This is a genomic window from Tardiphaga sp. 285_C5_N1_2 (assembly GCF_052076065.1).
Taxonomy (GTDB): Bacteria; Pseudomonadota; Alphaproteobacteria; order Rhizobiales; family Xanthobacteraceae; genus Tardiphaga; species Tardiphaga robiniae.
Genome location: NZ_CP197241.1, coordinates 4,144,020 through 4,199,397 on the forward strand (window position 1 = coordinate 4,144,020; position 55,378 = coordinate 4,199,397).

Sequence of the window (55,378 nt, forward strand, 5' to 3'; positions counted from 1 at the left end):
CAGCGACGACCGCCGCTGCAGCGACCGGCTGCGGCGCTTCCGGATGCACGATCGCTTCTTGCGTACCGGCCAGACCGATCGCAACGCGGATTTTCTCCCAGACTTCAGGACGCGGCTCGACAAGGCCGACCATCTGATTCAAAACGCCGAGCTTGCGCTCCCACGCCTCGACCACAGCGGCAAAATCCTTGTCGACGGACATCATGGTCTCGACCTGCACGCGCTCTTCGGCACTGAGCGTGCCAAGCGCATATTCCGCGGCAAGCGCGATATGGTCTTCGCTATAGGCCATCATGTCAGTCCCAGACACTCCCGGATGTCCATCATACTGCGGCGCAGCCACGTCTTCACTGTATTGACCGGCGCTTCGAACTTCGTCGCGAGTTGTTCGCGGCTCCAACCATTGTAGTAAGCAAGCAGCACCAGTTTCTGCCGGTCCGGCTCAAGCCGGCCCACGCACTCCAACAAGCGCTTCAATTCTTCGGTCATTTCCTGTCGCGCGAGCGGGTCAGGTGTATCGGCTGCCACTTCCATTGCAGCCGGCTCTTCCTCGATAGACGTTTCGCTTCTCTTGCGAACGACATCGATAGCCCGGTTACGAGCGATCGACGCCATCCACGTGATCGGCGAGGCAACACCGGGATTGAATTGCCCGGCGCTGTTCCAGATCTTGACGTAGGCCTCCTGGATGACTTCCTCGGCGAGATCCTGTCTGCGCAAGATACGGATCACGACGCCAAAGAGTTTCGCGCGCGTCGCTGCATAGAGTCGCTCGAAGGCGGCTTCATCCCCTTTGGCAACTGCGGCAAGAAGCCAGACCAGCTCAGCCGGCGTCAGCATTACGTCTCCCCAACCTCAATATACCTTTCGCCTTACGGAGGTGCCGCCCGGCGGTATTACCTGTCGTAACATAGATTATAGCAAGCGGGCCATGTCGCTGTTTATGCTGTGGATAGACCACAAACAGCAAACCCGGACCTCGCGGCCCGGGCTTGATGACTTCAATCTTTGAGGCTCGTTGGCTCGCCGCTTCTGCGGATCAGGCCACTGCGCCGATGCGGGCACGCATCAGGCCAATGCTGTCGAGGTCGGCCTGTTCGCGTGCGTTCTCTTCGTCGCGTGCACGGGCCTGGTCGCGCTCGTCGAGCAGTTCGACCTTCTTGAGTTCTTCGAAAGCTTCACTCAGCAATGCCTTCGCGTCTTCGAGCTGCACGCGCAGCTCATCGGCCGAACGTGTCAGGTTCTCGCGACGTTGAATCGCAGCCTTCGCATAGGTGGGATAGGCAAAGTGAGTGGGATCCTGAATACCGGCGCGATCCTGTTCGGTCTGGATCTCGCGCTCGAGATCGACCGACATGCGCTGGAAATCCGCGATCATGCCTTCGATCTGATTGACCCGGCGGCGCTTCTCATCGACCTGGAACTTCTTCAGGCGGATCAGGGTGTCACGTGACTTCATCGACTCATACTCCCCAGAAGTCCCAGTCTCAACGCGGGACACAACCGGACAACCGCAAGGGGCTGACCGGCCGAAATTCTTCTCTGAGGGTCATGATGGCCTGACAAAGTTAGCGTTCCGTTTCCAAACCACCAACGATTTGTTGCAGTTGCTGATAGCCTTGAGCCAGTCCGCAGACTTCGTCCTTGCGTTGCCGCAGGAATGCCTCAAGCGGCTCATGGAGCCGGATCGCCTCGTCCACTTCCGGACTGGAACCGGCGCGATAGGCACCAAGCCGGATCAGTTCTTCCATATCCGAATAGGTCGCCATGATCTGCCGGGCTCGCGTGATCGTCGGCAAATAGGCTGGATCGCAGGACCGCGGCATGGTTCGCGACACCGACTTCAGGATATTGATAGCAGGATAGCGGCCACGTTCGGCGATACCGCGTTGCATCACGATATGGCCATCGAGAATGCCGCGCACGGCGTCCGCAACGGGTTCGTTGTGATCGTCGCCGTCGACCAGCACCGTGAAGATACCGGTGATCGAGCCTTCATCGGTGCCCGGCCCTGCCCGCTCCAGCAGCTTCGGCAATTCGGTAAACACCGTCGGCGTATAGCCTTTTGCAGTTGGCGGCTCGCCGACGGACAGGCCGATCTCACGCTGCGCCATGGCGAAACGCGTGACCGAGTCCATCATGCACATGACGTCTTTGCCCTCGTCGCGGAAGAATTCCGAGATCGACAGCGTCAGATAGGCCGCCTGGCGCCGCATCAGTGCAGGCTCGTCCGAAGTAGCCACGACTACGACGGCGCGTGCGAGACCTTCTTCGCCCAAGTCCTCCTGCAAGAACTCCTGCACTTCACGGCCACGTTCGCCGATCAGGCCGATGACCGACACGTCGGCATCGACATTGCGTGCCAGCATGGACAGCAAGACCGACTTGCCGACGCCGGAGCCCGCAAAGATGCCCATACGCTGGCCGCGGCAGCAGGTCAGGAAGGTATTGAGCGAGCGCACCCCGAGATCGAGCGGCGCGCCGACGCGTTTGCGAGAATGCGCCGGCGGCGGAGACGCGCGATACGGCATCGGTGCCGGGCCCTGCAGCAACGGCCCCTTGCCGTCGATCGGCTCGCCCATGGCGTTCACGACGCGGCCGAGCCAGGCGATCGAGGGCCGCACCTGGCTGGCGGCATTGGCGATCACCGCCCGGCAGCCGCGACGTACGCCTTCCAGTCCGGCAAAGGGCATCACCACGGCGTTGTCGCCACTGAAACCAATCACCTCGGCAGGGATGGAACGGCTGGTGCCGGTCTCGATGGTAATGCGGGCACCGACCGACATCGCGTGGATCGGCCCGGCGACCTCAACCATTAACCCGCGAACACCGACCACCCGGCCGTAAATATTGACGCCATCGAGGTCAGTAATCTGTTCCGCAAGGGCTTTCATTGCAAAACCCTTAAGTTTCGCTTCATTGCCGGCTCGGCCTTAACCCCGTGTTTACCCGCATCGTTAATCATTACGTCACTGTCTTGGATGACTGAGAGCATTCGCGCCATCAGAATGAAGGGGCGAGTCGATGGAGTCGGTTAGGTCCGGCTCTTAATGTGGAGCTTGAGCGGGTACGGGTACAAAAAGAGTCTTTGCTGCAACATCTTATGGCGATTCGACAAAAATTGCACGATTAGAGCTTGCGCTGAAGAATCAGGTTTTGTTAACCATATCCAGTCAGGATCCGAATCAGTTGTTCGTAGGCGTTTTTTGGTGCCGCAAGTATGGCGGCCGACCTGACGCCCGGAGCGGCGACTAAAGGGGACTGGCATGCGCGTTTTGCTAATTGAAGATGATAGCGCCGTTGCGCAGTCGATTGAGCTGATGCTCAAATCCGAGAGTTTCAACGTCTATACGACGGATCTCGGAGAAGAGGGCGTCGATCTCGGCAAGCTCTACGACTACGATATTATCCTGCTCGATCTCAATCTGCCGGATATGTCCGGTTACGATGTGCTCAAGCAGCTGCGGGTGTCCAAGATCAAGACCCCGATCCTCATTCTCTCGGGCCTTGCCGGCATCGAGGACAAGGTCAAGGGTCTCGGCGTCGGCGCCGACGACTACATGACCAAGCCCTTCCACAAGGACGAGCTGGTTGCCCGCATTCATGCGATCGTGCGCCGCTCCAAGGGCCACGCCCAGTCGGTCATCCAGACCGGCGACCTGGTGGTCAATCTCGATACCAAGACGGTGGAAGTCGGCGGTCAGCGCGTCCATCTGACGGGCAAGGAATACCAGATGCTGGAGCTGCTCTCGCTCCGCAAGGGCACCACCCTCACCAAGGAAATGTTCCTCAACCACCTCTATGGTGGCATGGACGAGCCCGAACTGAAGATCATCGACGTTTTCATCTGCAAGCTGCGCAAGAAGCTGGCGAATGCTTCCGAAGGCCGCAACTTCATCGAAACCGTCTGGGGCCGTGGCTATGTGCTCCGCGAACCGCACGAAGAAGAGATCCGCATCCCGGCCTGAGTTTCAAGCCGGCTTAAGCGTCACTCCCCGAAAGTTCTCACGAAACCCCGCCGAAAGGCGGGGTTTTTGTTTGCGTGGATGAACCCACCCTTTGCTTACAGCGACGAATGCCATAGGCGAATACCAAGCGATCATGTTTGGCGCACATTTCGGGGGCGGAATGGTTCTGCAATCTCTGGTCGGGCTGCCGGCCTTTCTGGTCTATTTCTGCACCGGCATTGTCGCCGTGATGCTCTACCTGTTCGTCTATCTGCGCGTAACCGCACATGACGAGTTCGCACTGATCCGCAAGGATTGCGCGCCAGCTGCGATCGCGCTCGGGCTCAGCCTGCTCGGCTTCGTGCTGCCGGTGGCCAGCGCGATCGTCCACTCCGCCAATGTGGTCGACTGCCTGATCTGGGCGATCATCGCGCTGATCGTGCAGATCGCGGTCTATTTCATTCTCCGCATTCCGGTGCCGCAATTGTCGGATCGCATAGCCAATGGCGAGATGGCCCCGGCCCTCTGGCTCGGCCTCGCCTCCCTTGCTGCCGGCGTGCTGAACGCTGCCTCCATGGTGTATTCGCCATGACAAGCGGGCCCGCAAAGAACTTCGGCAAGCGCCGACCCGTGCAGCCGATGCCTGAGGAAGTCCCGTCGCGCAAACGCTCCAACCACGTGGCGCTCTTGCTCATGGGCACCATGGCCCTGGGCGGCGGCGCCTATGCGCTGATGCCGAGCGAACATTGCGACCCGAACCGCGCGGCCATCGCCGGCCAGCAGCAGGAGTGTCAGCAGCGCAGTTCGTCGTCATCCTCCGGCGGCCATGGCTATTCAGGGGGCAGCAGCAGTTCCTCCGGACGCAGCAACTTCGCCAGCGCCGGATCGTCATCCAGCGGCGGATATGACAGCTCGTCATCCAGCAGCAGCCACGTAACCCATGGTGGCTTCGGCTCCTTCGCCTCGCATTTCTCCGGCGGCGGCTAGTTTCTCATGCAACGCGTCGCATGTTCCGAGCGTGACGATTGGCAGGCCACCGCAGCCGCGACAGGCTTCGTATTTCATACCGAGGCAGGCGACCGCTATTGGGACGAGCGCGCCTACTACGCTTTCACGCTGGATGAGATCGAGCGTCAGATCGAGGCTCCGACTGCCGAACTCAACGCGATGTGCCGCGAGCTGGTGAGCCGTGCGGTCAAGGATGAGCGCTATCTGCGGCTGCTGAAGATCCCGCAGGCCTACTGGACCTTCATCGCCGCAAGCTGGCAACGGAGCGATCCCAGTCTCTACGGCCGTTTCGATTTCCAGTTCGACGGCAAAGGCCCGGCAAAGCTGCTCGAATACAATGCGGACACGCCAACCTCACTGTTCGAGGCCGCGGTGTTTCAATGGACCTGGCTCGAACAGGCGATCGAGCGCCAGATCATCCCGAAGCGGGCCGATCAATACAACTCGCTGCATGAGCGGCTCATCGAGGCCTGGCGCAAGATCGGCGCCGACAAAGCCATTCATCTCGCAGCCGCCATGGACAATGCCGAGGACCGCGGCACAGTACAGTATCTCGCCGATGTCGCGCAGCAAGGCGGCCTCACACCGGCGCTGATCGACATCAAGGACATCGGTTATGCCGACAGCGGGCACTTCGTCGATCTCAAGGACCAGCCGATCGACCTGATGTTCAAGCTTTATCCGTGGGAGTGGATGTTCCGCGAGGCATTCGGCGGCCGTCTGAAAGGCGCATCGACGCGCTGGATCGAGCCACCATGGAAAGCCATTCTGTCCAACAAGGGCATCCTGCCGCTGCTATGGGCGATGTTTCCGAACCACCCGAACCTGCTGCCGGCCTATTTCGACGATGATGCTGCAGCCGCTGAGCTCGGCACATCCTATGTGCGCAAGCCGCTCTATTCGCGCGAAGGCGCCAATGTCACGCTTGTGAGCGGCGGCAGCGCCATCGATGCGCAGCCCGGTCCCTATGGCGAAGAAGGCTTCATCCGGCAGATGCTGATGCCACTGCCGACCTTTGCGGATCAGTATCCGGTGCTGGGCAGCTGGCTGGTCGATGACGTGCCATGCGGGCTCTCGATCCGCGAGGATGAGAATCCGATCACCGGCAACATGTCACGCTTCATTCCGCACGCGATCCTGTGACGGCGCTCAGCGTGCCGGCGAAGCAGCGGCCTTCAGACCTACAGGCGTCATGCTCGGCACGATCGACGGTGCGGCACGGACGACGTTCGGACGGTACAGGCCACGCTTGTCGGCATGCGGCTTGAACGCGTCGGTCAGACCGACAACGGTCTCTGCGGCGCCCAGCGCCAGGAAGCCATCGGGCTCCGTGCACTTGGCAAGGCGGCCAAAGATTTGCGTCTTCATGTCTTGATCGAAATAGATCAGCACGTTGCGGCAGAAGACGATGTCGAACTTGCCCATGCTGGAGAAGTCCTGCAGCAGATTGAGCGGCTTGTACTGGATCATCGACCGGATCTCCGGATTGATCTGCCACATCTCGCCGGTCTGCTTGAAGTATTTGACCAGCAGCTGGATCGGCAATCCGCGCTGCACTTCGAACTGGGTGTAGATGCCCGACTTCGACTTCTCAAGCACCTGCTGCGAGATATCGGTGCCGATGATCTCGATCCGCCATCCGGCGAGCTGGGCGCTCATTTCCTTGATGGTCATCGCGATCGAATACGGCTCCTGACCGGTGGACGCAGCCGCACACCAGATCCGCAGGCTCTTGCGGGCGGCACGTGCCTGGATCATCTCCGGCAGCACGACGTCACGCAGATGGTCGAATGGAAGCTTGTCGCGGAAGAAGAAGGTTTCGTTGGTGGTCATCGCCTCGACCACGTCGGACGCAACCGTGGACGAGCCGTTCTTGATCTTCTGGACCAGCTCTTCAATGCCCGACAGGTTGGCCTTGCGCGCGAGCGGCATCAGCCGGCTTTCGACCAGATACTGCTTGTCAGCAGACAGATCGAGACCCGAGCGCTCCTTCAGGAACTTGCGCAGGAAATCATAGTCTGCCGGTGTCATGACCGATCTCCCGAGAAAAGACGAACCACTTTCGAACCGATTTGATTGAGCGGCAGGATAGCCGAGCAGATGCCTGCATTGGCGGCAGCGCCGGGCATACCCCACACCACGCTCGATGCTTCGTCCTGCGCGATGACATTGCCGCCAGCCGCGACGATATCCTTGCCGCCGCGCATGCCGTCCGAACCCATGCCTGTCAACACGACGGCGAGAATGGCGCCGTGCCAGACGTCGATGGCAGACGTGAACAGCGGATCGACAGCAGGCTTGCAGAAATTCACCGGCGGACCGTCATCGAGCGCGATGGCGATGTTGGCACCCTGCTTGACGGCGCGCATATGCTTGCCGCCCGGTGCGAGGTAGATCTGACCGGCCTTGACGATTTCGCCATCGACACCTTCGCGAGCCGGACGCTTGCTGGCCCGGGCGAGATGTTCGGCAAGAATGGTCGTAAAGGTCGGCGGCATATGCTGCGTGATCAGAACAGGCACCTTGTCGATCACGGCGCCGATTTCGGCAACCAGCGTCATCAGGGCCTGCGGCCCGCCAGTGGACGAACCGATCAGCAGCGCGCGTGGCATCGTGGCGCTGAAAGGACGCTTCACGAGCTGCGCCTGTGCGGCGACTGATGTCACGGACTTGAAAGACGGTGCAGCCTCACGCGCCGCGGGAGCCGGCACGATCGACGGCGTCGTCGCCGACTTCAGGCGGCGAACCTTCGCGCCAAGATGACGGATCTTCTGCAACAGGTCGTGCTTGAAGATGTCGGCTGCGGAAATCTCCCGGGTGCTCTCCGGTTTCGGAATGTAGTCGGCGGCGCCGAGCGACATCGCCTTGAAGCTGATCTCCGCGTTGCGGCGGGTCAGCGTCGACGCCATGATGATAATGAGATTCCGCTTCTTCGCCAGCAGCTGCGGCAGCGCCGAAATGCCATCGAGCTCCGGCATTTCAATATCGAGAATCGCAACGTCGGGATTGATGCGCTCGATCTGGTTGACGGCATCGAGACCAGTACGAAGCGACGCCGCGACGGCCATGTCAGGCTCGGCCTCGATCCAGCGCGAGATCAGGCCGCGAATGACGACGGAGTCGTCCACCACCATGACTCGCAGTGGCTCATACCGCGAATCGACAACAGGAGGACTTATCACATCAACACTCATGAACTCACCGGACGCAACACAACGCGACAAATGCACTGACAAAACAAATGCACAAACAAAAAGGCGGGCGCCGGAAGTGGAATACGCAATTCCGGCGTAGAACTTAGATCAGGCCGACTTCCTGAAACTTCGCCGACACGATTTCCTTGTCGAACGGTTTCATGATGTATTCGTTCGCGCCGGCGTGCAGAGCGCGCGCGATGTGGGCCACGTCGTTCTCCGTCGTACAGAACACGACCTTCGGAACGTCACCGCCCGGCATGCGGCGCAGGTTACGCAGGAACTCGTAGCCATCCATCACCGGCATATTCCAATCAAGCAGAACAGCGTCCGGCAGGTTCTGCTTGCAGATTTCGAGCGCTTTCTCGCCGTCTTCAGCTTCGGTGATCTCGAAATCGAGACCTTCGAGAATCCGACGGGCGACCTTACGGATGACACTGGAGTCATCGACAACCAGACATGTCTTCATGTGAGCCTCATTTTCACCGCGGACAAAATTGTCCAAGTGCTGGTCTTAGGCGGCCAGCTTGTCAGGCGAGATTTCAAGGATGCGATCAACGTCGAGTACGACCATCAGTTGCCCATCGAGACGATGGACGCCATCGGCCATCTTGGCCATGCGCGGATCCAGATTGACCGGATTCACCTCACGGCTCTCATCGGCAAGCTTCAGGACTTCGCCGATCGAATCGATCAGCAAGCCGTAGGATTCACCGCGGAGATCGACGCCCACAGCCATCGGTGGCTTGCCGTCATCGTTCTTCGGCAGGCCAAGGCGCGAACGCATGTCGATCGCGGTCACAATTCGACCGCGCAGATTGAGCACGCCGGCGACGTCGCTGGAGGACAGCGGCACGCGGGTCAGACGCTCGGGCATGAACACGTCCTGCACGCGCGAGATCGGCATGCCGAACAGTTGTCCACCGATCATGGTGGTCACGTATTCGGTGATCGCGCCGTCAGCGCTCGGAGCCTTGGTGGTGGTGGTGGTCGTAGTGGCGGTGGTCATTGCGATTTCCCTCACGCAGCCTGGCGAACTTCGGTGGTCTGTTCTTTGAGCGCCGCAATCAGGCCGGGGCGATCGAACTTGGCGACGTAATCATGGAAACCTGCGAGGCGACCGCGCTCGATGGCAGCCGGGGAGATCATCGCCGAGAGAGCAATGATCGGCGTGTGGCTGAGTTTCTGATCCGCACGGATGGTCTCGGCGAATTCGAAGCCGTTCATATCCGGCATTTCGATGTCGGTGAGGATTACGTCGACCTCCTGACCCGAGCGCAGGAATGACAAACCTTCCTGGGCGTTGGTGGCGACGCGTACCTTGTAGCCGGCAGCCTTGAGCACGGGCGAGAGCATGTTGCGGAAGAACGCTGAGTCGTCGACCAGCAGCACCGATTGGGCGGTTGCCGAGACACGCATTTCCTTACGCGAGAACCAATCGGCGAAAGCCATCGGCAGGAAGTGACCGACGTCGATCACTTCGGTCGCGAGACCCTTGATGACAGCGGAGCCCAGGATCCCCTCGCGACCGCTGGCCACTTCGATATGCAGGCGCTCTTCGACGATATCGACGATTTCGTCGACGACGAGACCCATCGAGCGACCGTCGTCTGCGAAAACGAGGATTGGCTGGGTACCCGACGTACGGACGGTCACGCCTTCCATCTGCACCAGCGGCATCAGCTGATCGCGGTACTGGACCATGTAGCGGCCGTTCGACAGCTCGACCTTGTCAACGCCCACTTCTTCGAGGCGCGTGACGAGACCGAGCGGCACCGCCTTGGGCTGTGCGGAGCCGGCGCGGAACACCAGCAGCGACGTCAGCTGTTCTGCATTCATCGCGCGCATTGCGGCGTTCTCGTCGGCGATCTCGTGAGCGTTGGATGCCAGAGCACCAAGCTCCTGCGCGATGCCGTTCGGATCGACAATCATGATCACCGCGCCATCGCCCAGAATGGTGTTGCCGGAGAACATGCCGATGTGACGGAGCTTGGTGGACATCGGCTTGACGACGATTTCTTCGGTGTGGAAGACGCCATCGACGACGATGCCGAAGGTCTGGTTGCCCACCTGGGTCACGACGATGAAGCCGTTCTCCGGATCGGCCGACGAGCCGTCATCGATCTGCAGCAGCTTCTTCAGATGCATCAGCGGCAGCAGCTTGTTGCGCAGGCGGAGCACCGGGGTGTCCTTGATGCGCTCGATGCGATGTTCGGAATTGGCGCGTGCACGCACCAGTTCGACGACCGCGAGCTGCGGGATCGCGAAGCGATCACCACCGGCTTCGACGATCAGCGCGGACACGATGGCCAGCGTGAGCGGGATCTTGATGGTGACACTGGAGCCCTCGCCGGCGACCGACTTGATGTCGATGGTGCCGCCGATCTGATCGATATTGGTGCGCACCACGTCCATGCCGACGCCGCGGCCGGAGACGCTGGTAACTGCAGCTGCAGTCGAGAAGCCCGGTGCGAAGATGAACTTGTGGATCTGGGCTTCCGACATCTTCTCGATATCGGCTTCGGTGGCCAGACCGTTCGAGATCGCCTTCGCCTTGATCCGCTCGGTGTTGAGGCCACGGCCGTTGTCGGCGATGCAGATCAGGATGTGGCCGCCTTCATGATAGGCGGACAGACGGATCGTGCCCTGCTCCGGCTTGCCTTCGGCAGCGCGCTCAGCCGGCGTTTCGAGGCCGTGATCCGCCGAGTTGCGCACCATGTGGGTGAGCGGATCCTTGATCAGGTCGAGCACCTGGCGATCGAGTTCGGTATCGGCGCCGTGCATCTCGAGTTCGATCTGCTTGCCGAGTTCGCCGGCCAGATCGCGCACGATACGCGGCAACTTCTGCCAGGCGTTGCCGATTGGCTGCATGCGGGTCTTCATGACACCGTCCTGCAGTTCGGCGGTCACGGTGGACAGGCGCTGCAGCGGCACCTTGAATTCGGTGTCTTCATGACGACGGCTGATTTCCAGCAACTGGTTGCGGGTCAGCACCAGCTCGGAGACCATGGTCATCAGATGTTCGAGCGTGTCGACGTTCACGCGGATCGACTGGTTTGCGACCTTGTCGGCTTCTGGCTGGTCGACCTCGACTGCAGTCTTCTTGGCAGCGGGCTTCGGAGCGACAGCCTTCGGCGCGGCGGGCTTTTCAGCAACCGGAGCCGGCGGCGCGACAGGCGCTGCAGCTGCCGGCGGTGCGACTTCGATGGCGGTTTCCTGGAAGGCGCGCTCAAGCTCTTCGAGCGAGACTTCACCGGGACGCAGCTCACGCTCGAGGGTCGGAACGATCAGCGGGGCCGTCTCGGCCGCGACAGGCGCTTCCGGTGCGATCGGAGGTGCGGACTCAGTCATCGATTCCATGCCTTTTTCGACCATGTGATGCAGTTCGCCGATCAGATCCTCGTCGACGCCTTCCGGCTCCGCTTCCGTGGCTTCGAGCTGACCGAGGATTTCCTTGATGCGATCGATCGTGGTCAGGATGAGCGTAACCGCTTCTCCGGTGACCGGCATTCCATCGCGGAATTTGCCCATCAATGTCTCGGCGGCGTGGGCCAGGGCTTCGAGACGGGGCAGTCCGAGAAATCCGCACGTGCCCTTGATGGTGTGAACCAGGCGAAAAATATTATCGAGAATTTTCGCGTTATTCGGGTCCTGTTCGAAGCGGACCAGCTGATTGTCAACCGTATCCAGGCTCTCGTTGGTTTCCGTCAAAAACTCGCGGAGAAGATCATCCATGAAAATAGGCCTTCACACTCCAGGCTCGCGACTTTCGCTACGCCTTTCGAAGTCTGGCTACTTTCCCCGCAAAGCGTTTAATATTAGTTGAGCATTCCCAAAAACAATGAATGCGACATTTAGCTATATGCTCGCACACGTACGAGCCCGCCAAACGGCGGACTCGTAAAGAGTTCATTAAGAGTTGAATGAGTTTGCGATCAGATCGCGGTGACGACGATGGCGTCGCCTTCGGGCACCAAGGTCACCTTGAGGCCGCAAGCCTGCGCCAGCAGCCGCGTGTAGTAAGGCTGCACGGCATGGGCATCGATGCTGCCAACTTGTTCCGAGGCCAGCATATCGACGATGGCCTGCGGCAGGCGCGCGTTGAGGCCTGCGGCCGTGATCTTGAAACCCTGCGGCTCACCTTCGCCGATGCCATCGATCTTGAGCACGCCGCCGCGCGGAATCGTCTGCTGCGCGATTACCAGCATGTTGAGCAGCAGCTTGACCTTGTTCTTCGGCAGCAGAAGCCGCGGCAGATTCCATTCGATCTTGGTCTTGGCGTCTTCAAGATGACCGCGCGACATGGTCTGCGCGTCGCCGAGATCGATCTGCGCGCCCGCCGAGCCGGCGGCTCCGAAGGCGAGCCGGCAGAACTGCAAGCGGGCCGATGCGGTCTTGGCGCTCTTCCGGATCAGATCGAGCGCGAATTCCTTGTCTTCCGGCTTGGGATTGTCATCGAGCACTTCCAACCCGTTGACGATGGCGCCCACGGGGCTGATCAGGTCGTGGCAGACCCGCGAGCAGAGCAATGCCGCGAGTTCAAGGGCATCGGGGGCCGGACCTGGCGTGGGAGTGTCGGACATGAAATGCGCTCCTGGGGCCACACAGAATGAACGGCGAATCAAGCATTTGCTTTACGGTTAGATACACCGCAGATGGTGGCGCGACCACAACAAGGCTGGCACAGTCCACCGGTGCAACAGGCGCGTGTAGAAATGAACGGGGATGACATGCAGGGGATGAAGGCTAGTCGATGACGGATGATTCGCGACCTCGCATGGATGCCGCGCGGGCTGCCGTCCTGATGGAGCCGCTGACCGAGCTCGCCGCGCAGGCCGGCGCCGCCATCCTCAAGGTCAACCGCACTGTCATGACCGTGGATGGCAAGGCCGACGGCTCGCCCGTGACCGAAGCCGATCTCGCGGCCGACCATGTCATCGGCGAAGGACTGGCCCGGCTGTTTCCGGGAATCCCGTCGCTGTCCGAAGAGCGCCTGCACCTGGCGACACCGCCTTATGCCGGCACCCTGTTCCTGATCGACCCGCTCGACGGCACCAAGGAATTCGTCGCCGGCCGCCAGGAGTTCACTGTCAACATCGCCCTGATCGTCGATGGCGCACCATTGCTCGGCATCGTCGGCGCCCCCGCCCTCGGGCTGATCTGGCGCGGGCTGGTCGGGCGCGGCGCAGAACGTGTCGAACTCGCACCAGACCTGTCCATCCGCAAGGTCACATCGATCCGGACCCGCGCAGCGCCCGCTGCGGGCGCAGCGTGGACCGCTGCGGTCAGCCGTTCCCATGGCGACCAGCGAACCGAGGCTTTCATCGCCAGCCGCCCCGGCGCTGTCAGACAGGAGTTCGGCTCGGCGCTGAAATTCTGCCGCGTGGCCGAGGGCCAGGCCGACATCTATCCGCGGCTGGCGCCAACCTGCGAATGGGATGTGGCTGCGGGCCATGCCGTGGTGGTGGCTGCAGGCGGCAAGGTGACCGACACCTTTGGCAAGGCGGTTCGCTTCGGCGGCAACCGGGAAGACTTCATCGTGCCGGAATTCATCGCCTGGGGTGACCCCACCGCGAGCGCGCGCGGCTGAACCCGCATTATTTCGCCAGGATATCCTGCACGCCCGGCCAGCGCTTGCGCGCGCCGGGCAGATATTTGGCCGGTGCCGCAGCAAAGGCATCGCGGGTTTCCTCCCGGCCGAACAGGTAAAGGCGTTCGCCCGTAATGAGCCACAAACGCGGATTGCCGGCGAAGGCGACCCCGCGGGCGACATCGACGGGATCATAGCCACCGAATTGCGGACCGTAGATGTCCGGATGAGCGGCGAAAGAGGCGCGGTTGCCCTCATTGCGGAAGCGCCAGACGGTGCCCTCTTCCGACATTTCGAAGTCCGGCTGACCCAGCGTCGGGCGGCCTTCGGTGAAATAGGCCACCGGATCGAAACCGCTGATTGCGAGACCCGTATATCGGTCAGTGACCACGCGCTCGCTGGTCGCAGCCTGCGCGCCCGTCGGGACCAGAGCGGCCGCCAGCAGCAGAATCAAGGCAATTCCACGGCTCCAGCCTGACAATTCCCGCCGTTGTGCCGTCATAGTTGATACCGATAGTATAGGGAGTCGGGGACAATGACTGCAGAGTTAAACCGTGCTTCTCAGCATCCGGTTAAAGCCGCGGTCGCAAATTTGAAATACCAGGGGTTCTTTTCATGACCTTCGCATCACGCCTGGCAGCGGTCGCGCTAGCCACGTTCACGCTCGCCTTCTCGCCGGCTTCTGCGCAGCAACCACCGCGCGGCCAGGCCGCACCGGACACCTATCGGTCCGAAGAACTCATGACGGCCGGACACCGGTTTTTCGGCAATGTCTCGCGCGGCCTCGCTTCGGTGATCGAAAAGGCCGTCAGCCAGTGGGGCCTGCCGAACGGCTATATTCTCGGTGAGGAAGGCAGCGGCGCGATTGTGGCAGGCCTGCGTTACGGCGAAGGTACGCTCTATACGAAGAATGCCGGCGATCTGCGCGTCTACTGGCAGGGCCCTTCGGTCGGCTTCGACTGGGGCGGCGACGGCGCCCGCACCATGACGCTGGTCTATAACCTGCCCGCCACCCAGGCGATCTATCAGCGCTTCGCCGGTATCGACGGTTCCGCCTACATCATCGGCGGCTTCGGCATGACGGCACTGACGGCCAACAACGTCGTGCTGGTGCCGATCCGTTCGGGTCTCGGCCTGCGGCTCGGCGCCAATATCGGCTATCTCAAATATACCCCCAGCGCGACCTGGAACCCGTTCTAACCTCTTCGATCGGAAAGGCGCGCGATCAAGCGCTTCTGAACGGCTGAATAAAGGTTAACGAGGCGTTACGCTGTCTTTGCCGGCGGTGCCATGGCATGCTAACCGCTACATTTTGAGAGCGTGGGAGCATTCGTCATGGTTGAACCGATCATGTATTTGGCGATCGGTTTTCTGATCTCGATGCTCTGCGGCCTGATGATCATGCCGCTGGTGCATAACCGCGCCGTCCGCCTCACCACCCGCCGGCTCGAAGCCGCGACGCCGCTGTCGATGGCGGAAATCCAGGCCGACAAGGACCAGTTGCGCGCGGAATTCGCGATGGCGGCACGCCGGCTGGAAATGAGCGTCGACCAGCTCAAGAACAAGACCACCAGCCAGCTCGCCGAACTCGGCAAGAAGTCCGACGCTATCAACCGCATGAAGCTTGAGCTCGGCGAAAAGAACGCCACGATCTTCGCGCTGGAAGCCCGTGAAGCCGCCGTGAAGGAAAAGCTCGGCCTCACCGAGGCCGACTTCACCAGCAAGACGGAAGCGTTGCGCGCCGCCGAAAAGGCCCTGAGCGACAAGCAGAGCGAACTCGCCAAGCTGAACCACGACCTCTCGGACCGCTCCATGGTGGCCGACACCCGCCAGGTCGAGCTCATCGCCGTGCGTGCGCAGGTCGAGGAATTGAAGGGCCGCGTCGGCGATGCCGAAAAGGAATTCGCCAATACGCAGCACCGACTGGAGCTGCAGCGCGGCGAGTCCGACACCGCGACGCGTGAACTGACCGAGGCGCGCGCGCGCGTCGAGAATCTCAGCCAGCGCGTGACTGACCTCGATCAGCAGCTCACCATTCAGGTCCGCGAAGCCGAACAGCTCGGCGCCCGCGTCACCGATCTCGAGAGCCAGCTCTCGACCCAGACCAAGATCCTCGCCGAGCGCGATTTCGAGAACGGCCAGTTGCGTCAGGCCAATGAGGCCGCCGAACAGATCGCGCGCGACCTGCGCGTCGAGCTCGCCGCCATGAACGGCGCCAAGGGATCGCCCGTCATCGAGAAGCTGCGCGCCGAGAAGGCCGCGGTGGAGACCGAGCTCGCCGCCGCCCGCGAGGAGCGCGCCAAGCTGCAGCGCGACCTCAACGGCGTCCATCAGCAGGCCGAGAGCGCATGGGCCACCGAGCGCATGGAAAACGCCCTGCTGCGCGAGCGCATCAACGACATCGCGGCCGAAGTGGCCAAAATGGCGATGACACTGGAAGGGCCGAATTCGCCCATCGAGGCAATTCTGGCCGCTGAACCGGCCCCAACAGCTCAGCCGCGCCCCGCCAATGACGCAGGTTTCGCCCCCAACAGCACCCTCGCCGACCGGATCCGGGCGCTGCAGTCCCACGCCTCCCGCGCCCCGCAGCCGGGCTAAATCGCGGGCCAGGAACCCAAATCGCCCGCATGGCCGGATGGGGGGACTTATTGTGCTGACTTGCGGCAGGGTTTGCTTGACACCCCCGCCCCCTATTCCCTAAATCGCGCCACTGACGTCAGTCCCCGCCGGGCCATTACCGCCCGGCCTTTTGTCTGTACGGCATCCCGGGCGCATAGCTCAGCGGGAGAGCGTTCCCTTCACACGGGAGAGGTCCAAGGTTCGATCCCTTGTGCGCCCACCATTATTCCAGCACATTCAAGTACTTAGCGGCCTTATTCCCTCGAAGTGTGCCCCGGAAAAGCTGGGGCACAGCAGGGGCACACTCGTTTCGGCGCTTGATCATCGTCATGGATTGCCGGCGCAGCTCTCTAGCCGCCAAGTTAGACTTTCGTGAAATCGGGCTTTCGCTTCTCTGCAAAGGCAGAGAAGGCCTCGCGAGCTTCCGCGCTCTGAAGCCGCTCTTTGAAAAGAGCGCTCTCTTCAGCGATCCTTTCAATCATTTCCTGCTGCTCCCGCATCAAAAGCTTTGTATGGCGAAGTGCGCCTGTCGGACGCAGCGTCAAAGTCAGGGCGGCGGTCGCCGCCCTCGCACGAACATCGCCGATAGGGACGACGGCATTGGCAAGTCCGCATTGAAGTGCGGTTACCGCATCCATCGGCTCTCCCAACGCGAACATGGCATACGCCCTTACGTGCCCGATCCGCGAAGGGAGCAACCAACTCGACGCGGCTTCGGGCACCAGCGCCAGGTTGACGAAAGGCGTGATCAGGCGCGCATTCTCCGCCAGGTAGACCAGATCGCAATGCAGGAGCATCGTGGTTCCGACACCAACGGCGTTTCCCTGGACGGCCGCGACGAGCGGCTTGGTCGCCTTTGCTAAATTGCCGATAAAGCGAAACGCGGGACTGTCAGTGGTTTCGTTTGCCGTGGACTGGGCGGCAAAGTCCGCCAAGTCGTTGCCGGAGGTGAAGCTGTCGCCGTCGCCCTGAAACAGAACGACCTTGACGGCAGGATCCCTTTCGGCGCGTTCGAGGCCTTCCGACATCGCGTCGTACATCGCGCCGGTCAGCGCGTTCTTCTTCTCGGGACGCGAGATCGTGAGCGTCATCACGCCATCGACGACATCCGTCTTCAAATGATCCGTCATGCCATCGTCCTCAGCTTGCGGCGCGCAGGGGTTCGCAGGCAGAGGCGTTAAGAAAACCGGTCAAGCGCTGGCGGATGATGCTTTCGGCGTCCGCCATGATGCGATCGATCAGTTCCTTGACGGTCGGGATGTCGTTGATGAGGCCCGCAACCATGCCGCAGCTCCAGGCGCCGGCGTCCATGTCACCGTCGACCATGACTTTCGGATACACGCCCGCCACTTCATTGATGATGTCGCCGATGACCAATGAGTCGCCCTTAGCTTGTTCGGTTGCGATCAGCCGCTCGACTCCGGCGTTATTGAGAACGCGCTCGGTATTCCTCAGCGAGCGCATCACTAGACGCGTATCGAGTTCCGACGCCTTGACGATCGCATCCTTGACGTTCTGATGGACGGGCGCCTCTTTGGTTGCCACGAACCGGGTGCCCATGTTCATGCCCGCAGCGCCCATCGCGAGCGCCGCAACCAGACTACGCGCGTCGGCCATCCCTCCCGATGCAACGAACGGGATCTTCAGTTCTTCGGCAGCGCGCGGCAGCAGAATCATGTTTGGCATGTCGTCTTCGCCGGGATGACCACCGCATTCGAATCCGTCGACGCTGACGGCGTCGCAACCGATCTTCTCCGCCTTCAACGAATGGCGGACGGATGTGCATTTGTGGATGACTTTGATGCCCGCCTCCTTCAGGGCCGGCATGTACTGCTCAGGACTTCGGCCAGCGGTTTCGACGGCCTTGATGCCACCTTCCTTGATCGCGGCGATGTATTCCGGATATGGCGGGGCGTCGAACGTCGGCAGAAATGTGAGGTTCACGCCGAACGGCTTGTCGGTCATGTCGTGACAGCGCGCGATTTCCTTCGCGAGGTTCTCGGGCGTTCTTTGAGTCAATCCGGTGATGATGCCCAGGCCACCGGCATTCGAGACGGCCGCGGCGAGTTCGGCAAAGCCTACATAGTGCATGCCCCCCTGAATAATGGGATGTTCGATCTCGAAGAGGTCTGTGATGGCGGTTCTCATGATCGTCTCCGAATCTCGCTGTTTAGGTTTCTGATTATCAGTGAACGATTTCGAGCAGGCCGGCCGCACCCATGCCGCCGCCTACGCACATCGTGACCACCGCGTACTTCGCCTTGCGACGACGCCCCTCGATCAGCGCATGACCCGTCAGCCGCGCGCCGGTCATGCCATAGGGGTGACCGACAGCGATGGAGCCGCCGTTGACGTTGAGCTTCTCGGGATCAATGCCGAGCGTGTCGCGGCAGTAGATAACCTGGACCGCGAATGCCTCGTTCAATTCCCAAAGGTCGATGTCGTCGATCGTGAGACCATGGCGCTTGAGAAGGCGAGGCACTGCGAAGATCGGGCCGATTCCCATCTCGTCGGGCTCGCAGCCCGCCGACACAAAGCCGCGGAAGATGCCAAGCGGCTTTAGGCCCTTTTGGGCGGCGAGCTTGTCGCTCATGATAACGGTGGCACTGGCACCGTCCGATAGCTGGCTCGCGTTGCCGCCAGTGATGGAGTAGCCCGGCCCTTTCGCCGGCTTGACTTTGGCCAGTCCCTCGGCGGTCGTGTCAGGACGCGGGCCCTCGTCCGCCGAGAGCGTGATCTCGTTGTAGGAGATGGCGCCGGTCTCCTTGTTAGTCACGACCATCGTCGTCTTGATCGGCGCCAGTTCGTCATTGAAGCGGCCGGCCTGCTGCGCGGCTGCGGTGCGGCGCTGACTTTCGAGACTGTATTCGTCCTGCGCGTCCCGAGAGATGTTGTAGCGTTTTGCGACGTTTTCGGCCGTATCCAGCATTGCGATGTAAGCGTCGCCTTTGATCGCCAGCAGCTCTGGGTCAACCGCGTGCCACTGGTTCATATGTTCGTTCTGGACGAGGCTAATGGATTCACCGCCTCCGCCGACCGCGACCTCTACGCCGTCGAAGATCACCGACCGGGCGGCAAGCGCGATCGCCTGGAGCCCCGACGCACACTGTCTGTCGATGGTGGTGCCGGCGACCGTGACAGGAAGACCGGCGCGAAGCAGAGCCTTGCGGGCGATGTTCGATCCCGTCGTGCCCTGCTGCATGGCGCACCCCATCACCACGTCCTCCACCTCTCCGCCTATGATGTTCGCGCGGGTGAGCGCCGCCGAAATGGCGTGTCCCATCATGGTCGCACCTTCGGTATTGTTGAGCGCGCCCTTATAGGCCTTTCCTATCGGGGTGCGGGCGGTCGATACGATTACGGCTTCGGTCATTTATTATTTCCTTGGCTGGATGGGACGGGCGTGACCGCGCGTCATGCGGCGTGGGCGAATCGCATCAGATGGAAAGCGGGGTCGCCGAACTGGATGTCGATGGCGCCGATACGTTTGAAATAGTGACCGACCTTGAGCTCGTCGCTCATGCCCATGCCACCGTGCAGTTGGATCGCCTGTTCGCCGATGAAGCGCGCAGCATATCCGACCTTTGTCTTCGCACCGGAGGCGAGCTTCGTGACATGGGCATCGTTGGACGCCAGCGTCAGGGTCAGATGCTGCATCAACGAGACGGCTTCCTGCAGCGCGATAAACATGTCGACCATTCTGTGCTGCAGCACCTGAAACGATCCGAGGGTCACGCCGAATTGCTTGCGGGTCTTGCTGTAGTCTAGCGTCGCCGCATTCAGCTCGGTCATTGCGCCTATAGCCTCGGCACACAGTCCGCCGATGCCGCGGTCGCGACAGCTCTCGAGCGCGACGACTCCCTGGCCTTCGCGTCCGAGCAGGTTGACCGCCGGGATGCGAACATCCTTCAGCGTGACCTCGGCGGCGCGCCTGCCGTCGACCGTCCGGTAGCTTTGCATGCGTAGACCGGCCGCCCGGCTGTCGACGATGAACAGGGACACGCCGTCACGATCGCCATCTCGGCCGGACGTTCTCGCGGAGACGATCAGCCGGTCGGCCCACGGAGCACCGATCACGGCGGCTTTCGTTCCCGACAGGACGTAGTCATCACCACTTCGGTCCGCAGACACCGATACCTTGTTGAGGTTGTACCGAGATCCCGGTTCGGCCCAGGCCAACGCCCACGTCGCCTCGCCCGCTGCGATCTCGGCGAGCAATTCCCCGCGTTGGTCGTCGGTCCCCAATGCCTCGATTAGCCCTCCCGCCAGCACGACCGTCTCGAAATATGGCTCGACGACGAGGCTGCGGCCGAACTCCTGCATAACGATCATGGTCGTCAGCGGGCCGTTCCCGAGGCCGCCATATTCCTCCGCGAACGGTGCCGCCAGAAGACCGAGGTCGGCGAACTTTGCCCACACCGCGCGACTCCAACCATCTTCGCCCGCGACGATCTTCGCTCGGTCATCGAAGCCGTATTCATCCTTCAGGAAACGTTGCACGCTGTTGCGGAGCAATTCCTGGTCTTCGGTCAGTTCGATGTCCATGGACGCCTCTCCTGGTGCGGGTCAAAGACCGAGCACGGCTTTCGCGATGATGTTGCGTTGAATCTCGTTGGATCCGCCGTAGATGCTGAGCTTGCGCGAGTTGAGGTATTTTTCCGCCGACGTATGCCCATAGTCAGGCCCGGGCATGAAACGGTTCCCGCTGACGGGATGCTCTCGAAGAGCAACGCCGTAATTGCCCATCGCGCGGTGCGTGAGGTCGGTAATGCGCTGGAAGATCTCGGTGCCTCTGATCTTGAAGAGCGATGCGGCCGGGCCGGGATCGATACCGCGCGACATCTGCGCGACAACCCTCAATTCCGTCGCTTCGAGGGCCAGCACATCCAATTCGACACGGGCGATCTCACGGATGAACTCCGCGAAACTCGGATCGTCCTCGGGAATTTCCGCCCTGACGATGTCCTTGAGCCGCCGCAGGTACCGCGTCGAACGACCGATACCCGCCATGCTGGTGCGTTCGTTGCCGAGGAGGAATTTTGCGTAGGTCCAGCCCTTGTTCTCCTCGCCGATCAGATTCTCGATCGGCACCCGCACGTCCTCAAGGAAGACATCGTTGACCTCATGTGAGCCGTCGATCGTGATGATCGGCCGAACCGTCACACCCGGCGTTTTCATGTCGATCAGCAGGAACGAGATTCCTGCCTGGGGCTTCCCGGACGGATCGGTGCGGACGAGGCAGAAGATCCAGTCCGCGTGCTGCGCGAGAGTGGTCCATGTCTTGTGCCCGTTGACGACATAATGATCGCCATCACGAACCGCCTTGGTCCTGACCGAGGCTAGATCCGACCCCGAACCCGGCTCCGAGTAGCCTTGGCACCACCAGTCCTCGCCCGACAATATGCGTGGCAGGAACCTCGCCTTCTGCGCCTCCTTCCCGAACGTGTAGATGACCGGGCCGACCATGGTCACGCTGAAGGCGAGCGGAGGAAGCGTCCCCGCACGCGAGGTCTCCTGGTCCCAGATGAAGCGCTGGGTGAGAGACCAACCGGGTCCGCCATACTCCTTCGGCCAGAGCGGCGCGATCCAACCCTTCTTATGTAGGATCTTGTGCCAGAGAAGCGATTGCTCCTTGGTCAGGTCGGTCTCCGGGTTGGCGACGCGCATTTCCTTGGGGTAATGCTCCGCGATAAAGGAGCGAACCTCATCGCGGAAGGCTGCATCTTCGGCAGAGAGATTCAGCTCCATGGCAAGCTACCACTTCTCGCCAAATGGCCGGATCTCGTGCTCGAACGTCCATGCGTCACGCGGCTGCTGGTAAAGTGCCCAGTAAGCCTCGGCGACAGCAGCCGGCCGCATCAAACGGTTCGGATCGAGGTTTTCCATTGCCTGCGGCCCTTCGCGGCTGGTGATCAGCTGCCGCACCCATTCCGTGTCCACGCTCGAGTCGATGATCAGGTGCGCGACATGAATGTTCTTGGGCCCGAGTTCCCGGGCCATCGATTGCGCGACGGCTCGGAGACCGAACTTGGCGCTCGCGAAGGCTGCGAAACCGTTGCCGCCGCGCAGGCTTGCCGTCGCTCCGGTGAAGAAGATGTTCCCCTTGCCGCGTGCCAGCATTGCCCGCGCTGCCTCGCGTCCAGCGAGGAATCCCGAATAGCACGCCATCTCCCAGACTTTGCGAAACACGCGCTCCGTGGTCTCGACGATCGGAAAATTGACGTTGGCGCCGATATTGAAAACGCACACCTCCAAAGGGGCATGAGCGTCGGCATCGGAGATGAATTTCACCATCTCCTCTTCCTTGCGCGCATCGAGAGCACGCCCAAATACGGTGCCCCCCGCGGCCTCGATCTCCTTGATCAGCGGCTCGAGCTTCTCGCCCTGGCGGCGCCCCACGAAGACCGTGAAACCTTCCGCAGCGAATTTCTTGGCGATCTCGCCGCCGATGAAGTCACCTGCGCCAACGACGGCTACTGTTGCATTGCGTTTTTTCAACTGAGTTCTCCCGGATGCGAGTACGCGGCGGCGAACGCCACCGCAATCTGCTTAGCTGCGCAGCGATTCCGCCAGCTTGTGCTTCAGAATCTTGCCCGTGGATGTGGCCGGCAGCGCCGGCAGCACGATGATCTCCGACGGGCGCTTGTAGGATGTGAGCTGAGGGCTGACATGCGCCATCAGATCGGAGGCCGTTGTCTCGGTCCCCTGAAGAAGCTGCACAAAGGCGACGACCTCTTCGTTACCGTCCACCGGGCGCCCCACGACCGCACACTGCACGACCGAGGCATGCGTACTCAACACCGCTTCGATCTCGGCGGGGTAGACGTTGAAGCCCGAGCGGATGATCATTTCCTTGGTGCGGCCGACAATGAAGAGACAATCCCCCTCGAAGCGGGCCAGATCGCCGGTGTTGAACCAGCCATCCGGATCGATCGCCTTCGCGGTCAGATCCGGCGCCCGATAATAGCCGCGCATCACATTCCGCCCGCGGACATGGAGCTCGCCGACCTCGCCGGCAGTCTTGTGCGATCCGTCGAGACCCAGAATCTTCGCCTCGATACCTGGCAGCAGAGGGCCAACCGCCTGATCATCGCGCGGCGCATCAATACGTACGCCGGACAGCCCGGGCGAACATTCAGTGATGCCATAGCCATTCAACAGTGAGAGCCCGAGCTCCTGCTCCACGCGCGACTTCAAATCCAGATCGAGCGGCGCACCTGCGACCGCAATGAGGCGCAAAGAGCCCGGATCGAGCTTGCTCAAGCCGGCGATCGATTTGTATTCCAGCAATCGCTGATAGGTCGCCGGCACGCCGTTCAGAATCGTGATGCCTTCGTCAGAGATCGCCTTTGCCAATGCGGCCGGATCATACTTGCTTGCCAACCGGACGGGCGCACCCGTCATCAAGGTCATCACCAGCAACGAAATGCCGACGATGTGCGAGATCGGGAGAACGATGTACTGCTTGTCGTCTGGCGTCATGCGACGGATGTCGGCCGTGGTCTTGGCGCTGAACAGCAGATTCTCGTGCGTCAGCATCACGCCCTTCGGCGTGCCGGTCGTACCGGACGTATAGATGAGAACGGCGACCTGATCCTTCGGACTGTCCTCGACGGGCTCAGGTGACGTACCCTCATTGAGGGCGGTCACGGCCACCTCGGATAGCGGGCCGATCAGATGCGCTTGGGCTTCATACCGCGCGGCATGACTCGCCGCTTCCTTGGACACGCCGGTTGTCAGAAGAACGCGGCGCGCCCCGCTGTGATCCCTGATCTGATCCAATTCCCGAGCGGACAGCCGCGGATTGACGACGATCGCCCAGACATCGAGGCGACTTGCCGCGAGCAGCAGACCTGCGAGCGGAATGCTGTTTTCGCTGACGATCATCAGGCGGTCGCCGGGCCTGATGCCGAGCTTGGTGAGGTCAAAGGCAATATCCGCGACGGCCTTATGCAACTGACCATAGGTCATGCTGTCCCCGTCGTCGATCAACGCTATCCGATCGGGTGTTTCGACAGCATGGCAATCAATGACCTGGTCGATGCGGCGCGGCAACGCGGAAAGTATGCGCGCTGCCTCATCGGTTTCCACCGTCTTAAACATCTTCGTCCTCCCGGGAAAAGAGCCGCTTGGTCGCAGCTTCTGGATTGTATGGTCAGGTAACCTAGGCCGTCCTCGTTTTCAGGACAGAAGCCTGCTCAACGATCGCCTCTTCCACATCCCTGAGACTGTCCTTGCCGAAGAATATCTCGTTGCCGACGAAGAACGTCGGCGACCCGAACGACCCGCGAGCAACCGCGTCATTCGTGTCCTTGATGAGTTTCTGCTTGACGTCGTCCTGCTGCGCCCGCGCGACCAACCTGTCGATGTCGATGCCGGAGGATTTGAAGGCCGCGGCGAAGACTTCGGGGTCGTCCATCTTCTTCGGCTCTTCCCACATATGGTGGTAGGCCGCCCTAAAATACGGATCGAACACACCTTCGAACTTAGCCGCGACAGCGCCGCGCATGAGCATAAGCGTGTTGACGGGGAAGAACGGATTGCTGTTGAACTTGGTGATACCGTGGCGCCGGATGAAGCGCTCGGACTCCAGCCTCTGATATTCAGGCTTGTTCTTGATGCCGCGCAACGACTCCGCAGGCGACATATTACCGGTAGCTTTGTAAATCCCGCCCAGCAGGACCGGAATATATTGAAATTTGACCTTGGTGCGTTGCTCGATACCCGCGAGTGCGGCTTCGGCGAGATAGGCGTTCGGGCTGCCGAAATCGAAATGGAATTCCGGCTGTGATCGATCGGTCAACGGCGCCTCCCCTTGTATCTTGATGGGCACGATCAAATGTCCGCCCTCACCGAACGCTAGAGTTCTATTTTAGAACTGTCAACGGCGAAACCTGCTTTGAAACCGGAACGACGACAACGGTATTGTTTTGAGGTCCATGCCAAAATAGAATGCGCGGAATGGGAATGCCGGAGACGTGGGATGAAATGGGATTCGCTTGAGGAAGAGCCGTGTTCGCTGGCCCGCACCGTCGCGGTGATTGGCGACCGCTGGACGCTTATGATTTTGCGTGAATGCTTCCTGCGCAAGCGTCGCTTCGACGCCTTCCAGACATCGCTGGGAATTACACGGCACCTGCTCGCCGACCGCCTCAAGAAGCTGGTTCGATTCGGTGTGCTCCGGCGCATTCCCTATATGGATGCACCCAAGCGATACGAGTATATTTTGACCCAGAAGGGACTGGACCTTTACCCGATCATCATGTCGGTCGTTCATTGGGGTAACATCCACATGGTCGACTCGCGGGGGCGACCGATGCTTCACGAGCACAAGTCATGCGGCAAGCACTTCGATCCGCTCATGATCTGCTCGGAATGCGGCGAGCCGGTGCTTGCGAAGGAAGTCCACGTCCATCCGGGGCCTGGCGCTCGCGAAACGGCAATGCCGAGGACGCAGATTGCCAAGACACAGGTTAAGGTGCAGACGCCGAAAGCCACCGCTTCCAGGGCAAAACGCGCCTGAGGCCAAGTCCGGACGAAGAACAAGCCGGACTTGGCGACGACTGCGTTACTCCGAGCTCGCGTCCAGAAGACCGCCGAATTGGTCCCAGGAATTCCCGTTCCAGCGCTGCAGCTGAAGCTGGGTATAGGCCATGCTATTCTGCGGTCCGGTATTGATAGTAATTCCCGGCATCAACGTCGGCAGGGACAGGCCCCGAATATTGCGTGCCTGCTTCACGATATTCTCGCGGGAATAATCGCCAGCGCATTGTTTCAGAACCTGCTCCAGTATCTGGCCCTGCTCCGTGCCATACACATAGTTCGCATCGCCAATGTCGGCACCGGGCAGATATTTCGCGAAGTGGGCTTTGTACCACTGGACCCCGGGATCATCCGCCCATTTGCTGTCGCTCGGATCCTTTGCGATGGTCGCCGCGACGATACCGATCGCCTTGTCGGGTCCTGCAGGCACGATTGTCGACGAGACCGAGCTTGAGACGTAGTTGATCAGGAACAGCGGCTTCCAGCCTATTTCGGACGCTTTCTTGATCGCCTGCGCGGCGAATTTCGGCGTGCCGGCAACCAGGAACGCTGCCGCGCCCGAGGCTTTCAGATTCACCACATGGGAGTCGATGGTGGGCTCACTCAGTTCATATGCGGATGCCACGACCTTCTTGTCGAAAGCGTCCTTGAAATACGCCTTAAACGCCGCGAGGAAGTCCTTGCCGAGATCGTCGTTCTGATACAATAGCGCGATCTTCGCATCCGGCAGCACCTTCGAGATATATTTGGCGTAGATCTTTCCCTCGGTGTCGTAGCTGGGCAGGCCCGTCGTCGTCATCGGGAATTCTTTGAAGTTCGTGAACTTGTTGACGCCGCTCACCACGAACAGGTGCGGGACCTTCTTCGCGTTGACGTATTTGATCGTCGCTCCAATTCCAGGCGTGCCCTGCGGGCCGAACAGGAACGCAACCTCGTCGCTCTCAACCAGCTTGCGCGTTTGTTCGACCGTTTTCGGCGGGCTATAGGCGTCGTCATAGGTAATGAGATTGATCTTTTTGCCGCCGATGCCGCCGCGATCGTTGATCGAGTTGACATAGGCAATGAGCCCCTTGCCGGTATTGCTCAAGGGCGACGCAGGTCCGCTGAACGGAAAGGTCGCACCGATTTTGATTTCGGTATCCGTGACGCCGACTGTCTCGGCTCGCGCCTGCAGTCCGAACAGTGTCGCTGCCATTGCAACGCCAACAAACATTCTTCTCATCATTGTCCGCTCCCTCCAGTGCCGCAAGCTTGACTGCCTGCCATTTAAAATTCTCGAATGAAGAGCTCTCGCCAACGTCGCCGAGCGAAACAGCCCTGCACATGACCCATCGGTGACAGCGACAAGCGCCCGGATCGGCCATCCCCGAGGTGCCGTGGCTCGTCAGGGCAGAGACCGGCCAAGCCCGGCGCTGCTGCGTCGTTCAAACCCGGCAGCCCTCGAAATGAGTTTGGCTATCGATCGATGGGCCGATGACGCGCGATTCCACCGGCACCGATCACCGCGCCACGTGGTGCCGCGCGCGGCATGCACCGCCGTTGGGATCGCAAACCATCAACGCTGTCGTGATCCGGCGCATCATATCCTCCCCTGGCTCGCCGCAATGATCGCGGCGGCATGCAATCATTTGATCGCAATTATTGGTCAGCGACCTTGGTGATCAAGGTCAGTTCTTTTAAAGAACTTGTCAATCGCAAAATGACCGCCGCGCAAGTGGCGAGCTGACGCGACGTCGCCGCTAGGTTTTTCGATCTGCAATCGCTTGCCTTGCAAGCTCGATCCAGACTGGCGCTTCCCGCGCATAGAGCTCGCGCGTCGCCTGCATCGACATCGGTCCTTCATCGATTCCAAACGTCTGGAACATCGTCCTGACCTTTTCGGTCTGCGCCGCCCGCATGATGAGATCCGACAGGCGTTCGACAATGGCCGTTGGCGTACCGGTGGGCACCGCGCAGCATTGATAGGTCAGCAGACCGAACAGCGGCGAATCCGCCCCCTGCTCGGCAAACGTCCTGACTTCCGGAAAGGTCGTGAGCCGCTTGCGCGGCACAGCGACGACTGCACCCGACCCGCTCTGCAGGACCGGCTGCGCGCCGACGATCGTACCGACACCGCCGTCGACCGTCTGTGCCAGCATATCGGTGAACATCGGTGCCTCACCACGGTAGTGGATCGGCTCGATGTTCAGGCCATATTGCTTGTTGAGCGCGAGGATCGTGAGGTGCGGAGGTGAGCCGACCCCGAACGTTCCGAGCGTCATGCGCCCCATCGCGCGTGCATGACGAACGACGCCGTCGAGGTCGGTGATGCCCAGCTGCTTGCGCATGATGAGCGGCAGTCCACCCGTCGGCATCGCCGAAACCAGCTGAAAATCCTTATCCGTGTCGTAGGCAAGATCTTTGACCAGCACGCGGTTCACGGTCATCGCGCCAGACGTATTGAACAGGATGGTATAGCCGTCCGGCACTGCCCGCTTGACCTCGGCCCCGGCAATCGAACCGAGCGCGCCGGTCTTGTTCTCGACGATCACTGGCACGCCGGTCTGGCTTCCGATGAACTCGGCATACATCCGCGCATAGACGTCGGTCTGTCCGCCCGGGGCGAAGCCGACGACGATCCTGATCGGTCGCTGCGGCCAGGTGTCCGCCGCCGATCGTGCGATCGACGGGACTGCAACGGTGGACGCCGTTGCGGCCAAGAAAGATCGGCGCGTTATTTTCATTCTTCATCCTCCCTCTGATAGGCGTCGTCATTTTTCCGTCCGCGTCATTGAGGCCTGTTCGGCTGCGGATCGTCGTCTTGAGACCGGCGCAATTTCGCTTACGCGCGGCCAGCGTCGCCGGTGTTACGGCTGCAACGCCGCCCGGTCTTGTTGGAGCGATCAGCCCGGCTTGTTGGCCGCCGAGGCATCCCGATAGGCGGAGCGATTCAGCACACGGTCGAGATAGGGCGTCGCGCTGTCGCAGATCGCTACCTGATAATCGATGGCCCAGGTCAGACACGTGGTCAGCAGGATGTCTGCGGTGGTGAACTGTTCACCCAGGAGATATTCCCGCCCGTCGGACAGCGCCGCATCGACGTGCTTCAACTGCTTCCTGAAATACTCCGCAGCCTGGGCGACAACGCCCGGTGCATCACCATAGATGTGAGACAGTCCCTTGATCTGCCCATGCCGCCTCATGACGTACAGGCTCGTGGAATCCAGCTCGGTGACGATGAAGAAACACCATTCGAGCCACTTCGCGTAAGTCTCGGAGTCTTTCGGAATGAGGGAGGCGGCCTGGTCGGGATAGGTCTTGGCTAGATAGGCGATGATCGCAGCGCTCTCGCCGATGACGAGCGTGTGGTCCTGCAACAGCGGCACCTTTTGCCGGGGATTGAGGGCCGTATATTCCGGCGTTTCGGTCTCCCCCGTCCGCGGCAGGATCGGCTTTCGGGTATAGGGAAGCTTCAATTCATGAAGCGCCCAGTGAGGTCGGATGGTCCGGCTGGTGCCAACGCCCCACAACACGAGTTCCGGGTTCATCACCATTTCTCCGCAGCCGGCCGAAGATCGAGCTCATGCGTCCATCCGTCTCGCTTCTGCGCATGGGCGAACCAATAGGCTTCCGCAATCGACGCCGTCGTGGTGAGGCTGTCGGGCTGACGGGCGGCAGGATCCAGGCCACGGCTCCTCATCCGCTCATGGATCGCCTCACTGTCGACGCCGGCATCGATCAGCAGGTGCACGACGTGGATGTTCTTCGGTCCGAGCTCTCGCGCCATGGCCTGCGCAACGGCCCGCAGACCGAATTTCGCTGCCGAGAAAGCGGCAAAGCCGCTGCCGCCGCGCATGCTGGCCGTCGCGCCGGTGAACAGCATCGTGCCGGCGCCGCGCGGCACCATATGCTTCGCTGCCTCACGTCCCACCAGGAAGCCGGCATAGCAGGCTAGTTCCCAGGCCTTGAAGAACAGCTTCCCGGTCGTTTCGAGCAGTGGCTTCTGCACATTGGATCCGGCATTGAACAGGCACACCGCGATGGGGCCCATCTCATCTTCCACCGTCTGGAACAGCCGCTGCACCTCCTCCTCGTTTCGGGCGTCGATCGATCTGGCGTGGACATCGTGCCCCTGCGCGCGCAGCTCCTCGACCAGGCCCGCAGACTTTTCAGCATCGCGCCGCGCGATACAGATCGCGTATCCCCCCTGTGCAAATCGCCGTGCGACGGCCGCACCAATTGCATCCCCCGCTCCCACCAGGAGCGCCACCTGCTTCTTGTCAGTCATGTCAACGTCCCTCGCCTTCAATTCGGACGACCTTCGACAGGGTCATCTCGGTGATTGCCGCATCGTCGAAGCCAAGATCTCGCAGGATCTCCCGACTATGCTCGCCAATGCGTGGTGCCGGCCCGCCGATGGCCGCCGGGCGCTCTTCGAACCGGGCCGCCGGTTTCGGCTGACGGACGCGGCCGACGGACGGCTGCTCCAACTCTTGGATGATGCCGCGCGCCACCACCTGCTCGTTGGCGACGATCTCGCTACGGCGCAGCACCGGTGCACATGGCACGTCCGCGGCGTCCAGCCTGGCAAGCCATTCGGCCGTGGTCCGGGTGGCGATGTATTCCTGCATCTTGTTGATGCGCGCGGTGGCATTGACCGAGCGCCCCGCAGGCGTCGCGAACCTCTCGTCCTTGACGAGCTCAGGGTCGTCGGTGGCGCGGCAGAAGCCCTGCCACTCGGAATCCGAGATCGTGCCTGCGGTGATATAGCCGTCCACGGTCTTGAAGATCAGATCGGGGCGATCATTAGGATCCGGCGACGAGGCCTCCGCGCCGACGACGGTGTGTTGCATCATGCCTTCAGGCCACAGGAACGACAGCATGGCGTCCAGCATCGCGACCCGAATGTGATCGCCGCGTCCAGTCTTCTCGCGCGCATAGAGCGCCGAGGACACGGCCTGTGCCGTCAGCACTGCCGTCGTCTTGTCCGCGACGATGGTCCGTATCATCTGAGGTCGGTTGGTGCCGGCCTGCGACTGGATGTCGGCGAAACCCGATAGCCCCTGAACGATCGGATCGTAGACGCGTTTCTTGGCGTACGGCCCGGTTTCACCAACCCCGCTGATCGAAACGTAGATGAGGCGCGGATATTGCGCCCGGAGTTCGTTGGCTCCCAACCCGAGACGCTCCATCGTACCCGGGCGAAAGTTCTGCACGAGGACATCGGACTGGGCGATGAGCTTCTTGACAATCCGCGCACCGGCTTCGCTTTTGATATCGAGCGAGATCGAGCGCTTGCCTCGGTTCGACGAGATGAACAGCGCCGAGAACTGCCCGGCCTTGTCGATGGCGGCCCGGCTGCGGCGCGTGATGTCACCGCCCAGCGGCTCGATCTTGATGACCTCAGCGCCCTGGTCCGCCAAGAACATGGTTGCAAATGGACCCGACACGACGCTGGTCAGATCAAGTACGCGAACTCCCAAAAGAGGCCCTGGCATGCGTTCCATTCCCACTGCATTCGGCGCACGACGCACCGTTGAGTGGATCTGTTAGAAGAACGCGGGCGACCAGGCTTGCCAGATAGTGCCGGATCTACGTGAAAGCGACATTGCTTTCCGACTTTGCTAATGCCGCACCGCGGCGCGAAAGCCCGACGGACAAAGACCAGTGTGCTGTTTGAATTTCGTCGTGAAATGTTGCGAATGGCTGAAGCCAACTGCAAGGCCAATTTCCGTCAGCGAACACTTCTCACTAATAAGAAGGTATTTGGCGCGCTCAATGCGCCGACCGATGACATACTGATGCGGGGTATCGCCGGTACTTTCGGAAAATGCCCTAATGAAATGTCGAGTGCTCAATCCGACCAGCGAAGCCATCTCCATCAATCCGATCGACCGACCGAGGTTTTCCTCGACGAACTCGGAGATCCTTTTAAGATTGCACTGGGTGAGACCACCTCGGTTGCCAAGCGGCGTCTTGGTGCCGCTCAACCGCTTTAGAACAGCGAGTGTCTGGATTGCCCACCCCTCTGCCATCATCGCATAGACATCGTCGTCATGATGCGGCTCGCTGCACAGTTCTTCCAGTCCGAAGGCGATTGCGGGGTTATCGAACCCCAGTCTCGGCGCTGCCGCAAAGCTTGGAAGTCGTTCCGATATGAACGTCTGGTCGAAGAACACGACTGTATAATCCGACTTTGCCGATGTGACGGTGAATTCGCCGTCGATCTCCAAGCCAGCCGGATAGACGGCCAAGTTGCCGGCAAGTTGCTGGTCGAACGACTGACCATCCATCTTGCCGCGCAGCTTCCGCGCACCCCTCCTATAGAAGAAGAGCGCTAGTTCTGGCTGCTTGAAATGCCATTGAACCTGCTTCGACACGTCCCTGCGGAAGCTTTCAATCCGGATTACGGGCGTGCGGACGACGGTGTTAGACAGCACGCGACCGCCGACGATCCTGATGAATTCTCCATTCTCGGATACATTGCTCATGCGACTGTCTCCCCTGCGCGTCGATGCACAACTCGCTCGGCAACCGCAACGCCTGGATGGCTCGAGATGAGGATGCTGTTTCCACGCGACCGGGCACAACATCGCTCCGTCGGAAGTCCATCGGACTTCGCGGACAGACCGCGCATCTATTTCCTCCCGACGGTCATTCAGCTGACCGTCTTTGACAATCGGCTCAAGCGGAGACGATCCTGCCTTGCAGCCTCTTGCCCGAAGATTATAGTTCTATTTTAGAACTGTCAATTTTCGAACAGTGCACGACGGGGGGACTCTTCATGACGATCTTGACGCCGGTTTCGGTCGAAACGGGAACGGACGAATTGCTTTGTCATATCGACCGTCGGGTCGCCGTGATCACGCTCAATCGCCCGGCGGCCCGCAATGCGCTGTCGGACAAACTCACACCCGCCCTGCGCCGGATGATCGCATACTGCTCGACCGACAATGGCATACGCGCGGTGCTGATCACCGGCGCCGGCGAGGCTTTCTGCGCGGGTGGCGATGTGAAAGGCATGGGCGACCGCAGCAGCACAGACGAACTAACCTTTGGTCAGAAAGTAACGCGCCTGATCGAACGTCAACGCACTTTGACCGGCGCGCTGTTCGAGATGCGGAAGCCGACGGTCGCGGCCCTTCCCGGTGCGGCTGCAGGCGCAGGCCTCTCGCTCGCATTGGCCTGCGATATCCGCATCGCAGCTGAGCAAGCATTCGTCAGTACGGCCTATGCCAGAATCGGGCTGAGCGGCGACTACGGCATCGCCTGGCTACTCACGCGAACGGTGGGAGCCGCCCGCGCAAGAGAACTGATGTTGTTGTCCGACAGAGTCGATGCACAACGCTGCGAAACTATGGGATTATTCAATCGGATCGTGGCCGCCGACAGGCTTGCCGAGGAGGCGTTCATGATCGCGTTGAAATTGGCGAATGGACCCACAAAGGCCTACAGCGCCATGAAAGACAACCTGGACGAGGTGCAAAACGTCGGCTTTGCCGCATCGCTAGACAAGGAGGCCGAGCGGCTGGTCCGCTCCGCGCAGACCGAGGAGCATCGCGAAGCCGTCAGAGCGTTCGTCGAGAAGCGTCCAGCGGTGTTTCGGTGAGCGCAGATGGCAGACAATACGCGTTGCCTGAGATGCCGTTACCAGATGTCTTTAGATCGACACTGCAAATACGACGACGGGGTCGAGGTGAGAGTCTACCTATGCAAGATCTGCACGTATATTCACGTCGAGACCGCAAAACTCGACGACGCTCATAACTGGCACGGCGTGCACTACGTCATTTGACGCCGACCACTTTTCGTTCACCTGTTCACCGCTCTTCCACATCTAACTGTACACCACCGCGAGTTCGACACTGATACCGAGGATGTGCGACGATGTAGACCTACACCAGAGCCGCGACCGACGTCGCGAGCAATGAAGTATGGGTCCAGCTTACAATCGCCAAGAATTAATCGCACGGCAGGCTATCGCTAGTTGAAACCAACGTGTTGATGCTGTGCGGCCATCCGAGCGGCAACGATGCCACGAGGGAGATTTCGTGGGTCAACGATGTCCGCTTTGCGCCGGGAGCTGACGTTCGCTCGTGGGCGCTTACGCTACCGCGCGCTGTAGGCGATGCAGCATGTAATCGATCTCCTCGCGCGCCTTCGCTGACAGTGCGGAACCGGGCTTGCGTTGGGCGTCCGACGCCAGAAACCCGCGCTTCATCACCACATACTTCCGCACGGCAAGGCCAACGCCCTGCTGCTGTTCGTATCGCAAGAGCGGCAAGTGCGCATCGAACAGATCATGCGCCTCGTCGCGCTTGCCGGCCTTCTGCAGCTTGACCAGCTCGACGAGCATGTCAGGGAACGCGTAGCCGGTCATCGCGCCGTCTGCGCCGCGCTCCATTTCAAAATCGAGGAACAGTCCGCCATTCCCGGTCAGAATCGAGATCGGCCGCAACGACCCTTCAGCCTGGAACGCACGCAGCGTCGATATCTTTTCAAGACCCGGCCAATCTTCATGCTTGAGCATGACGCAGGACGGGTTCTCCTGGACGATCTGGCGGATGACTTTCGGCGTCATCTGCACCGACAGTGTCAAAGGATAGTCCTGGATCACGAACGGAATGTCGGCGCCGATTGCCTCAATAGCCTGACGATAATAGCCTATGATCTGATCGTCCGTGCGCAGGCTCGGCACCGGAGCAATCATCACACCCGCCGCACCGTTCTCCATCACAGTCCGCGACAGCGCACGCATCGCGGCGAATCCGGGTGCCGAAACGCCGACGATCACCGGCAGTTTTCCGAAGCCCTTCACGAAATGCTTAGCAATCGCGATCGATTCCTCGGGCTCGAGCTTCGGCGCCTCACCCATGATGCCAAGCACCGTGACGCCGGTTGAGCCAGCCTTGAGGTATCCGTCGATCAATGTGCCGAGCGAGGCCTCATCAAGACGACCATCGGGATGAAACGGGGTGGGGGCGATTGGGAAGACGCCAGAGGCGGTTGCGTCGAGAGCCATGATTTGATCCTTCAGATGCTAGTAATGAGACCACCATCGACGCGGATGACCGAGCCGTTGACGTAAGATGCGCGGGTGCTGGCGAGAAAGGCGACCACATCAGCATATTCTTGTGGCTCACCATAACGGCCGGCAGGAATACTGGCGGTGCTCTCCGCAGACACGTCCTCGACGGAGCGGCTTTCACGCTTTGCCTTCTGCTCGTCCAGGAAACGGATGCGACTGGTGGCAACCCGGCCTGGAAGCACGATATTGGCTGTGATGCCGTCACGTCCAACTTCGCGGGCCAGCGTCTTCGACCAGCCCACGAGTGACAATCGCAGTGCATTCGAAATGCCGAGATTGGGAATCGGCGACACCACGCCAGACGATGTCGATGTCACGATACGTCCCCATTTGCGGGCGCGCATGCCGGGCAATACGCGATCGGTCAGCGTGATGACCGACAGCACCATCTGCTCGAAGCTCCTGCTCCACAGTTCCGGGTCCTGCCCGGCAGCAGGCGTCGGCGGCGGCCCACCGGTATTGTGGACAAGGATGTCGATGGGGCCGAACGCTGCCTCGATGGCACTGACGCGCGCATCCATCGCGGCACGATCGGCCAGATCGAAAGCGGCGGCCATCGCGTCGCCTCCATCCTGCTTGATCTCCGCGACGACACGATCGAGCGCGGCCGCGTCGATGTCCGCAAGCGCGACACGCGCGCCTTCACTCGCCAGCGTCTTCGCGATAGCGCTTCCAAGGCCGCCACCGGCGCCAAGCACCAGCGCGACCTTGCCCTGAAGTCCGAGATCCATGTCCTGTCCTTTGTCGAAATGCTGAATCGATATGCGTGTTGGCCTGTCAGTCCGGCCCTAGATTTGGGCCGGGCACGGCCACGCGTTGCAGGTAATCGGCCTTGCTGGAGTGCATGTGCTCGACGCAGAGCTGCGACAGCGCCCAATTGTCGTTGCCACGCAGCAGTGAAATCATCATATCGTGCTGCTGGATCGACACCTGCAGCCCGTTGTGATCGGCAAGGTTCTTGGCACGCATGGGCAGTGTCAGGCCCATGTAATCCTGCAGCGATCGCACCAGATACGGGTTTCCGCACGCCGCAAACAGAGCGATGTGGAACGCGTCATTGGTGTCGTGAATGCCGCGCAAATCGCCGCGCTCGGCATACCGCACATATTCTGCTTGAATGGCTTCGAGCTCCATGATCAGCGACGCCTTGGCTGGCAACGGGATCATCAGTGCGGCCTGGCGCGTGAGCATCTCGCGCACTTCATAGATCTGCTTCACCTCGGCCGTCGAATAGGAACGCACCGTCGCGCCCACATTCTTCTCCCTCTGGACGATGCCGGTATGCTCGAGATGCACCAGCGCCTGGCGCACGAAGTGCCGCGAGGCGCCATAGCGTTCCATCAGGTTGTCTTCGATCAGCCGCGCGCCGGGCGGTAATCGGCCAAAGATGATATCCTCTTCGACACGTCGGATGATCTCGGCCTGTTCATCGGCGCGCGACGCAATTTTGGTGACGGTCATCTGGCATTGCCTCGAGATGCTTCGCGCCCTGACAACCGGTAGCAATCCTCGACAAGGCGTAGGGTTTGCAGATTGTCCGCGGGAGAGGTCTCGAAAGGCGCTCTGCTTTGCAGCGCATCGATGAAATGCGCGATGGTCGCATCGTAGGAACCCTGATAGGTCGCAGCTAGATCGTAGGCGCGGATCTCGCTTTGCGCGCCCGTCAGCTTCAGCTGCGTACCTTCGAGCCGAATTGAGCCAATCGTGCCAAGGATTTCGAGTTGATCGGCCTGCGATATCGGCGCGCCATGAGCTGCAAAGCTCGCGAACAACGACACACCGGCGCCGCCGCGGGATCGCATCTGGATCACGGCACCGTCTTCACCCGCAATATCCGGACATGTTTGGGTCAGCGCCGCCGCGATCACATCCAGCGGGCCTAGCAGCATGCGCAAAGTATCGAGATGGTGAATTAGCACTTCAGCCACCAGCATGCGGGACTCGCCGCGCATGAACGGCTGGCGCTCGATCGCAGGATATTGGCCGTTTGCATCGGGAATCGTGCCCGATGTCAGCAGCGTCAGACGGGCAGCTGTCACCGCCCCGATACGACCGTCCCTGATCCAGGATGCGGCATCGCGATAGTATGCACGAAAGCGCCAGTTCTCATGCACCATCAACCGGATGCGACCCTCGACATCACGAGCCAACGCCTCGGCTTCTGCGAGTGTCGGGGCGAGCGGCTTCTGGCAAAGCACCGGCAGACCACGATCGGCGACGAGGCGTACCAAAGGCGCATGGAAGGCACGCGGCGCAGCAATATCGACCGCATCGAGTTCACATGCCGCCAGCATGTCTTCCGCGCGCGAAAAGCATTGCGCGATACCGAACTGCCGGGCGCGCGCAGCAGCATTCTCCGACGAGGGATCGGCGATCGCGACGACCACGGCACGCCCCGCGAGCTTCTGCCATGCCAGCAGATGATATTGCGTGACCCACCCCGCACCAATCAATCCGATCCGCAACGGCTTGCTCATTGCCCGATATCCCGACGCTTCTCGCCGATGACGGCCCGGCCCGTCGTTGCGTCAAACACGAAGACCGCATTGACCGGGAAATACAGATCGACGGTCTCGTCGATGGCGACAGGCACATGACGCGGCAATCGCGCCGTCCACTCCACGCCGGGTTCGATTTCGACCAACAGCAAGGTTTCCGCGCCCAACGGCTCCACCGCGATCGTACGCCCCCGCACATGGCCCGCAGGCTCGCTGCCTAACGCCGCCTTGTTGATATGCAAATCCTCGGCGCGCACGCCGATTGTCACTTTTTGGTCTACCAGCTTTCCCAATAACTGAGGCGACCAGCGCGTCAGCGCCGTCTCAAGGCTCTGGCTTCGTGCCACAGAGCTTTCATTGGCCGAAGCGACAACCGCCGTCGCCAGATTCATCGGTGGCGATCCCAGGAATCGGGCGACGAACGTGTCCGCCGGCTCCCAATAGACGTCGAGCGGCGCGCCGATCTGAGCAACGCGACCGGCATTCATGACGCAGATCCGCGTTCCCATGGTCATGGCCTCGACCTGGTCGTGGGTCACATAGATCATCGTCGATCCCAGCCGCTTGTGCTGCTTGATGATCTCGCTGCGGGTGTTGACGCGTAGCGCGGCGTCGAGGTTGGACAGCGGTTCGTCGAATAGGAACACCATCGGCTCGCGCACCATGGCGCGCCCGAGTGCGACACGCTGGCGCTGGCCGCCGGACAGCGCGCTGGGCTTGCGCGTCAGCAGCGGCGTCAGACCAAGAATATTCGCCGCATCCTGCACCCGGCGTTCGATCTCGGCAGCGGCGAAATTGCGCCGGCGCAGGCCGAAGGCGAGATTGTCCGCAACGCTCATATGCGGATAGAGCGCATAGGACTGAAACACCATCGCGATGTCGCGATCCTTGGCCGGCACCTGATTGACTACGCGATCGCCAATCGAGAGCTTGCCGGAGCTGATCTCTTCCAGGCCCGCGATCATGCGCAGTGTCGTCGACTTGCCGCAGCCTGAGGGCCCGAGCAGAACCATGAATTCGCCGTCGCCGATATGAAGATCGACCTTGTCAACGACCACCGGACCTGTCGGCCCATATTGTTTGGAGAGTTTGTCGAGGGTGACAACGGCCATGGCTGCCTCTTATTTGATTGCGCCGGCAGTCATGCCGCGAATGAGTTTCTCTGAGAAGAAAACGTAGACGATGATCACCGGAATGACGGAGATCATGACGCCGGTGGCGATCATGCCGATGTCCTGGAAATGATCGCCCATGAAGGCGCGAATGCCGACCGGCAGCGTGCGCTTGTCAGGATCGGTGATCAGCACGACGGCAAACAGAAATTCGTTCCAGAGCTGGATAAAGTTCAGGATCAGCGTAGTGGCAATCGCCGGCATGCCGATGGGCAGCACGATGCGCCGGAAAATTTCGAGATCGCCGTAGCCATCGATCTTGGCGGCGTCGAACAGATCCTGCGGAATGCGCGCAAAGAACCCTTCCAGCAGATAGATTGTCAGCGGCAGCTGCAGCGACACATAGACCAGCGTCAGCCCGAGCAGGCTGTTGTAAAGATTGTAGTCGACCAGGATCTGATACAGCGAGATCAACGTAATCTGCGGCGGGAAAATGATCGACGAGAACAGGATGCCGTAGACCAGCCGATTGCCGCGGAAACGATAGCGCGCCAACGCATGCGCTGCTGCGGCGCCAAGCAGCGTCACGACGGCGACGGCGCCCACCACGACAATCGTGGAATTCCAGAAATAGGTCGCAAAATCGGAATCGACCCAGGCGATCCGGAACTGCTCCCAGTGGAACACTTTGGGCCACGCATAGTGGTCGGCGCTGATTTCGGCGGTGGTGCGCACCGACATCGTGGCGAGCCACAGGAACGGTCCCAGCGTGTAGATAGTGTAGAGGCCCAGCACGAGAGCGAGCGCTCCGCGGCTGAAGAAACGCGGCAAAGGTGCGCGTTCCGCAAGCATGGCAGCCACGATCAGTACTCCAGACGTTCGCGGGTCGCCAGAAGGCGATTGAGGATGATGACAGCGGCGCAGACCACCACGAACCACACCGACGCGATGGCGGAAGGATATCCGAGATCAAAGGTGTTCCAGTTGAAAGCACGCTTGTAGACGTAGGTGGATACGGTTTCGGTCGCCCATAGCGGGCCGCCCTGGGTCATGATCCAGACCAGATCGAAGATCTTCATCTTGCCGATGAAGGCAAGAATATAAAGGTTCAGCAAGGTCGACCGCAGCATCGGCACAATGACGTAGCGCAGCTTGGCGCCCCAGCCGCAATTGTCGAGTTCGGAGGCTTCTAGTACCTCGCGCGGCAACGAATGAATCGCCGCGAGACAGACCACCATGTTGAAGCCTGCCCATTTCCAGGCATGGGTCACGATGAGTGCGCCGAGCGCTAAATTTGGATCACCGAGCCAGGACGACGCCAGTGCCCCAAGCCCGACGGCGCGCAGCATGGCGTTGAGGATTCCCCAGTCGTAGTTGAATATCCACATCCAGAGGATCGCGACGACGACGTAGGATAGAAGGACCGGAGTGAACCACGCGACCCGCAGGAAGCGCGCGGCAGGAACGCCCGCATATAGCGCCAGTGCGAGCAGCAGGCCTGTCACAACATCGAGCACGGGCGCGATGAACGACCAGATGAATGTGTTCCGCACCGACACCCAGAACGTCTCGTCGGACATCAGCGCGCGATAGTTATCCAGGCCGACGAAGGTCGCATCGAGACCTTCAATGGTGAAGAAGCTGTCATAGAAGGTTCGAAACGCCGGATAGGCGGTCAGTCCGATATACACCGCCAAAGCCGGCGCCAGAAAGACGGCCAGCACCCACCAGCTCGCCCGGCGCGGATCGGCCAGCGAGGGGGCTGCGTGCTGAGCCCCCTCCTCGGCAGCGGATGGAATGCTGATCGATGTCATTGTTAGTACTCAGCTCTTGAAGCAGGCGCTGTCCATCTTCTCCGCGGCTTCCTGAACGCTCAGAAGGCCAGCCGGAAAAGCGTTGTTCATGACCTGGGTGTAGGTCTCCGCACACTTGGCGCGGTAATACAGCAGAGGCGTGCCGAAGAAGTATTTGACGTTCTTGTTGCGTGCGTTGAGCTCCGCAAAGTAGTCCTTGCGCGGGCTGTTGATCTTGGCCGGGTCGGATTTCAGACCGGTCTGCAGCGAGACCTGCTCCATCCACTTGGTGCCATTCTCGACGGTGGCCATGGATTTCATCAGCGCACCGGCGCAATCCTTGTTCTTGCTCTTTGAATACATCACGAAGCTGCCGGCGACGGCGAGCGTCTTGCAGTCCGGACAAGCGCCCTTGTCCATTGCCGGAAATTGCATGATGCCGAGCGGGAAATTGGCCGGCATGCCACCACCTTCCGGTGGCGCAAAGGCGCGACCCGTGAACCAGCTCGGATCCGGGAAGGTCAGCGCGCCCGGCGTGTTGTAGAAATAGAAGTGGGACTCACCGAGCTTCAGCGTGGAAAAACTCTTCGGATAGGCACCGGCATCGACCAGCCCCTTCATCCAGGTCATGACTTCAACGACGCGCGGATCCTTGAACGACAGCCCACCATTGAGCAGCTTGCCATAGTCCTCGATACCGAGCTTACGCAGCAGCGACTCGAACAGAAGCAAGCCACCCGGGAACGGACGATCGCCGACGCCCTGCGACACCGGGGTGATGCCGGCGGCAACGCCCTTCTTCACCAGATCGGTGAACTGCTCCTGCGTTAGCTGGAACGACGCCGGCACATCCACGCCGACCTTCTTGACCGCGTCCTTGTTGTAGTAAAGCTCGACCGTATAGGCCTCGACCGGCAGGCCGTAGACCTTGCCCTTCGATGTCCAGGCCGGTTTCGACCAGTCCTCGTACTGCGCCAGATCGACATAGCTATCCAGCGGTTCGAGGAAGCCTCCGGCGAGAAATTCCGGCTGATCCGGTTCCATGTAGAAAATGTCGGGCGCCTGCCCGGTCCGCACCGCTGATTTGGCCTGGGTGTAGAGATCCGCCTTCGGGATAAAGCTGAGCTTGACCGAGCACTGCTTGTTCGCAGCCTCGAAGTCCTTCACCCGCGTCGTCACCCAATCCTTCTTGGCGGGCTCGTCGGGCCAGTTGCTCCACATCGTGATCTGCGTGGCCTGCGCAAAAGCGGGAGCAGCGCTCGCGATGGTAGCCGCCGCGACAACCGCAGCCAGTCCAATTCTCCGTGCCGTCATGGTGATCTCCTCCGGATGTCTGTTTTTTATTGGGCCGGACCCTGGAACAGGTCCAGTCATATTGTCAATAATAAATATCCAATTGAGTGGTATTAGCGATTATATCCGCCGTACCCAATCAGATTATTGACAATTCAAACGACGCCGGCGATGTAACGAAGAAAATCGGCTTTGGTGGCCGCAGGGGAAACGACATGTCCAAAGGGCTTCGCAAAGGGCTGACAAACTATGGCGACGCGGGATTTGCGCTATTTCTGCGTAAGGCGTTCATCAAGGCGATGGGCTATTCCGACGATGCGCTGGAGCGCCCGATCGTTGGAATCACCAACACCTACAGCGACTACAATCCGTGCCACGGTAACGTCCCTGCCATCATCGAGGCGGTGAAGCGCGGCGTGATGCTGGCCGGCGCGATGCCGATGGTATTTCCGACCATCTCGATCCACGAAAGTTTTGCGCACCCCACCTCGATGTTCCTGCGCAACCTGATGGCCATGGACACCGAGGAGATGATCCGCGCGCAGCCGATGGACGCCATCGTGGTCATCGGCGGCTGTGACAAGACGCTGCCGGCCCAGATCATGGCCGCGGCATCCGTCAATCTGCCAACGGTTGTGATCCCCGTCGGACCCATGGTCGTCGGTCATCACAAGGGTGAGGTGCTCGGCGCCTGTACGGATTGTCGCCGCCTCTGGAGCGCGCACCGCGCCGGCGAGATCGACCCCGAGGAAATCGAGATAGTCAACGAGCGCCTCGCGCCCTCCGTCGGCACCTGCATGGTGATGGGCACCGCCAGCACAATGGCCTGCGTCACGGAAGTGCTGGGCCTGTCGCTGCCGATGAGCGCGACCATCCCTGCCCCGCACGCCGAACGTTTCCGTCTCGCCGAAGCAAGCGGCAAGCGCGCCGCCGAAATGGCGGTAAGCGGCGGACCACGTCCCTCGGAATTGCTGACGCCTGCGGCTTTCCGTAACGCCACCGTTGTCATGCAGGCGATCGGCGGCTCTACCAACGGCATCATCCATCTCACCGCCATCGCCAACCGGACACCGCATGGCTACGACCTCGACATGCTCGACGAGATCGGCCGCATTGCGCCCGTGCTGATCGATCTGAAACCGTCAGGTGCGCACTACATGGAGCATTTCCATCACGCTGGCGGCGTGCCCAAGTTGCTTGCAGAACTTGGCGACCTTATCGATGGTAGTGCGCCCACCATCGCAGGCAAGACGCTGGGCGAGATTGCGGCCGAAGCTGAGATCGTCCCCGGTCAGGACGTCATCCGGCCGCGCAGCAATCCGATCAAGGCCGAAGGCTCCATGGCCGTGCTGTACGGCAACCTCGCGCCCGGCGGCGCGATCATCAAGCGCTCGGCTGCGACGCCCCGACTGCTGCAGCACACCGGCCGCGCCGTGGTGTTTACCTCTGTCGAGGACATGGCACTACGGATCGACGATCCCGATCTGGACGTAACGGCCGAAGACGTTCTGGTGCTACTGAACACCGGCCCCAAAGGCGCACCGGGCATGCCGGAAGCGGGCTATTTGCCGATCCCAAAAAAGCTCGGCCGACAAGGTGTGAAGGACATGGTGCGCATTTCAGATGCCCGCATGAGCGGCACTGCATTTGGCACCATCGTGCTGCATATTACGCCCGAATCCGCGGTGGGCGGTCCGCTCGGGCTAGTTCGCAACGGTGATCAGATCAAGCTTGACGTTGATGCGCGGTCCATCAGCCTTCTGGTCGATGAATCCGAACTCGACGGGCGCCGCGCAGCACAGTCAAAGGTTCATCCAAACCTGCCTGAACGTGGCTACGCTCGCCTGTTTCAGCAGACAGTGACCCAAGCCGACGAAGGCTGCGATTTCGACTTCATGATCGCGAAAAAGACGTAAGATTTTACCTCGCGATCACGCATCGCCTGCAATCCGCCTTTACAAACGGATACTATCAAAGATTGCGTTGGCCCACTCCCGTGAGCTCTGAGAATGTCCGCTCATCTTGAGAAGAATGACTTCAACCGTCCGTTCATAATGCGCCGTAAGCAAGCTATCCATCCCAGGCTCGTATCAATGTCCGCTTTGCGCCAGGACCGGACCTTGTCTGACCCAGGCCAGTCCACTGCTCAATGCCGAATTATCCTGAGTTCAAGCAAGCAGCATTTTCGTCGATACTGAAAGCCGGTTGGAAGCAACGTCTTATTCTGATGAAACAATGGACCAATTTGTGCCCATTGTAAGCCGGCCAAACAGGGCGCGAACCTTGTTGTCGAGCTCGCGGATCAATCAGCGACTTCTGCTTCCAAGACGTCCCCTTGCCTTCGGCCGCCGTCAGAGCGTCGAGTTGCTCGGTAACGACCAGGCGATAGGCCGTGATGTCGATGGAAGAGCTTCGAAAACGCGGCAGTGGTCTCATAGCCGACAGAGGTCGCAATCCGTGCAATCGCCTCGTCGCTTGCTTCGAGTAAAAACGCGGCCTCCGACATCCGGCGCGCGATCAGGTAACTGTACATGGACTGGCCGACGAGCTTGGTGAAGCGAGCTGAAAACGCCGAGCGACCTAGCCCAACCCGCTGCCCGAGGTCATCAAGAGTCCAGGGCCGATCCGGTCGTTCGTGGATCAACCGAAGTGCCGGTCCGATGTGCGGGTCCGCCATCGCGCCCAGCCACCCGCCTTCTCCGGGACCAAGCGACTTGATCCAGTTTCGCAGAACCTCGACGAAGAGCACTTCTGTTAGTCGTGACAACGCGACGCCCTGGCCGGGACGCTCACATGCCGACTCGCTCACCATGCGTCGCAGAATCGCCTCGAGCCACGCGCCATCCTCCGTGGGCTTCAGGAGAAGCACGGGCGGGAGTAAGTCCAGCACGCTGCCGCGTGAGGGCCGCGCCACGGTGAACTTGCCGCAGATCATCGTCGCATGCGGCTGCGCGTTGCCGCCGTGACGAACGACGCCACGATCCGCGGCCGATCGATCGAAGTCGAGAACCGAAAATGGCGTCGTTCGGCGATCCGAATAAATCACATGGGGCTCGCCCCGCGAGATGACAACACAGTCGCCCGCGTTCATGCGGAGTTCTGATCCCTGTTCGAGCGCGAGGGTCGCTGAGCCACGACTGATATAATGAAACATGGCGTACGGGCGTTGTGGCAACGCCAGATTCCAGGGATGGCCGAGCTCGAAGTGGAACAGCAAAGTCCCCCCGAGGCGCACGCGGTCGAGTACTTCGGCGAGGATGTCCATGGCGGCGATGCTAATCTCGCGGACGATCCGACGCAATACTTGGACGATTGGGCTCTACCGTCCGAAACATCTTCATATTAGGTCCTGCCGAAGCGCGCGGACGCATCGTGCAGTCATCCATCTGCCGAAGGGCAGATGGATGATCCGCGACTTTGCTGAATCGCCTGCCATCCCCGACCTCGCGTCGTTCGTCATCCAACAGGAGCCATTCATGCGAAATCTTCTGCTTTCAACCGCCGCCGTCCTCCTGGCCGGAGCGGCATTTGCCGCCTCCGCCCAGTCGGCCGAACTGCCCAAGGGGGCCGCTCACAACATCGTGCTCGTCCATGGCGCTTTCGTCGACCAGACGAGTTGGCAGCCTGTTGCCGACATCCTCACCAAGAAGGGCTACAACGTCACGCTCGTCGAAAATCCGCTCACCTCCCTTGCCGCTGACGTCGATGCCACCAAACAGGCCTTGGCGAAGCAGAACGGCAAGACCGTTCTCGTTGGCCATTCCTGGGGCGGCGTGGTCATCACGGAAGCCGGCAACGACCCCAAGATCTCGGCGCTCGTCTACGTCTCCGCTTTCGCGCCTGACGTGGGACAATCTCTGGCGGACCTCGCCAAGAGCGGTCCCGCGACCGAAGGTGGTGCGGCGATTCATCCGGACGACAAGGGCAATCTCTACATCGATCCCAAGGTATTTCCGTCGGCCGTTGCGGCCGACCTTCCTCCGGAGATCGCCGCGCACCTGGCTAACTCGCAGCTTCCATTGAATCACGTTGCATTCGAGGCGCCCGTCGACATTGCAGCCTGGCGCGACAAGCCGACATTCTATGTCATCAGCACGAAGGACAAGGTGATCGCACCCGAGGCCCAGAAGTTTTTCGCCGGCAGGATGAAGGCTCAGACGACGGAAGTCGCCGGCAGCCATGCTTCGCTCGTTGTTCATGCGAAGGAAGTCGCGGCGGCGATTGAAAAGGCCGCGCTGGTGAAGTGACAAGACCGCTCCCGGCACACGCGTGCCGGGAGCGCTGCACTGGTCCCTCACTTGATTACTTCGTGCCCAGCATCCGGAGGATGACATGACTGCACTCGACATCACGAGCGAGGACGCCACGCTTGAAGCGGCACCCACCCGCTACATCGAAGGCCGCGGAATCCGCTTCGCCTATCGCCGCCTCGGCCCATCGACCGGAACGCCGCTGGTGCTTCTGCAGCATTTCTCGGGCAACATCGATGCGTGGGATCCCGCCGTCGTCAACGCTCTCGCCGCCGATCGCCCTGTGATCGCCTTCGACAACGCCGGGGTCGGTCGCTCGACCGGCCAAACGCCCGACAATGTCGCGGCGATGGCACGCGACGCGGTCGCCTTCATCAACGCGCTTGGCATCTCTGAAGTCGACCTGCTGGGCTTTTCTCTCGGCGGATGCGTCGCCCAGCAGATCGCTGCCGAGCACGGACGGCTCGTCCGCAAGCTCATCCTCGTCGGCACCGCGCCCAAAGGCGGAGAGGAACACCTGTTAGCGGTTCTCCAAGAGGCGTTTTCCCAAACCGATGCACCCGACCCCCGCCTGCCGCTGTTCTTCACGACGTCGCCCGCCAGCCAATCGTCCGGCCTGGCGTTCCTGAAGCGGACGCAGGTGCGTAAGGACGATAGGGACACCGATAACGGCAGCGCGGTCACCGATCCGCAGGCTAAGGCGCTGATCACTTGGTGCGCCACACCTGATCCCGAGCACGCCATTCTGCACGCTATCCGCCAGCCCACTCTTGTGGTCAGCGGTAGCCACGACACCATGCTTCCCGCGAACAATGCCTACGCAATGTTCAAGGAACTCAGCAACGCGCAGCTGGTCCTCTATCCCGATTCAGGCCACGGCGCCCTGTTTCAGCACCACGAGATCTTCGTCAGTCACGTCCGGACTTTCCTGAACGCGTAACCGGCAGCCGCATGATCCCCGGCGAGAGGTCGATGCGATCATACGCACTTTATCCATGAGAGTTATTTCGGAGGACAAAATGAGAATCGAGGTCGAACGTTTCAGCCTTACGAGCTCAAAGCCATTCGATTCTGTCGTGGCCGCGCTCAAGTCGGCTGTCGGCCAGCCCGACATAGTCGAATTTTTTAAGTCGTCGAGGGCGGCAAATTCCTTCCTGGAATTGGAGCGCATTGTGCATAGCGGGCTTGGCCGCACGGGTTTTATGCTTTTCGCTGAATTCGACTTAGGCGCGGTTCTGCGTCGCGAAACTGGTTCCAAGATGCCTAACAGCATACGGCTTTTGGTGGGCAATCCACTCATCATGAAAGAAATGGTCAAACACGTACCTGATGCTGGATCTTACGCGCCAGTGACGATCCTCATTGATGAACGTCCTGATGGCGTGCAACTCTCCTATGACAAAATGGAGAGCTATCTCCTGCCGTATGGCAGCACGGAAGCGCTCGCAGTCGCACGCAATCTCGATGCGAAAATCACGGCATTGCTGCGCGAATGTGCAAGCTAAAACTTCCCGATGACGTTTCGGCCTGTGGAAGTGATCGTCTCAAAGCGGCAATCGCGCAGCGCGAGAACGCAACTTGGTGACGCGAGCGAGACGAATAGCTATTAAACCTGGAAGAGAATTCCGAACATGTACAAGAAACTTCTTGCCGCCCTCACCGCGACGGCTTTTTCATTGGCTGTCACGGCTGCTCCCGCCGTCAGTGCTGAGCCGCTGGATGCCACGACCCTTAACACAATCAAATCGCAGTTCGGCAGACTCATGGAATTGGCGAACAAGCACGATTTCAAGGCTTTGCATGAGATGTTCTGGCAATCGCCCTCGACCTTGTTGGTGGCAAAGAGCGCGATCCCGTCCGAGGGAAACTGGGCCGGCTTTTGGGGCAACGAAGCTATTGATCAAAAGCTGCATGACATCGGTAGCTCCGGTCCGGTCGTGCTGGAGCCCGATTATTCGAAGCTCAAGATTGTCGGCCTAACGCGCGACGTAGCAGAGTCCTATGTGCCGATGAACATCACGGTCTCATATGCGGGACAGGATGGAACAGCCAGGCCATTTCTGATGATCATTAATTGGCTTCGCGTCGGGAAGGACTGGAAGGTCGCTTCTGAGATTATTCTGCCCGTACCGCCGGCACCCGCTGCGAGGGGCTAGTGCGCGCGGCACCTGCGCGACATCTCGTCGAAAAGCTCAGGTCGGCAACGACCCACTCTTCGGGCATCTGCGGTAAGCATTTTAGGTATCCAGTGCCCGCTTTGCGTCAGGAGTGGTCACAAGCAATCTACAAAGGGAACTGTCGACGCGTCGACACTTCCCCCGACACCTGCATCCAGAACGACGACTCGCGGCCACGATGTCGTGAGAATCGAGTTGTCAAATTCAGCCGAGATGGCTCACGAATTTTGTTCTCAAGTAAGCATTAAGTCCCTCAACACCTCCCTCGTGCCCGTAACCTGAATCTTTTACGCCGCCGAATGGCGTTTCCGGAAGAGCGATACCAAAGTGATTGATCGATACCATTCCGTGGTCGAGTCCGTCGGACACCTTGGTCGCAGTTTTCGCGTCCTTGGTGAAGGCATAGCTCGCAAGACCGAACGGCAGGCTATTGGCGCGTTCCAGCACTTCATCGGCATCCTTGAAGCGTAACATCACCGCGATCGGGCCAAATGGCTCCTCGTGCATAATTCGCGCATCGGCGGGGACATTCGTCAGTACAGTCGGCTCGAAGAAGTTGCCGGAATTGCCAACGCGCTTGCCGCCCGTTTCGACTTTAGCGCCCTTCTCCTGGGCATCGAGCAGAGTCGCTTCCATCGCATTGACTCGCCGCGGATTGGCGAGCGGTCCCATTTTGCTGTTAGGATCGAAACCGTCTCCGACCGTAGTACCGCGCGCAAGGTCCGTGAATTTGGCAACAAACTTGTCGTAGGACTTTTCCTGAACAAAGAAGCGCGTCGGCGAAACACAGACCTGGCCCGCGTTGCGATATTTCATGCCGGCCAGAAGCGTGGCAACGCCATCGGTCTCGGCATCGTCAAAAACCAGCACGGGCGCGTGGCCGCCAAGCTCCATGGTCGTGCGCTTCATATGCTGTCCGGCAAGCGAGGCCAGATGTTTGCCGACCGGGACAGACCCCGTGAACGATATCTTGCGGATCGCCGGCGAACTGATGAGATATTCCGAGATCACGGCCGGAACGCCGTAAACCAGATTGATCACGCCGGCGGACACGCCGGCCTCTTCGAAACATTTCACGAACTCGATCGGCGAACCCGGTGTTTCCTCGGGGCATTTGATGATGATCGAGCAACCGGCGGCAAGCGCACCGGAGATCTTCCGAGCAGCCTGCAGCACAGGAAAATTCCAGGGTGAGAAGCCCGCCACCGGACCGACCGGCTCCATCATCACCATGTTGCGGACGCCGTCGGCGCGCGCCGGAATGATGCGGCCATAGGCGCGGCGGCCTTCCTCGGCGAACCATTCGATGACGTCGGCCGAGCCCATGACTTCGAGCTTCGCCTCAGCCAGGAGCTTGCCTTGCTCAAAGGTGAGAATGGTGGCGATCTGCTCGACCCGCGCGCGCACCAGATCGGCCGCCTTGCGCAGGATCTTGCTGCGCTCGAAGGCGGAGACGCGTCGCCAGGTGTTGAAGCCGGATCGAGCAGCGGCGATCGCCTTGTCGAGATCGGCCTTTGACGCATGCCCGAGTTTGCCGATGGGCATATTCGTGGATGGATTAATCACGTCCTGGTAATCGCCCGAAGTCGGCTGGGCCCATGCACCGTTGATATAATGCGGGAGCGTATCGAGATATTGTGGCTGCATGGACTAAATCCTGTTCCAGATTTCGGTTTGTTGTGAATTGAGTTGCAAGTCTATTCAGGGGCCAACACACCGAGGTACTGGCGGACATCAGGCTGGCTCGTGAGGTCATCAAAATGAGCATAATTGGTGACGGCTCCACCACTGACGAACAGGAAACGCTCGCAGATCTCCTTGAGGATCGTCAGCTGAAACGTCGCCGTCGGGTGCAGGCAGATGAAAACGAGCCGCTTCTCACTGCGCAGCTTGCGGAAGAAATCCAGCATGAAGCCGATATAGCCATCCTGGGTATTGAACTGCGGTTCGTCGAACAGATGAACGAGCGGATAGGCGCTTGCAGCCTGCTCCATCGTGAAGGACGGCCTGGTCTTTCTGAACTGACGGACCTGATAGGACTGATGGTAATGAATCGCGAGACGATCGCGCTGAAGATAGCGAACGCTTTGCATGTCCTGACCGGCAACCATCACACGCCCTGCCGACGGCACGTTCGATCCCGCGATCATCTCGAATAGCGTGGTCTTGCCGGCGCCGTTTGGCCCCATGACGCCCACAATCTCGGGCTGCATGAAGGCGCGATCCACATGCAGTTGAAACGCGGGCTCCCGGTCAAGCAAGCCGCGGCGATAGATCTTGTTCACGCTCTCCAGCGCAAGTAGCGGCGTCTCGCTCATTACAGCCCTCCCAGAAGCTTGCGCTTGAGTCCGGGATCTGCAGTCAGTGCAGCCGCGTCCCCTGCCCAGGCAACATGTCCCTGCGAAAGCACAACAACCCGATCGGCGACGCCCAGCGCGACATCGGCATTCTGTTCGACCACGATACTGGCAATGCCGGCCTGCCTGAGGCGCCGGATGACAGCCATCACGTCGTCGACGATTTTCGGTGCAAGGCCCTGGCTCGGCTCGTCGAACAGCACGAGACCGGGTGAACCGAGCAACGCGCGGGCGATGGCCACCATCTGCATCTCGCCGCCGGACAAAGTCTCGGCCTCACGCGCCATCAGATATTTGAGCGGTGTGAAAATCTCGGTGACTTCTCCGAGAGACCATCCTCGAAAAGTCGTGCGCTTTTCGCCCAACGACAGATTTTTCGCCACGGTGAGTGTCGGACAGAGGCGACGGTCGTCCGGCACCCAGCCGATGCCCGCACATGCGATATGATGCGTCGCGCTGGCCGCGATCGATTTTCCCTGAAAACGGATGTCGCCCCGGCGCGCGCGCGTGAGACCTAGGATGGAGCGAAGCACCGTGGTTTTGCCCGCTCCGTTGGCGCCGAGCAGGGCAAGCACCTCGCCTGCGCGCACGGACAACGAGACCGAAAACAGCGCCTGCGTCTCGCCATAGAAAGAATCGATACTGGATACATCGAGCATCAGTTGAGCCGCCCCAGGTTGGAAGCCTCGACCCAGGGATTCGTCTTGAGCGCGGCCGGCGCGCCGCGCGCGATCACCTGCCCCCAATGAATGACGGATATCTCATCGGCCAGCGAGAACAGGAATTCCATATCATGTTCGATGATGACGATGGTCAGATCGCCTTTGAGCTGAAGGATAAGATCGGCAAGTCGGGCGCGCCCGTCGCTACCCAGACCCGCGGTCGGTTCATCGAGAAAAAGCAGCTTAGGACGACAGGCCAGCGCGACGCCGATTTCGAGCGCGCGGCGTGCGCCATAAGAGAGCGACTTGGCTTCATCGTCGGCGCGTCCTGCGAGACCCACCTTTTCGAGAATGCCGTGAGCTTCGTCGACCAGCGCGGTGTCGGCATATGCCTGAGCAATCATGTCATGTCCGCGCCGGCGCGTAGCCGGAAGCGCAATGGCTATGTTCTCGAACACCGTGAACTCGTCGAACAGGTTCATCAGCTGGAACGACCTTGCGATGCCGAGCCGTGCGATATCCTGGGGACTTTTCCCGGTGATGTCGTCTCCCTGCCACAATACCTGCCCGCGATTGGGCTTGTAGCGGCCGGTCAGCACGTTGAAACAGGTCGTCTTGCCGGCGCCGTTCGGCCCCATGATGCCGGACAACTGGCCGGCTTCAAATGCAAGCGAGACGCTCTCGAGCACGACGCGATCGCCGAATCGCAGATGCAGATCTTTGGCTTCAAACAGTGGCATGGCTCACCTCGCCTGCGATTGCGGTGCGGCGGCAGGGCGCGGAACGATCTTGTCTCGTCCGTTCATGACGCCGGCAAATATGCCGGCGATCCCCTCCGGCTTGAAAAGCACGAGGACAACAAACGACAGGCCGAACCACAGCATCCACCCTGTGGTGAATGATCCGATGACGTCGCGTGCAAGAAAGAAGGCCACGGCACCGATGACGGGCCCCCAGAACGAGACAAGTCCGCCGCCCACCAGTGTCATCATGACGACATAGCCGGAATAGTGCAGGCTCATCACGTCCGGGAAGGCGGAAGTCTGTGCCATCGCGAATAATCCGCCCGCGAGTCCGGATAAGGTCGTGGATACAACCAGGACTGCCGCCTTGTAGCGCCAGACGTCGTAGCCGACGAAACGAGCACGTGTTTCGTTCTGCTTTATGGCCTTAACCACCCGCCCAAAGGGGGAATGCACGAGCCGCCACAGCAGGAACGAGACGACAGCGAAGACCGCGAGCACGAAGTAATACAGCGCTATGTTGCTGCCGAGGTTGAACGTGGTGATGCCAAGCGAGGCGGGTAGCCTCTCAATCTTGAGCAAGCCATCTTCGCCCCCAGTTATGCGGTGCGCCTTGATCGCGATGAACCAGAAGATTTGCCCGAAAGCGATGGTCATCAACGCGTAATAGATGCCTCGCCTGTGCGAGATGAAGAGCGCCACAAAAGCGCCCGCTATTGCGGCTGCACCTGCCGCAACCGCAAGACAGACCCACAGGTTCGGCACGATGTTCGATTGCGCCAGACCGAATGCGTAGGCACCAATCCCGAAAAATGCGCCATGCCCGAACGACGGCAATCCCGCATGACCCAGGACCAGATTGTAGGCCAGAGCATAAAGCGCAAAGATCAGGATCTCGACCCCGAGATACTGATAGAGACCGACTCGCTCGATCCAGAACGGAACGGTTGCGAACAGGATCCACGTAACGAGCATCGCGGGCGTGAAGCTGGGAACCGTACGGGCTGCCGCCATATCAAGCCTCCAACACACTTTTCTTGCCGAACAGGCCTCGTGCGCGGAACGTCACGACGACAATTAACAACAGATACATGGACAGCATCGACCATTCGGAGGCATAGGCACCGGACAGCCCGACCACCATGCCGACCAGGAGCCCGCCCAACGCAGCCCCCCAGAAGCTTCCGACGCCACCGAGCACGATAATGAGGAATGCCGGCACAACGGCATCGACTCCCATATGCGGCCGGATTCCCCAAAGCGGCGCCATGATCACACCGGCGAAAGCCGCGAGCATCGTGCCAAGGACGAACACCCAAACCCGCAGCCGCGTCAGATCGATGCCGAGTGCCTGGACGATTTCGCTGTCATGGGCGCCAGCCTTGACCATCGCACCGAAGCGCGTGCGTTCGACGATGAACCAGACGGCTCCCATGGCCATGATCGCCATGCCGGCCGCCCAGAAGCGATAGGTCGACCAGATCAGATCGAGCATGATGAAGCCGCCGGACATGTCACGCGGTACCGGCATCATGTAGTCGCGCGTGCCCCACACCACGCGGATTAACTCTTCCAGCACCATAGCAACACCGAAGGTGAGCAGAAGCCCATAGAGCGGATCGCGCCCATAGGTGCGGCGCATCAGTCGCTCAAGCACAAGACCAAAGGGCGCAACCAGGATCGGAGCCACCACAACTGCTGCGGCAAACCGCAAGCCAAGCGGCACGCCCGCCCACGCGGTCAGGACATCCTGCGGCAACGGTAGCTTCGCCCGGCAAATGGCGTAGGCGAAGTACGCCCCGAGAGCGAATAACGAGCCATGAGCAAGGTTGATCTGCTCCATCAATCCAAGGATCAGCATGAAGCCAAGTGCAATCAGGGAAAATAGCAAGCCGAGCGCTATACCGTTCAGCAAATGCGGAAGGAGATTGAGAAGCGACATAAGCGTTCATCTATTCCAATGAGCGAGCACGAGCGCCCGGAACGTGCTCCGGGCGCTCACGCCTGGGCCTTATGTGTCGAAGACCGGAACGTCGGCGAGCGCCTTCATCTTGCATTTTTCCAGCGAGGCATCGTCCACCGCCGTTTCGGGCCTGGTCCAGCTGATGACCTCATACAGATCCGTCTTGTCGGCGGGTTTTGCATTGCGGCGGGCAAGATAGATCGTCTGCTGCACTTGATGCGTCGCAGGATCGATATACGCATCGAAATGCTGCATGCGGTCGGCAGCGAGCATCTTGTGCCCTTCCAACTGCTTGATCACAGCGTGATTGCTGGTCGTACCGGCGCGCTCGATGGCGCGCAGCAATTCGCGTGTCGCGATGTAGCCGTTGTAGGAGACATTCCCGGGCACCGGAATCGGCGACTGCGGATAGGTCGCTTGCCAGCGTTTGACGAATTCGGCAACGCCGGGGAGCGGCAAAAGATGATACCAGTTGGTACCGAAGACGCCGAACAGCGTATCTTCCGCGCCCCAGATATCGGGCCAGTCCTGCTGATTGTTCACCCAGGCCGTTTTCTCTTCCAGCTTCAGTGCACTGATCTGCTGACGTAGCGCCTTCATGTCGTCGCCGCCGACGGCCATCGCGACCACATCAGGCTTGGCCTGCTGCACCTTGAGGAGATAGGAGGTGAAGTCGCGGGTGTTCTGCGGGATCAGCAGATTATCGATGATCTGTCCACCGGACTTCTCGACCTCGGCTTTGGTCGCGGCCGATGTCGTATGCCCCCACACATAATCGTTGGTCAGCAATAGCCACTTCTTGCCGATCTTCTGAACCGCGTTCTGGACAGCGGCCTTGGAAAAATTGGTTCCGTTCCCATCCCAGACAAATTTGATGCGCGAGCAGTTCTCGCCTGCTTCGCTTGGCGCCGACGAGTTGGTGTTGAAATAGATGGTGCCGTATTTATTCGCGACTTGCGTGATGGCATTGGCGACGCCCGAATGCACGGCGCCGATCAGGAAGCCACACTGCTCCTGCGTAATGAAACGCTCCGCGATGCGCGTCCCTGTCGCCGCGTTGGTTTCGGTGTCGGCCGTCGTCCATTCGATCTTGCGACCGAGAACGCCGCCTTTCGCGTTGAACTCATCAATGGCGAGGCGGATGCCGCGCATATCGTCCTGCCCGCTATTGCCATATTGGCCGCTGGCATCGCAGGTGAGCCCCAACTTGATTGGCTTCTTTTCTCCCTGCGCCAGAACACGTGTGTGCTGCCATGGACCGAAAAATGTCGCTGTGGCAGACAGCAAGCCGCCCTTCACGAGGGCACGCCGGGACAGCCCGGACGTATCGCTACGTCGCTTCATTGTTTCCTCCTGGAACTCGGCGGCTCTTTTATTGTCCGCGCATCGCATGGCCTTAGAATAAACATTCCACGAACCATGTAAAGTGGAATATACAAGTCAGAGAAACCGATGACCGCAAATACGAGCCAACCGCATGTCCACTAAAGCCAAAGCCGCCCAGCACGGCACTTATGAAAACCTCCGTCACGAGATCGCGCGCCAACATCCGGATTTTTCAG

General features: G+C 60.5%; 56 protein-coding genes and 1 tRNA gene (2 of these 57 only partly in view). 16 read left to right on the forward strand and 41 right to left on the reverse strand.

Annotated elements, in window-relative coordinates; all coding sequences use genetic code 11:
• The 4 genes from AB7951_RS19645 to fliI form a co-directional block, all read right to left on the reverse strand.
• On the reverse strand, positions 1-292 hold the 5' portion of the coding sequence (locus AB7951_RS19645) for an anti-sigma factor domain-containing protein (RefSeq protein WP_120289263.1). Its footprint begins 590 nt before the window's first position; the window shows 292 of its 882 coding nt (coding positions 1-292); its start codon is at positions 290-292; its stop codon lies beyond the left edge, outside the window.
• Complete coding sequence (locus tag AB7951_RS19650; RefSeq protein ID WP_089267514.1) at positions 292-840, reverse strand: sigma-70 family RNA polymerase sigma factor; 549 nt, start codon at positions 838-840, stop codon at positions 292-294. The genes AB7951_RS19645 and AB7951_RS19650 overlap by 1 nt, the downstream gene beginning before the upstream one ends.
• A 199-nt stretch (positions 841-1,039) precedes the next feature.
• Positions 1,040-1,459, reverse strand: a complete 420-nt coding sequence (gene fliJ / locus AB7951_RS19655; RefSeq protein ID WP_068737112.1) for a flagellar export protein FliJ — start codon at positions 1,457-1,459, stop codon at positions 1,040-1,042.
• A gap of 109 nt (positions 1,460-1,568) precedes the next feature.
• Positions 1,569-2,894: a flagellar protein export ATPase FliI gene (fliI, locus tag AB7951_RS19660; RefSeq protein WP_089267515.1), complete on the reverse strand. Its 1,326-nt coding sequence runs from the start codon at positions 2,892-2,894 to the stop codon at positions 1,569-1,571.
• A 372-nt stretch (positions 2,895-3,266) separates the two neighbouring features.
• On the opposite strand from fliI, the gene ctrA reads away from it, so the two are divergent.
• The 4 genes from ctrA to AB7951_RS19680 all read left to right on the forward strand — a co-directional run bounded on the left by ctrA (position 3,267) and on the right by AB7951_RS19680 (position 6,098).
• Complete coding sequence (ctrA, locus tag AB7951_RS19665; protein ID WP_068737116.1) at positions 3,267-3,968, forward strand: response regulator transcription factor CtrA; 702 nt, start codon at positions 3,267-3,269, stop codon at positions 3,966-3,968.
• Between the two features lie 160 nt (positions 3,969-4,128).
• Positions 4,129-4,539, forward strand: a complete 411-nt coding sequence (locus tag AB7951_RS19670; protein ID WP_068737118.1) for a DUF350 domain-containing protein — start codon at positions 4,129-4,131, stop codon at positions 4,537-4,539.
• Positions 4,536-4,934, forward strand: a complete 399-nt coding sequence (locus AB7951_RS19675) for a hypothetical protein (protein ID WP_120288933.1) — start codon at positions 4,536-4,538, stop codon at positions 4,932-4,934. The genes AB7951_RS19670 and AB7951_RS19675 overlap by 4 nt, the downstream gene beginning before the upstream one ends.
• Positions 4,935-4,940: 6 nt before the next feature.
• Entirely contained in the window at positions 4,941-6,098 is a 1,158-nt protein-coding gene (locus AB7951_RS19680; RefSeq protein WP_120288932.1) for a glutathionylspermidine synthase family protein, read from the forward strand.
• Between the two features lie 6 nt (positions 6,099-6,104).
• Here AB7951_RS19680 and AB7951_RS19685 read toward each other — a convergent pair whose 3' ends face one another.
• The 6 genes from AB7951_RS19685 to chpT form a co-directional block, all read right to left on the reverse strand.
• Positions 6,105-6,986: a CheR family methyltransferase gene (locus AB7951_RS19685; RefSeq protein WP_093760978.1), complete on the reverse strand. Its 882-nt coding sequence runs from the start codon at positions 6,984-6,986 to the stop codon at positions 6,105-6,107.
• A complete protein-coding gene (locus AB7951_RS19690) occupies positions 6,983-8,149 on the reverse strand; it encodes a protein-glutamate methylesterase/protein-glutamine glutaminase (protein ID WP_093760980.1) in 1,167 nt (388 codons plus the stop codon). The genes AB7951_RS19685 and AB7951_RS19690 overlap by 4 nt, the downstream gene beginning before the upstream one ends.
• 103 nt (positions 8,150-8,252) lie before the next feature.
• Positions 8,253-8,618 carry a response regulator gene (locus tag AB7951_RS19695; RefSeq protein ID WP_068737128.1) on the reverse strand — a complete coding sequence of 122 codons (366 nt, stop codon included), beginning with the start codon at positions 8,616-8,618 and terminating at the stop codon, positions 8,253-8,255.
• 45 nt (positions 8,619-8,663) lie between these two features.
• Entirely contained in the window at positions 8,664-9,158 is a 495-nt protein-coding gene (locus AB7951_RS19700) for a chemotaxis protein CheW (protein WP_120288931.1), read from the reverse strand.
• Positions 9,159-9,169: 11 nt separating this feature from the next.
• A complete protein-coding gene (locus tag AB7951_RS19705; protein WP_120288930.1) occupies positions 9,170-11,884 on the reverse strand; it encodes a hybrid sensor histidine kinase/response regulator in 2,715 nt (904 codons plus the stop codon).
• Positions 11,885-12,084: 200 nt separating this feature from the next.
• Positions 12,085-12,732 carry a histidine phosphotransferase ChpT gene (chpT, locus tag AB7951_RS19710; protein ID WP_068737134.1) on the reverse strand — a complete coding sequence of 216 codons (648 nt, stop codon included), beginning with the start codon at positions 12,730-12,732 and terminating at the stop codon, positions 12,085-12,087.
• Positions 12,733-12,902: 170 nt separating this feature from the next.
• Here chpT and cysQ point away from each other — a divergent pair, with 170 nt between their 5' ends.
• Positions 12,903-13,739, forward strand: coding sequence for a 3'(2'),5'-bisphosphate nucleotidase CysQ (gene cysQ, locus AB7951_RS19715; protein ID WP_120288929.1), 837 nt, complete (start codon positions 12,903-12,905; stop codon positions 13,737-13,739).
• A gap of 7 nt (positions 13,740-13,746) precedes the next feature.
• Here the strand turns inward: cysQ and AB7951_RS19720 are convergent, their stop codons facing one another.
• The gene (locus AB7951_RS19720; protein ID WP_199712043.1) at positions 13,747-14,241 is read right to left on the reverse strand and encodes a YHS domain-containing (seleno)protein; all 495 of its coding nucleotides are present in this window, start codon (positions 14,239-14,241) and stop codon (positions 13,747-13,749) included.
• A gap of 113 nt (positions 14,242-14,354) precedes the next feature.
• On the opposite strand from AB7951_RS19720, the gene AB7951_RS19725 reads away from it, so the two are divergent.
• The 3 genes from AB7951_RS19725 (at position 14,355) to AB7951_RS19735 (ending at position 16,581) form a co-directional block, all read left to right on the forward strand.
• On the forward strand, positions 14,355-14,939 hold the full coding sequence (locus AB7951_RS19725) for a DUF1134 domain-containing protein (protein ID WP_089267524.1): 585 nt from the start codon (positions 14,355-14,357) through the stop codon (positions 14,937-14,939).
• Positions 14,940-15,074: 135 nt separating this feature from the next.
• Positions 15,075-16,337: a hypothetical protein gene (locus tag AB7951_RS19730; protein WP_120288928.1), complete on the forward strand. Its 1,263-nt coding sequence runs from the start codon at positions 15,075-15,077 to the stop codon at positions 16,335-16,337.
• A gap of 169 nt (positions 16,338-16,506) precedes the next feature.
• A tRNA-Val gene (locus tag AB7951_RS19735) sits at positions 16,507-16,581 on the forward strand.
• A gap of 139 nt (positions 16,582-16,720) precedes the next feature.
• On the opposite strand, the gene AB7951_RS19740 is transcribed toward AB7951_RS19735, so the two are convergent.
• The 8 genes from AB7951_RS19740 to AB7951_RS19775 all read right to left on the reverse strand — a co-directional run bounded on the left by AB7951_RS19740 (position 16,721) and on the right by AB7951_RS19775 (position 25,161).
• On the reverse strand, positions 16,721-17,488 hold the full coding sequence (locus AB7951_RS19740; RefSeq protein WP_120288906.1) for an enoyl-CoA hydratase: 768 nt from the start codon (positions 17,486-17,488) through the stop codon (positions 16,721-16,723).
• Positions 17,489-17,498: 10 nt separating this feature from the next.
• Positions 17,499-18,506 carry an NAD(P)H-dependent flavin oxidoreductase gene (locus AB7951_RS19745; RefSeq protein WP_089267527.1) on the reverse strand — a complete coding sequence of 336 codons (1,008 nt, stop codon included), beginning with the start codon at positions 18,504-18,506 and terminating at the stop codon, positions 17,499-17,501.
• Positions 18,507-18,543: 37 nt separating this feature from the next.
• Positions 18,544-19,731 carry an acetyl-CoA C-acyltransferase gene (locus AB7951_RS19750; protein WP_089267528.1) on the reverse strand — a complete coding sequence of 396 codons (1,188 nt, stop codon included), beginning with the start codon at positions 19,729-19,731 and terminating at the stop codon, positions 18,544-18,546.
• A gap of 41 nt (positions 19,732-19,772) precedes the next feature.
• Positions 19,773-20,903 carry an acyl-CoA dehydrogenase family protein gene (locus AB7951_RS19755; protein ID WP_120288905.1) on the reverse strand — a complete coding sequence of 377 codons (1,131 nt, stop codon included), beginning with the start codon at positions 20,901-20,903 and terminating at the stop codon, positions 19,773-19,775.
• A gap of 21 nt (positions 20,904-20,924) precedes the next feature.
• On the reverse strand, positions 20,925-22,106 hold the full coding sequence (locus AB7951_RS19760; protein WP_120288904.1) for an acyl-CoA dehydrogenase family protein: 1,182 nt from the start codon (positions 22,104-22,106) through the stop codon (positions 20,925-20,927).
• 6 nt (positions 22,107-22,112) lie between these two features.
• Positions 22,113-22,856, reverse strand: coding sequence for an SDR family NAD(P)-dependent oxidoreductase (locus AB7951_RS19765; RefSeq protein WP_120288903.1), 744 nt, complete (start codon positions 22,854-22,856; stop codon positions 22,113-22,115).
• Between the two features lie 51 nt (positions 22,857-22,907).
• Positions 22,908-24,461 (reverse strand): class I adenylate-forming enzyme family protein, encoded by a 1,554-nt coding sequence (locus tag AB7951_RS19770; protein ID WP_439062563.1) that lies wholly within the window; start codon positions 24,459-24,461, stop codon positions 22,908-22,910.
• A 61-nt stretch (positions 24,462-24,522) separates the two neighbouring features.
• Positions 24,523-25,161, reverse strand: a complete 639-nt coding sequence (locus tag AB7951_RS19775; protein ID WP_120289259.1) for a 2-hydroxychromene-2-carboxylate isomerase — start codon at positions 25,159-25,161, stop codon at positions 24,523-24,525.
• 180 nt (positions 25,162-25,341) lie between these two features.
• Between AB7951_RS19775 and AB7951_RS19780 the strand changes: the two genes are divergently transcribed.
• Positions 25,342-25,881 (forward strand): winged helix-turn-helix transcriptional regulator, encoded by a 540-nt coding sequence (locus AB7951_RS19780; protein WP_120288901.1) that lies wholly within the window; start codon positions 25,342-25,344, stop codon positions 25,879-25,881.
• A gap of 45 nt (positions 25,882-25,926) precedes the next feature.
• Here the strand turns inward: AB7951_RS19780 and AB7951_RS19785 are convergent, their stop codons facing one another.
• From AB7951_RS19785 to AB7951_RS19810, 6 genes are all read right to left on the reverse strand, one after another.
• Positions 25,927-27,126: an ABC transporter substrate-binding protein gene (locus tag AB7951_RS19785; protein ID WP_120288900.1), complete on the reverse strand. Its 1,200-nt coding sequence runs from the start codon at positions 27,124-27,126 to the stop codon at positions 25,927-25,929.
• A gap of 514 nt (positions 27,127-27,640) precedes the next feature.
• Positions 27,641-28,600, reverse strand: coding sequence for a tripartite tricarboxylate transporter substrate-binding protein (locus tag AB7951_RS19790; RefSeq protein ID WP_441256027.1), 960 nt, complete (start codon positions 28,598-28,600; stop codon positions 27,641-27,643).
• A gap of 183 nt (positions 28,601-28,783) precedes the next feature.
• Entirely contained in the window at positions 28,784-29,428 is a 645-nt protein-coding gene (locus tag AB7951_RS19795; RefSeq protein ID WP_439063228.1) for a glutathione S-transferase family protein, read from the reverse strand.
• Positions 29,428-30,168, reverse strand: coding sequence for an SDR family NAD(P)-dependent oxidoreductase (locus AB7951_RS19800; protein ID WP_089267535.1), 741 nt, complete (start codon positions 30,166-30,168; stop codon positions 29,428-29,430). Before AB7951_RS19800 ends, AB7951_RS19795 begins: the two co-directional genes overlap by 1 nt.
• Before the next feature lies 1 nt (position 30,169).
• Positions 30,170-31,378, reverse strand: coding sequence for a CaiB/BaiF CoA transferase family protein (locus AB7951_RS19805; protein WP_439082825.1), 1,209 nt, complete (start codon positions 31,376-31,378; stop codon positions 30,170-30,172).
• 126 nt (positions 31,379-31,504) lie between these two features.
• The gene (locus AB7951_RS19810) at positions 31,505-32,371 is read right to left on the reverse strand and encodes an AraC family transcriptional regulator (RefSeq protein ID WP_309946839.1); all 867 of its coding nucleotides are present in this window, start codon (positions 32,369-32,371) and stop codon (positions 31,505-31,507) included.
• A 299-nt stretch (positions 32,372-32,670) separates the two neighbouring features.
• On the opposite strand from AB7951_RS19810, the gene AB7951_RS19815 reads away from it, so the two are divergent.
• On the forward strand, positions 32,671-33,489 hold the full coding sequence (locus tag AB7951_RS19815) for an enoyl-CoA hydratase-related protein (RefSeq protein ID WP_439084195.1): 819 nt from the start codon (positions 32,671-32,673) through the stop codon (positions 33,487-33,489).
• A gap of 495 nt (positions 33,490-33,984) precedes the next feature.
• Here the strand turns inward: AB7951_RS19815 and AB7951_RS19820 are convergent, their stop codons facing one another.
• The 8 genes from AB7951_RS19820 to AB7951_RS19855 are packed head-to-tail and all read right to left on the reverse strand — an operon-like array spanning position 33,985 to position 41,685.
• Positions 33,985-34,902: a dihydrodipicolinate synthase family protein gene (locus AB7951_RS19820; RefSeq protein WP_441256028.1), complete on the reverse strand. Its 918-nt coding sequence runs from the start codon at positions 34,900-34,902 to the stop codon at positions 33,985-33,987.
• 11 nt (positions 34,903-34,913) lie between these two features.
• Positions 34,914-35,699 (reverse strand): SDR family oxidoreductase, encoded by a 786-nt coding sequence (locus tag AB7951_RS19825; RefSeq protein WP_439063225.1) that lies wholly within the window; start codon positions 35,697-35,699, stop codon positions 34,914-34,916.
• 46 nt (positions 35,700-35,745) lie between these two features.
• A complete protein-coding gene (locus AB7951_RS19830) occupies positions 35,746-36,429 on the reverse strand; it encodes a GntR family transcriptional regulator (RefSeq protein WP_093760894.1) in 684 nt (227 codons plus the stop codon).
• Complete coding sequence (locus AB7951_RS19835; RefSeq protein WP_439063224.1) at positions 36,426-37,445, reverse strand: Gfo/Idh/MocA family protein; 1,020 nt, start codon at positions 37,443-37,445, stop codon at positions 36,426-36,428. The genes AB7951_RS19830 and AB7951_RS19835 overlap by 4 nt, the downstream gene beginning before the upstream one ends.
• Positions 37,442-38,578 carry an ABC transporter ATP-binding protein gene (locus AB7951_RS19840; protein WP_439063223.1) on the reverse strand — a complete coding sequence of 379 codons (1,137 nt, stop codon included), beginning with the start codon at positions 38,576-38,578 and terminating at the stop codon, positions 37,442-37,444. Before AB7951_RS19840 ends, AB7951_RS19835 begins: the two co-directional genes overlap by 4 nt.
• Positions 38,579-38,587: 9 nt before the next feature.
• Positions 38,588-39,430: a carbohydrate ABC transporter permease gene (locus tag AB7951_RS19845; RefSeq protein WP_175368247.1), complete on the reverse strand. Its 843-nt coding sequence runs from the start codon at positions 39,428-39,430 to the stop codon at positions 38,588-38,590.
• A gap of 11 nt (positions 39,431-39,441) precedes the next feature.
• Positions 39,442-40,392 carry a carbohydrate ABC transporter permease gene (locus AB7951_RS19850; RefSeq protein ID WP_439063222.1) on the reverse strand — a complete coding sequence of 317 codons (951 nt, stop codon included), beginning with the start codon at positions 40,390-40,392 and terminating at the stop codon, positions 39,442-39,444.
• 9 nt (positions 40,393-40,401) lie between these two features.
• Positions 40,402-41,685 (reverse strand): ABC transporter substrate-binding protein, encoded by a 1,284-nt coding sequence (locus tag AB7951_RS19855; RefSeq protein ID WP_120288873.1) that lies wholly within the window; start codon positions 41,683-41,685, stop codon positions 40,402-40,404.
• A 194-nt stretch (positions 41,686-41,879) separates the two neighbouring features.
• Between AB7951_RS19855 and AB7951_RS19860 the strand changes: the two genes are divergently transcribed.
• Complete coding sequence (locus AB7951_RS19860; protein ID WP_439063220.1) at positions 41,880-43,580, forward strand: IlvD/Edd family dehydratase; 1,701 nt, start codon at positions 41,880-41,882, stop codon at positions 43,578-43,580.
• A 386-nt stretch (positions 43,581-43,966) separates the two neighbouring features.
• On the opposite strand, the gene AB7951_RS19865 is transcribed toward AB7951_RS19860, so the two are convergent.
• Complete coding sequence (locus AB7951_RS19865; RefSeq protein WP_439063219.1) at positions 43,967-44,929, reverse strand: cupin domain-containing protein; 963 nt, start codon at positions 44,927-44,929, stop codon at positions 43,967-43,969.
• A gap of 211 nt (positions 44,930-45,140) precedes the next feature.
• Here AB7951_RS19865 and AB7951_RS19870 point away from each other — a divergent pair, with 211 nt between their 5' ends.
• From AB7951_RS19870 to AB7951_RS19885, 4 genes are all read left to right on the forward strand, one after another.
• Positions 45,141-45,911, forward strand: coding sequence for an alpha/beta fold hydrolase (locus tag AB7951_RS19870; protein ID WP_441256123.1), 771 nt, complete (start codon positions 45,141-45,143; stop codon positions 45,909-45,911).
• Between the two features lie 85 nt (positions 45,912-45,996).
• Positions 45,997-46,854 (forward strand): alpha/beta fold hydrolase, encoded by an 858-nt coding sequence (locus AB7951_RS19875; protein ID WP_439063217.1) that lies wholly within the window; start codon positions 45,997-45,999, stop codon positions 46,852-46,854.
• Positions 46,855-46,933: 79 nt separating this feature from the next.
• A complete protein-coding gene (locus AB7951_RS19880; RefSeq protein ID WP_441256029.1) occupies positions 46,934-47,419 on the forward strand; it encodes a DUF302 domain-containing protein in 486 nt (161 codons plus the stop codon).
• A 126-nt stretch (positions 47,420-47,545) separates the two neighbouring features.
• On the forward strand, positions 47,546-48,070 hold the full coding sequence (locus tag AB7951_RS19885; RefSeq protein WP_439063215.1) for a hypothetical protein: 525 nt from the start codon (positions 47,546-47,548) through the stop codon (positions 48,068-48,070).
• A 225-nt stretch (positions 48,071-48,295) separates the two neighbouring features.
• On the opposite strand, the gene AB7951_RS19890 is transcribed toward AB7951_RS19885, so the two are convergent.
• The 7 genes from AB7951_RS19890 to AB7951_RS19920 form a co-directional block, all read right to left on the reverse strand.
• The gene (locus AB7951_RS19890) at positions 48,296-49,738 is read right to left on the reverse strand and encodes an NAD-dependent succinate-semialdehyde dehydrogenase (protein WP_439082829.1); all 1,443 of its coding nucleotides are present in this window, start codon (positions 49,736-49,738) and stop codon (positions 48,296-48,298) included.
• Positions 49,739-49,788: 50 nt separating this feature from the next.
• Entirely contained in the window at positions 49,789-50,409 is a 621-nt protein-coding gene (locus tag AB7951_RS19895; RefSeq protein WP_439063213.1) for an ATP-binding cassette domain-containing protein, read from the reverse strand.
• Positions 50,409-51,107, reverse strand: a complete 699-nt coding sequence (locus AB7951_RS19900; RefSeq protein WP_439063212.1) for an ABC transporter ATP-binding protein — start codon at positions 51,105-51,107, stop codon at positions 50,409-50,411. The genes AB7951_RS19895 and AB7951_RS19900 overlap by 1 nt, the downstream gene beginning before the upstream one ends.
• Complete coding sequence (locus AB7951_RS19905; RefSeq protein WP_439063211.1) at positions 51,107-51,850, reverse strand: ABC transporter ATP-binding protein; 744 nt, start codon at positions 51,848-51,850, stop codon at positions 51,107-51,109. The genes AB7951_RS19900 and AB7951_RS19905 overlap by 1 nt, the downstream gene beginning before the upstream one ends.
• A 3-nt stretch (positions 51,851-51,853) precedes the next feature.
• Complete coding sequence (locus tag AB7951_RS19910; protein WP_439063210.1) at positions 51,854-52,867, reverse strand: branched-chain amino acid ABC transporter permease; 1,014 nt, start codon at positions 52,865-52,867, stop codon at positions 51,854-51,856.
• Position 52,868: 1 nt separating this feature from the next.
• Positions 52,869-53,795 carry a branched-chain amino acid ABC transporter permease gene (locus AB7951_RS19915; RefSeq protein ID WP_439063209.1) on the reverse strand — a complete coding sequence of 309 codons (927 nt, stop codon included), beginning with the start codon at positions 53,793-53,795 and terminating at the stop codon, positions 52,869-52,871.
• A gap of 69 nt (positions 53,796-53,864) precedes the next feature.
• The gene (locus tag AB7951_RS19920) at positions 53,865-55,160 is read right to left on the reverse strand and encodes an ABC transporter substrate-binding protein (RefSeq protein ID WP_439063208.1); all 1,296 of its coding nucleotides are present in this window, start codon (positions 55,158-55,160) and stop codon (positions 53,865-53,867) included.
• A 133-nt stretch (positions 55,161-55,293) separates the two neighbouring features.
• On the opposite strand from AB7951_RS19920, the gene AB7951_RS19925 reads away from it, so the two are divergent.
• On the forward strand, positions 55,294-55,378 hold the start of the coding sequence (locus AB7951_RS19925; RefSeq protein ID WP_439063207.1) for a MurR/RpiR family transcriptional regulator. It continues 758 nt past the right edge of the window; the window shows 85 of its 843 coding nt (coding positions 1-85); the start codon lies at positions 55,294-55,296; its stop codon lies off the right edge, out of view.

What these genes read in the sequence shown, in the direction of transcription:
- AB7951_RS19685 (WP_093760978.1), bottom strand. Translation starts at nt 6,986, where the DNA reads ATGACACCGGCAGACTATGATTTCCTGCGCAAGTTCCTGAAGGAGCGC.
- cysQ (WP_120288929.1), top strand. Translation starts at nt 12,903, where the DNA reads ATGACGGATGATTCGCGACCTCGCATGGATGCCGCGCGGGCTGCCGTC.
- AB7951_RS19860 (WP_439063220.1), top strand. Translation starts at nt 41,880, where the DNA reads ATGTCCAAAGGGCTTCGCAAAGGGCTGACAAACTATGGCGACGCGGGA.
- AB7951_RS19880 (WP_441256029.1), top strand. Translation starts at nt 46,934, where the DNA reads ATGAGAATCGAGGTCGAACGTTTCAGCCTTACGAGCTCAAAGCCATTC.
- AB7951_RS19820 (WP_441256028.1), bottom strand. Translation starts at nt 34,902, where the DNA reads ATGGCTCTCGACGCAACCGCCTCTGGCGTCTTCCCAATCGCCCCCACC.
- AB7951_RS19770 (WP_439062563.1), bottom strand. Translation starts at nt 24,461, where the DNA reads ATGTTTAAGACGGTGGAAACCGATGAGGCAGCGCGCATACTTTCCGCG.
- AB7951_RS19910 (WP_439063210.1), bottom strand. Translation starts at nt 52,867, where the DNA reads ATGGCGGCAGCCCGTACGGTTCCCAGCTTCACGCCCGCGATGCTCGTT.
- AB7951_RS19905 (WP_439063211.1), bottom strand. Translation starts at nt 51,850, where the DNA reads ATGCCACTGTTTGAAGCCAAAGATCTGCATCTGCGATTCGGCGATCGC.
- AB7951_RS19745 (WP_089267527.1), bottom strand. Translation starts at nt 18,506, where the DNA reads ATGAGAACCGCCATCACAGACCTCTTCGAGATCGAACATCCCATTATT.
- ctrA (WP_068737116.1), top strand. Translation starts at nt 3,267, where the DNA reads ATGCGCGTTTTGCTAATTGAAGATGATAGCGCCGTTGCGCAGTCGATT.
- AB7951_RS19705 (WP_120288930.1), bottom strand. Translation starts at nt 11,884, where the DNA reads ATGGATGATCTTCTCCGCGAGTTTTTGACGGAAACCAACGAGAGCCTG.
- AB7951_RS19755 (WP_120288905.1), bottom strand. Translation starts at nt 20,903, where the DNA reads ATGGACATCGAACTGACCGAAGACCAGGAATTGCTCCGCAACAGCGTG.
- AB7951_RS19915 (WP_439063209.1), bottom strand. Translation starts at nt 53,795, where the DNA reads ATGTCGCTTCTCAATCTCCTTCCGCATTTGCTGAACGGTATAGCGCTC.
- AB7951_RS19805 (WP_439082825.1), bottom strand. Translation starts at nt 31,378, where the DNA reads ATGCCAGGGCCTCTTTTGGGAGTTCGCGTACTTGATCTGACCAGCGTC.
- AB7951_RS19865 (WP_439063219.1), bottom strand. Translation starts at nt 44,929, where the DNA reads ATGGACATCCTCGCCGAAGTACTCGACCGCGTGCGCCTCGGGGGGACT.
- AB7951_RS19875 (WP_439063217.1), top strand. Translation starts at nt 45,997, where the DNA reads ATGACTGCACTCGACATCACGAGCGAGGACGCCACGCTTGAAGCGGCA.
- AB7951_RS19680 (WP_120288932.1), top strand. Translation starts at nt 4,941, where the DNA reads ATGCAACGCGTCGCATGTTCCGAGCGTGACGATTGGCAGGCCACCGCA.
- AB7951_RS19690 (WP_093760980.1), bottom strand. Translation starts at nt 8,149, where the DNA reads ATGAGTGTTGATGTGATAAGTCCTCCTGTTGTCGATTCGCGGTATGAG.
- AB7951_RS19725 (WP_089267524.1), top strand. Translation starts at nt 14,355, where the DNA reads ATGACCTTCGCATCACGCCTGGCAGCGGTCGCGCTAGCCACGTTCACG.
- AB7951_RS19850 (WP_439063222.1), bottom strand. Translation starts at nt 40,392, where the DNA reads ATGACATCGATCAGCATTCCATCCGCTGCCGAGGAGGGGGCTCAGCAC.
- AB7951_RS19920 (WP_439063208.1), bottom strand. Translation starts at nt 55,160, where the DNA reads ATGAAGCGACGTAGCGATACGTCCGGGCTGTCCCGGCGTGCCCTCGTG.
- AB7951_RS19670 (WP_068737118.1), top strand. Translation starts at nt 4,129, where the DNA reads ATGGTTCTGCAATCTCTGGTCGGGCTGCCGGCCTTTCTGGTCTATTTC.
- AB7951_RS19830 (WP_093760894.1), bottom strand. Translation starts at nt 36,429, where the DNA reads ATGACCGTCACCAAAATTGCGTCGCGCGCCGATGAACAGGCCGAGATC.
- AB7951_RS19895 (WP_439063213.1), bottom strand. Translation starts at nt 50,409, where the DNA reads ATGAGCGAGACGCCGCTACTTGCGCTGGAGAGCGTGAACAAGATCTAT.
- fliJ (WP_068737112.1), bottom strand. Translation starts at nt 1,459, where the DNA reads ATGAAGTCACGTGACACCCTGATCCGCCTGAAGAAGTTCCAGGTCGAT.
- AB7951_RS19730 (WP_120288928.1), top strand. Translation starts at nt 15,075, where the DNA reads ATGGTTGAACCGATCATGTATTTGGCGATCGGTTTTCTGATCTCGATG.
- AB7951_RS19870 (WP_441256123.1), top strand. Translation starts at nt 45,141, where the DNA reads ATGCGAAATCTTCTGCTTTCAACCGCCGCCGTCCTCCTGGCCGGAGCG.
- AB7951_RS19780 (WP_120288901.1), top strand. Translation starts at nt 25,342, where the DNA reads ATGAAATGGGATTCGCTTGAGGAAGAGCCGTGTTCGCTGGCCCGCACC.
- AB7951_RS19785 (WP_120288900.1), bottom strand. Translation starts at nt 27,126, where the DNA reads ATGATGAGAAGAATGTTTGTTGGCGTTGCAATGGCAGCGACACTGTTC.
- AB7951_RS19750 (WP_089267528.1), bottom strand. Translation starts at nt 19,731, where the DNA reads ATGACCGAAGCCGTAATCGTATCGACCGCCCGCACCCCGATAGGAAAG.
- AB7951_RS19760 (WP_120288904.1), bottom strand. Translation starts at nt 22,106, where the DNA reads ATGGAGCTGAATCTCTCTGCCGAAGATGCAGCCTTCCGCGATGAGGTT.
- AB7951_RS19890 (WP_439082829.1), bottom strand. Translation starts at nt 49,738, where the DNA reads ATGCAGCCACAATATCTCGATACGCTCCCGCATTATATCAACGGTGCA.
- AB7951_RS19825 (WP_439063225.1), bottom strand. Translation starts at nt 35,699, where the DNA reads ATGGATCTCGGACTTCAGGGCAAGGTCGCGCTGGTGCTTGGCGCCGGT.
- AB7951_RS19740 (WP_120288906.1), bottom strand. Translation starts at nt 17,488, where the DNA reads ATGACGGATCATTTGAAGACGGATGTCGTCGATGGCGTGATGACGCTC.
- AB7951_RS19795 (WP_439063228.1), bottom strand. Translation starts at nt 29,428, where the DNA reads ATGAACCCGGAACTCGTGTTGTGGGGCGTTGGCACCAGCCGGACCATC.
- AB7951_RS19835 (WP_439063224.1), bottom strand. Translation starts at nt 37,445, where the DNA reads ATGAGCAAGCCGTTGCGGATCGGATTGATTGGTGCGGGGTGGGTCACG.
- AB7951_RS19810 (WP_309946839.1), bottom strand. Translation starts at nt 32,371, where the DNA reads ATGAGCAATGTATCCGAGAATGGAGAATTCATCAGGATCGTCGGCGGT.
- fliI (WP_089267515.1), bottom strand. Translation starts at nt 2,894, where the DNA reads ATGAAAGCCCTTGCGGAACAGATTACTGACCTCGATGGCGTCAATATT.
- AB7951_RS19650 (WP_089267514.1), bottom strand. Translation starts at nt 840, where the DNA reads ATGCTGACGCCGGCTGAGCTGGTCTGGCTTCTTGCCGCAGTTGCCAAA.
- chpT (WP_068737134.1), bottom strand. Translation starts at nt 12,732, where the DNA reads ATGTCCGACACTCCCACGCCAGGTCCGGCCCCCGATGCCCTTGAACTC.
- AB7951_RS19675 (WP_120288933.1), top strand. Translation starts at nt 4,536, where the DNA reads ATGACAAGCGGGCCCGCAAAGAACTTCGGCAAGCGCCGACCCGTGCAG.
- AB7951_RS19700 (WP_120288931.1), bottom strand. Translation starts at nt 9,158, where the DNA reads ATGACCACCGCCACTACGACCACCACCACCACCAAGGCTCCGAGCGCT.
- AB7951_RS19695 (WP_068737128.1), bottom strand. Translation starts at nt 8,618, where the DNA reads ATGAAGACATGTCTGGTTGTCGATGACTCCAGTGTCATCCGTAAGGTC.
- AB7951_RS19840 (WP_439063223.1), bottom strand. Translation starts at nt 38,578, where the DNA reads ATGGCCGTTGTCACCCTCGACAAACTCTCCAAACAATATGGGCCGACA.
- AB7951_RS19885 (WP_439063215.1), top strand. Translation starts at nt 47,546, where the DNA reads ATGTACAAGAAACTTCTTGCCGCCCTCACCGCGACGGCTTTTTCATTG.
- AB7951_RS19900 (WP_439063212.1), bottom strand. Translation starts at nt 51,107, where the DNA reads ATGCTCGATGTATCCAGTATCGATTCTTTCTATGGCGAGACGCAGGCG.
- AB7951_RS19845 (WP_175368247.1), bottom strand. Translation starts at nt 39,430, where the DNA reads ATGCTTGCGGAACGCGCACCTTTGCCGCGTTTCTTCAGCCGCGGAGCG.
- AB7951_RS19800 (WP_089267535.1), bottom strand. Translation starts at nt 30,168, where the DNA reads ATGACTGACAAGAAGCAGGTGGCGCTCCTGGTGGGAGCGGGGGATGCA.
- AB7951_RS19720 (WP_199712043.1), bottom strand. Translation starts at nt 14,241, where the DNA reads ATGACGGCACAACGGCGGGAATTGTCAGGCTGGAGCCGTGGAATTGCC.
- AB7951_RS19855 (WP_120288873.1), bottom strand. Translation starts at nt 41,685, where the DNA reads ATGACGGCACGGAGAATTGGACTGGCTGCGGTTGTCGCGGCGGCTACC.